The 57,319-nt window shown below is 64.7% G+C and carries 46 protein-coding genes and 6 tRNA genes (1 of these 52 cut by a window edge); 41 read left to right on the forward strand and 11 right to left on the reverse strand.

Annotated features, from left to right (window positions below; genetic code table 11):
- Positions 1-171: 171 nt before the first annotated feature.
- The 22 genes from AB4Z32_RS09150 to AB4Z32_RS09255 all read left to right on the forward strand — a co-directional run bounded on the left by AB4Z32_RS09150 (position 172) and on the right by AB4Z32_RS09255 (position 19,433).
- Positions 172-1,641, forward strand: a complete 1,470-nt coding sequence (locus tag AB4Z32_RS09150; RefSeq protein WP_442121540.1) for a DegQ family serine endoprotease — start codon at positions 172-174, stop codon at positions 1,639-1,641.
- A 6-nt stretch (positions 1,642-1,647) separates the two neighbouring features.
- Complete coding sequence (locus tag AB4Z32_RS09155; RefSeq protein ID WP_442121541.1) at positions 1,648-1,920, forward strand: glutaredoxin family protein; 273 nt, start codon at positions 1,648-1,650, stop codon at positions 1,918-1,920.
- A 210-nt stretch (positions 1,921-2,130) separates the two neighbouring features.
- Complete coding sequence (lepA, locus tag AB4Z32_RS09160) at positions 2,131-3,924, forward strand: translation elongation factor 4 (RefSeq protein WP_442121542.1); 1,794 nt, start codon at positions 2,131-2,133, stop codon at positions 3,922-3,924.
- 20 nt (positions 3,925-3,944) lie between these two features.
- Positions 3,945-4,862 carry a signal peptidase I gene (gene lepB / locus AB4Z32_RS09165; RefSeq protein ID WP_442121543.1) on the forward strand — a complete coding sequence of 306 codons (918 nt, stop codon included), beginning with the start codon at positions 3,945-3,947 and terminating at the stop codon, positions 4,860-4,862.
- 15 nt (positions 4,863-4,877) lie between these two features.
- Positions 4,878-5,276 (forward strand): DUF4845 domain-containing protein, encoded by a 399-nt coding sequence (locus AB4Z32_RS09170; RefSeq protein WP_442121544.1) that lies wholly within the window; start codon positions 4,878-4,880, stop codon positions 5,274-5,276.
- Positions 5,277-5,351: 75 nt separating this feature from the next.
- Complete coding sequence (gene rnc / locus AB4Z32_RS09175; protein ID WP_442121545.1) at positions 5,352-6,143, forward strand: ribonuclease III; 792 nt, start codon at positions 5,352-5,354, stop codon at positions 6,141-6,143.
- A 25-nt stretch (positions 6,144-6,168) separates the two neighbouring features.
- The gene (era, locus tag AB4Z32_RS09180; protein WP_442121546.1) at positions 6,169-7,113 is read left to right on the forward strand and encodes a GTPase Era; all 945 of its coding nucleotides are present in this window, start codon (positions 6,169-6,171) and stop codon (positions 7,111-7,113) included.
- Positions 7,114-7,129: 16 nt separating this feature from the next.
- Entirely contained in the window at positions 7,130-8,038 is a 909-nt protein-coding gene (gene recO, locus AB4Z32_RS09185; protein ID WP_442121547.1) for a DNA repair protein RecO, read from the forward strand.
- Between the two features lie 7 nt (positions 8,039-8,045).
- Entirely contained in the window at positions 8,046-8,831 is a 786-nt protein-coding gene (pdxJ, locus tag AB4Z32_RS09190; RefSeq protein WP_442121548.1) for a pyridoxine 5'-phosphate synthase, read from the forward strand.
- Between the two features lie 14 nt (positions 8,832-8,845).
- On the forward strand, positions 8,846-9,259 hold the full coding sequence (gene acpS / locus AB4Z32_RS09195) for a holo-ACP synthase (protein ID WP_442121549.1): 414 nt from the start codon (positions 8,846-8,848) through the stop codon (positions 9,257-9,259).
- 241 nt (positions 9,260-9,500) lie between these two features.
- On the forward strand, positions 9,501-11,393 hold the full coding sequence (uvrC, locus tag AB4Z32_RS09200) for an excinuclease ABC subunit UvrC (RefSeq protein ID WP_442121735.1): 1,893 nt from the start codon (positions 9,501-9,503) through the stop codon (positions 11,391-11,393).
- Positions 11,394-11,489: 96 nt separating this feature from the next.
- A complete protein-coding gene (gene pgsA, locus AB4Z32_RS09205; protein ID WP_442121550.1) occupies positions 11,490-12,071 on the forward strand; it encodes a CDP-diacylglycerol--glycerol-3-phosphate 3-phosphatidyltransferase in 582 nt (193 codons plus the stop codon).
- Between the two features lie 85 nt (positions 12,072-12,156).
- Positions 12,157-12,232, forward strand: a tRNA-Gly gene (locus tag AB4Z32_RS09210).
- Between the two features lie 50 nt (positions 12,233-12,282).
- A tRNA-Gly gene (locus AB4Z32_RS09215) sits at positions 12,283-12,358 on the forward strand.
- A gap of 52 nt (positions 12,359-12,410) precedes the next feature.
- Positions 12,411-12,486 (forward strand) — tRNA-Gly (locus AB4Z32_RS09220).
- A gap of 35 nt (positions 12,487-12,521) precedes the next feature.
- Positions 12,522-12,597 (forward strand) — tRNA-Gly (locus AB4Z32_RS09225).
- Positions 12,598-12,630: 33 nt separating this feature from the next.
- Positions 12,631-12,706, forward strand: a tRNA-Gly gene (locus AB4Z32_RS09230).
- Positions 12,707-12,781: 75 nt separating this feature from the next.
- Positions 12,782-12,855 (forward strand) — tRNA-Cys (locus AB4Z32_RS09235).
- Positions 12,856-13,277: 422 nt separating this feature from the next.
- Positions 13,278-16,025 (forward strand): type VI secretion system Vgr family protein, encoded by a 2,748-nt coding sequence (locus tag AB4Z32_RS09240; RefSeq protein WP_442121551.1) that lies wholly within the window; start codon positions 13,278-13,280, stop codon positions 16,023-16,025.
- Positions 16,026-16,051: 26 nt separating this feature from the next.
- Complete coding sequence (locus AB4Z32_RS09245; RefSeq protein WP_442121552.1) at positions 16,052-17,722, forward strand: lipase family alpha/beta hydrolase; 1,671 nt, start codon at positions 16,052-16,054, stop codon at positions 17,720-17,722.
- On the forward strand, positions 17,719-19,086 hold the full coding sequence (locus AB4Z32_RS09250; RefSeq protein WP_442121553.1) for a T6SS immunity protein Tli4 family protein: 1,368 nt from the start codon (positions 17,719-17,721) through the stop codon (positions 19,084-19,086). Before AB4Z32_RS09245 ends, AB4Z32_RS09250 begins: the two co-directional genes overlap by 4 nt.
- 80 nt (positions 19,087-19,166) lie before the next feature.
- Complete coding sequence (locus AB4Z32_RS09255) at positions 19,167-19,433, forward strand: PAAR domain-containing protein (RefSeq protein WP_442121736.1); 267 nt, start codon at positions 19,167-19,169, stop codon at positions 19,431-19,433.
- 837 nt (positions 19,434-20,270) lie between these two features.
- Here the strand turns inward: AB4Z32_RS09255 and AB4Z32_RS09260 are convergent.
- Both AB4Z32_RS09260 and ppsA read right to left on the reverse strand, forming a co-directional pair.
- Positions 20,271-21,401 (reverse strand): 6-phosphofructokinase, encoded by a 1,131-nt coding sequence (locus AB4Z32_RS09260; protein ID WP_442121554.1) that lies wholly within the window; start codon positions 21,399-21,401, stop codon positions 20,271-20,273.
- Between the two features lie 9 nt (positions 21,402-21,410).
- On the reverse strand, positions 21,411-23,834 hold the full coding sequence (ppsA, locus tag AB4Z32_RS09265) for a phosphoenolpyruvate synthase (RefSeq protein ID WP_442121555.1): 2,424 nt from the start codon (positions 23,832-23,834) through the stop codon (positions 21,411-21,413).
- 218 nt (positions 23,835-24,052) lie between these two features.
- Between ppsA and AB4Z32_RS09270 the strand changes: the two genes are divergently transcribed.
- Positions 24,053-25,318, forward strand: coding sequence for a family 1 glycosylhydrolase (locus AB4Z32_RS09270; RefSeq protein ID WP_442121556.1), 1,266 nt, complete (start codon positions 24,053-24,055; stop codon positions 25,316-25,318).
- A gap of 26 nt (positions 25,319-25,344) precedes the next feature.
- On the forward strand, positions 25,345-26,679 hold the full coding sequence (locus AB4Z32_RS09275; protein WP_442121557.1) for a nicotinate phosphoribosyltransferase: 1,335 nt from the start codon (positions 25,345-25,347) through the stop codon (positions 26,677-26,679).
- 3 nt (positions 26,680-26,682) lie between these two features.
- Here AB4Z32_RS09275 and mgtA read toward each other — a convergent pair whose 3' ends face one another.
- Together mgtA and AB4Z32_RS09285 are read right to left on the reverse strand one after the other, a co-directional pair.
- Positions 26,683-29,268, reverse strand: a complete 2,586-nt coding sequence (gene mgtA, locus AB4Z32_RS09280) for a magnesium-translocating P-type ATPase (protein WP_442121558.1) — start codon at positions 29,266-29,268, stop codon at positions 26,683-26,685.
- Between the two features lie 2 nt (positions 29,269-29,270).
- Positions 29,271-30,104, reverse strand: a complete 834-nt coding sequence (locus AB4Z32_RS09285) for a universal stress protein (protein ID WP_442121559.1) — start codon at positions 30,102-30,104, stop codon at positions 29,271-29,273.
- A 171-nt stretch (positions 30,105-30,275) separates the two neighbouring features.
- Here AB4Z32_RS09285 and AB4Z32_RS09290 point away from each other — a divergent pair, with 171 nt between their 5' ends.
- Entirely contained in the window at positions 30,276-32,405 is a 2,130-nt protein-coding gene (locus AB4Z32_RS09290) for an EAL domain-containing protein (RefSeq protein WP_442121560.1), read from the forward strand.
- A gap of 18 nt (positions 32,406-32,423) precedes the next feature.
- On the opposite strand, the gene AB4Z32_RS09295 is transcribed toward AB4Z32_RS09290, so the two are convergent.
- Together AB4Z32_RS09295 and AB4Z32_RS09300 are read right to left on the reverse strand one after the other, a co-directional pair.
- On the reverse strand, positions 32,424-33,260 hold the full coding sequence (locus AB4Z32_RS09295) for a universal stress protein (RefSeq protein WP_442121561.1): 837 nt from the start codon (positions 33,258-33,260) through the stop codon (positions 32,424-32,426).
- Positions 33,261-33,288: 28 nt separating this feature from the next.
- Positions 33,289-34,008, reverse strand: coding sequence for a lipid-binding SYLF domain-containing protein (locus tag AB4Z32_RS09300; protein WP_442121562.1), 720 nt, complete (start codon positions 34,006-34,008; stop codon positions 33,289-33,291).
- A 211-nt stretch (positions 34,009-34,219) separates the two neighbouring features.
- Here AB4Z32_RS09300 and AB4Z32_RS09305 point away from each other — a divergent pair, with 211 nt between their 5' ends.
- Genes AB4Z32_RS09305 through AB4Z32_RS09325 form a run of 5 tightly spaced genes read left to right on the forward strand, consistent with a single transcriptional unit; the run spans position 34,220 to position 40,906 of the window.
- A complete protein-coding gene (locus AB4Z32_RS09305; protein ID WP_442121737.1) occupies positions 34,220-35,317 on the forward strand; it encodes an HlyD family secretion protein in 1,098 nt (365 codons plus the stop codon).
- Positions 35,314-38,031 (forward strand): ribosome-associated ATPase/putative transporter RbbA, encoded by a 2,718-nt coding sequence (gene rbbA / locus AB4Z32_RS09310; RefSeq protein WP_442121563.1) that lies wholly within the window; start codon positions 35,314-35,316, stop codon positions 38,029-38,031. Before AB4Z32_RS09305 ends, rbbA begins: the two co-directional genes overlap by 4 nt.
- A gap of 1 nt (position 38,032) precedes the next feature.
- Positions 38,033-39,157 carry an ABC transporter permease gene (locus tag AB4Z32_RS09315; RefSeq protein ID WP_442121564.1) on the forward strand — a complete coding sequence of 375 codons (1,125 nt, stop codon included), beginning with the start codon at positions 38,033-38,035 and terminating at the stop codon, positions 39,155-39,157.
- A 16-nt stretch (positions 39,158-39,173) separates the two neighbouring features.
- On the forward strand, positions 39,174-39,896 hold the full coding sequence (phbB, locus tag AB4Z32_RS09320; RefSeq protein WP_442121565.1) for an acetoacetyl-CoA reductase: 723 nt from the start codon (positions 39,174-39,176) through the stop codon (positions 39,894-39,896).
- Between the two features lie 26 nt (positions 39,897-39,922).
- Entirely contained in the window at positions 39,923-40,906 is a 984-nt protein-coding gene (locus AB4Z32_RS09325; protein ID WP_442121738.1) for a zinc-dependent alcohol dehydrogenase family protein, read from the forward strand.
- A 9-nt stretch (positions 40,907-40,915) separates the two neighbouring features.
- On the opposite strand, the gene AB4Z32_RS09330 is transcribed toward AB4Z32_RS09325, so the two are convergent.
- The 3 genes from AB4Z32_RS09330 to AB4Z32_RS09340 are packed head-to-tail and all read right to left on the reverse strand — an operon-like array spanning position 40,916 to position 43,366.
- Positions 40,916-42,052, reverse strand: a complete 1,137-nt coding sequence (locus AB4Z32_RS09330) for a GGDEF domain-containing protein (protein ID WP_442121566.1) — start codon at positions 42,050-42,052, stop codon at positions 40,916-40,918.
- Positions 42,049-42,507, reverse strand: coding sequence for a hypothetical protein (locus AB4Z32_RS09335; protein WP_442121567.1), 459 nt, complete (start codon positions 42,505-42,507; stop codon positions 42,049-42,051). Before AB4Z32_RS09335 ends, AB4Z32_RS09330 begins: the two co-directional genes overlap by 4 nt.
- Before the next feature lie 22 nt (positions 42,508-42,529).
- Positions 42,530-43,366 carry a universal stress protein gene (locus AB4Z32_RS09340; RefSeq protein WP_442121568.1) on the reverse strand — a complete coding sequence of 279 codons (837 nt, stop codon included), beginning with the start codon at positions 43,364-43,366 and terminating at the stop codon, positions 42,530-42,532.
- A gap of 149 nt (positions 43,367-43,515) precedes the next feature.
- Here AB4Z32_RS09340 and AB4Z32_RS09345 point away from each other — a divergent pair, with 149 nt between their 5' ends.
- Both AB4Z32_RS09345 and AB4Z32_RS09350 read left to right on the forward strand, forming a co-directional pair.
- On the forward strand, positions 43,516-46,227 hold the full coding sequence (locus AB4Z32_RS09345; RefSeq protein WP_442121569.1) for a bifunctional acetate--CoA ligase family protein/GNAT family N-acetyltransferase: 2,712 nt from the start codon (positions 43,516-43,518) through the stop codon (positions 46,225-46,227).
- A 1-nt stretch (position 46,228) separates the two neighbouring features.
- Positions 46,229-46,816: an NAD(P)H-dependent oxidoreductase gene (locus AB4Z32_RS09350; protein ID WP_442121570.1), complete on the forward strand. Its 588-nt coding sequence runs from the start codon at positions 46,229-46,231 to the stop codon at positions 46,814-46,816.
- Between the two features lie 11 nt (positions 46,817-46,827).
- Here AB4Z32_RS09350 and AB4Z32_RS09355 read toward each other — a convergent pair whose 3' ends face one another.
- Positions 46,828-48,612: a PHA/PHB synthase family protein gene (locus AB4Z32_RS09355; protein ID WP_442121571.1), complete on the reverse strand. Its 1,785-nt coding sequence runs from the start codon at positions 48,610-48,612 to the stop codon at positions 46,828-46,830.
- Positions 48,613-48,614: 2 nt separating this feature from the next.
- Positions 48,615-49,457: a universal stress protein gene (locus AB4Z32_RS09360; protein WP_442121572.1), complete on the reverse strand. Its 843-nt coding sequence runs from the start codon at positions 49,455-49,457 to the stop codon at positions 48,615-48,617.
- A gap of 209 nt (positions 49,458-49,666) precedes the next feature.
- Between AB4Z32_RS09360 and AB4Z32_RS09365 the strand changes: the two genes are divergently transcribed.
- From AB4Z32_RS09365 to AB4Z32_RS09405, 9 genes are all read left to right on the forward strand, one after another.
- Entirely contained in the window at positions 49,667-51,160 is a 1,494-nt protein-coding gene (locus tag AB4Z32_RS09365) for a sensor histidine kinase (RefSeq protein ID WP_442121573.1), read from the forward strand.
- Positions 51,157-51,567 (forward strand): response regulator, encoded by a 411-nt coding sequence (locus AB4Z32_RS09370; protein WP_442121574.1) that lies wholly within the window; start codon positions 51,157-51,159, stop codon positions 51,565-51,567. The genes AB4Z32_RS09365 and AB4Z32_RS09370 overlap by 4 nt, the downstream gene beginning before the upstream one ends.
- A gap of 1 nt (position 51,568) precedes the next feature.
- A complete protein-coding gene (locus tag AB4Z32_RS09375; protein WP_442121575.1) occupies positions 51,569-53,053 on the forward strand; it encodes a response regulator in 1,485 nt (494 codons plus the stop codon).
- A complete protein-coding gene (locus AB4Z32_RS09380; protein WP_442121576.1) occupies positions 53,043-53,687 on the forward strand; it encodes a response regulator in 645 nt (214 codons plus the stop codon). The genes AB4Z32_RS09375 and AB4Z32_RS09380 overlap by 11 nt, the downstream gene beginning before the upstream one ends.
- Before the next feature lie 122 nt (positions 53,688-53,809).
- A complete protein-coding gene (locus tag AB4Z32_RS09385; protein WP_442121577.1) occupies positions 53,810-54,583 on the forward strand; it encodes a helix-turn-helix domain-containing protein in 774 nt (257 codons plus the stop codon).
- 81 nt (positions 54,584-54,664) lie between these two features.
- Positions 54,665-55,105, forward strand: a complete 441-nt coding sequence (locus AB4Z32_RS09390; RefSeq protein ID WP_442121578.1) for an Hsp20/alpha crystallin family protein — start codon at positions 54,665-54,667, stop codon at positions 55,103-55,105.
- Between the two features lie 11 nt (positions 55,106-55,116).
- A complete protein-coding gene (locus AB4Z32_RS09395) occupies positions 55,117-56,151 on the forward strand; it encodes a zinc-dependent alcohol dehydrogenase family protein (RefSeq protein WP_442121579.1) in 1,035 nt (344 codons plus the stop codon).
- 16 nt (positions 56,152-56,167) lie between these two features.
- On the forward strand, positions 56,168-56,650 hold the full coding sequence (locus AB4Z32_RS09400) for a universal stress protein (protein ID WP_442121580.1): 483 nt from the start codon (positions 56,168-56,170) through the stop codon (positions 56,648-56,650).
- A 48-nt stretch (positions 56,651-56,698) separates the two neighbouring features.
- Positions 56,699-57,319 carry the 5' portion of a cytochrome b gene (locus AB4Z32_RS09405; protein ID WP_442121581.1) on the forward strand. It continues 9 nt past the right edge of the window, so only the first 621 of its 630 coding nucleotides appear in the window; the start codon lies at positions 56,699-56,701; its stop codon lies beyond the right edge, outside the window.

The raw sequence follows: 57,319 nt of genomic DNA on the forward strand, positions 1-57,319 counted from the left end.
GCCGGCGGCACCGCGGTCGCCGCCCCGCGCTGAATCCCGCCGCCGCGCCCGGTCCCGCAGCGCCGGCTACGGCCCGGGCGGCGCTCGGGCCCATGAGCCCGTACCGTGGCGACAGCATTGGTATTTTGGCTTACCATTACATCAATTCAAGCCTGAACACCCATCCATCCCATGACAAGCAAAACTGGAAGCACGATCCTGTCGGCCCTCATGTTTGTGGGCGCGAGTCTGATGTTCTCTCCGGCCGTCCAGGCCGCCGCTGCCGCCGCAGCGCCCGTCGTCACCCCTCCCGTCACCGGCCTGCCCGATTTCAGCGACCTGGTCGACAAGGTCGGCCCGGCGGTGGTCAATATCCGCACTACCGAGCGCGTGCGCCTCGGCCAGGGCGGACCGGACGAGGAGATGCAGGAATTCCTGCGCCGCTTCTTCGGCGGCCAGATCCCGCCGCGCGGACGTGGCGGACGCAGCAGCCCGCAGCAGCCCCAGGAAGAGGAGGTCCAGCGCGGCGTCGGCTCCGGCTTCATCGTCTCGGACGACGGCTATGTGATGACGAATGCCCACGTGGTCGAGGGTGCGGACGAGGTCACGGTCACCCTGACCGACCGCCGCGAGTTCAAGGCCAAGGTGCTGGGCGCCGACAAGCGCAGCGACGTCGCCCTGCTGAAGGTCGATGCGCGCAACCTGCCGTCGCTGCGGATCGGCGACTCGAACCGGATCCGGGTCGGCGAATGGGTGATCGCGATCGGTTCGCCCTTCAACCTGGAGAATACCGTCACCGCCGGCATCATCTCGGCAAAGGCCCGCGATACCGGCGAGTACCTGCCGCTGATCCAGAGCGACGTCGCCGTCAATCCCGGCAACTCGGGCGGGCCGCTGATCAATATGCGCGGCGAGGTCATCGGCATCAACTCGCAGATCGCGACCCTGTCCGGCGCCTATAACGGCATCTCCTTCGCGGTGCCGATCGACGAGGTGATGCGGGTCGCGGACCAGATCAAGAAAACCGGCAAGGTCACGCGCGGACGCCTGGGCGTGCAGATCAGCGAGGTCACGCGCGACGTCGCCGAATCGCTGGGCCTGGGCCGCGCGCGCGGCGCCGAGGTCGCCATGGTCGAGCCGGGCGGTCCGGCCGAGAAGGGCGGCATCAAGGTTGGCGACATCATCCTGAAATTCAACGGCAAGGACATCGAGAAGAGTTCGGACCTGCCGCGTCAGGTCGGCGGCAGCGCGGTCGGCAGCCGCGCCACCGTCACCGTCTGGCGCCGCGGCAGCCAGATCGAGCTGCCGGTCACCATCGTCGAGCTCCAGGACGAGCAGGCGGCCAGCGCCAAGGTCCAGCCGAAAAAGAAAGCGCCGGACCAGTCGACCAATGCGCTGGGGCTGCAGGTGTCCGACCTGAGCGCGGCCCAGAAGCGCGAGCTCAAGCTCGAGTCGGGCGTGCTGGTCGACTTTGCCGACGGCCGCGCCGCCACCGCCGGCATCCAGCCGGGCGACCTGATCCTGCAGATCAATAATGCCGAGGTCAGCACCGCGGCCCAGTTCAACGGCCTGGTGGCCAAGCTGGACCCGAAGAAGCCCGTCGCCCTGCTGGTACGGCGCGACAACGCCACCAGCTACGTCGTGATCAAGCCGCGGCAGTAAGGAAACATGGCAGAGACCTTCCGCTTCACCCTCTACTCGCGCAGTTACTGTCACCTGTGCGAAGACCTGCTGAACGCCCTGCGCGCCTTCATGGCGCGCGAGGGCCTGGCCTGCAGCGTGGACGTGATCGACGTCGATGCCGATCCGGCCCTGGTCGAGCGCTTCGACGAGCTGGTGCCGGTGCTGTTCGGCGGCGATCCCGCCGGCCCCGAGATCTGCCATTACTTCCTCGACGAAGCCGCCCTGCGGCGCCACCTGGGGCTGGTGCAGGCCGCCTGACGTCCCCATATGGGGTGGCGTCGCCCCGGAAATGGGAGCCATCCCCCCAGAAACCGGGCTTTCTGACCTGAAATCCGGTAAAATGCACGGCTTGGATTCTCCGCTTGATGAAAGCGCTCGCCCGGGGACGGCAAAGAAACCCCGACGAAGCGCTTTTTTCGTATTGCCGCGCACGATTGCGTGCCGCTCTTTTTGGTCTTGAGTTTGTTAATGAAAAACATACGTAACTTTTCCATCATCGCCCACATCGATCACGGCAAATCGACGCTGGCGGACCGCATCATCCAGCTGTGCGGCGGCCTGTCGGAACGTGAGATGGACGCACAGGTTCTCGACTCGATGGACCTGGAGCGCGAGCGCGGCATCACCATCAAGGCCCAGACCGCGGCGCTGCAGTACAAGGCGCGCGATGGCCAGACCTATAACCTGAACCTGATCGACACCCCGGGCCACGTCGACTTCTCGTATGAAGTCTCGCGCTCGCTGTCGGCCTGCGAAGGCGCGCTGCTGGTGGTCGACGCGAGCCAGGGCGTGGAAGCCCAGACCGTGGCCAACTGCTACACCGCGCTCGACCTGGGCGTGGAAGTCGTGCCGATCCTGAACAAGATCGACCTGCCGCACGCCGATCCGGACAATGCCAAGAAGGAAATCGAGGACGTGATCGGTATCGACGCGTCCGACGCCACCACCTGCTCGGCCAAGACCGGCCTGGGCGTGGAAGACGTGCTGGAAACCCTGATTGCGAAAGTGCCGCCGCCGGAAGGCGATCCGGACGCGCCGCTGCAAGCCCTGATCGTCGACTCCTGGTACGACCCGTACGTCGGCGTCGTGATGCTGGTGCGGGTGGTCAACGGCACCCTGCGTCCGAAGGAAAAGATCCTGCTGATGGCAACCGAATCGGTGAACCTGGTCGAGAACATCGGCGTGTTCACGCCGCGCTCGGTCTCGCTGCCGGAACTGTCGGCCGGCCAGGTGGGCTTCGTCATTGCCGGCATCAAGGAACTGACCGCCGCCAAGGTGGGCGACACCGTGACACACGCGGCCAAGCCGGCCCCGAGCCCGCTGCCGGGCTTCAAGGAAGTCCAGCCGCAGGTGTTCGCCGGCCTGTTCCCGGTCGAAGCCAACCAGTACGACGCGCTGCGCGACTCGCTGGAAAAGCTGAAGCTGAACGACGCCGCCCTGATGTACGAACCGGAAGTGTCGCAGGCGCTGGGCTTCGGCTTCCGCTGCGGCTTCCTGGGCCTGCTGCACATGGAAATCGTGCAGGAGCGCCTGGAGCGCGAATTCGACATGGACCTGATCACGACGGCGCCGACCGTGGTGTACGAGGTCGAGATGCGCGACGGTTCGGTCATCCGCGTCGACAATCCGTCGAAGATGCCGGAGCCGTCGAAGATCAACGAAGTGCGCGAGCCGATCGTTGACGTCAACCTCTACATGCCGCAGGAATACGTCGGTGCGGTGATGACCCTGTGTAACGGCAAGCGCGGCGTCCAGATGGACATGGCCTACCACGGCCGCCAGGTCAAGCTGCACTATGAAATCCCGATGGCCGAGATCGTGCTGGACTTCTTCGATCGCCTGAAGTCGACCTCGCGCGGCTACGCCTCGATGGACTACGAGTTCAAGGAATACCGCGCCGCCGACGTGGTCAAGGTCGACATGCTGATCAACAGCGAGAAGGTCGACGCGCTGGCCATCATCGTGCACCGTGCCAACGCGCCTTACCGCGGCCGCCAGGTGGCTGCCAAGATGCGCGAACTGATCCCGCGCCAGATGTTCGACGTGGCGATCCAGGCGGCGATCGGCGCGACCATCATCTCGCGCGAGAACGTCAAGGCCTTGCGCAAGAACGTGCTGGCCAAGTGCTACGGCGGCGACATCAGCCGCAAGAAGAAGCTGCTCGAGAAGCAGAAGGCGGGCAAGAAGCGCATGAAGCAGGTCGGCTCGGTGGAAATTCCGCAGGAAGCCTTCCTGGCCATCCTCCAGGTCGAAGACAAATAAGCACGAAAGAATAACAAACGATGAATCTGCAACCGATCCTCGGAAATTTTGCACTGATCCTGTTCGTGGCCATGGTGGTCACGGGCGTCATCTGGTTCCTCGACATCTTCGTGCTGTCCAAGCAGCGCCGGGCGAAAGCCGACGCCGCCCTGGCCGAGTACGACGCCCACCGCGCCAAGCTGACCGCCGACGGCATCAAGGTCGACAGCGGCAACCGCGCGGCGCTGGAAGCATCCATCCTGCGCCAGCCGACCTGGGTCGAGTACTCGGGCAGTTTCTTCCCGGTCATCGCCCTGGTCTTCTTCCTGCGCTCCTTCCTGTTCGAGCCCTTCAAGATCCCGTCCTCGTCGATGGTGCCGACCCTGCTGGTGGGCGACCTGATCCTGGTGAACAAGTTCGACTACGGCATCCGCCTGCCGGTGGTCAACAAGAAGATCATCGACGTCGGCAACCCGCAGCGCGGCGACGTCATGGTGTTCAAGTACCCGAAAGACATGAGCCAGGACTACATCAAGCGCGTCATCGGCGTGCCGGGTGATAAAATCACCTACGAGAACAAGCGCCTGACCGTGAACGGTGTTCCCGTCCAGTACGAACCCATGGACGACTACCTCGACGACGAGCGCCCCGTGTACCACAAGCAACTCCTGGAGAAGCTGTCGAACGCGCCGCACCGCATCCTGAACATGGAAGGGCAGCGCACGATCAACCTGGCTGCGGTCGATCCGGACTTCCCGCATCACGAAAATTGCACCTATTCCTACGATAAATTTACGTGTATCGTGCCAGAGGGCAATTATTTCATGATGGGCGATAACCGCGACAACAGCGCAGACAGCCGTTACTGGGGCTTCGTGCCGGACAAGAACATCGTCGGCAAGGCTGTGTTTGTTTGGATGAACTTCAGTAACCCGAAGCGCATCGGCGGTATCCACTGACAAGCGGGAGCGCAGATGCGACAAGCTGGAATGGGTAGGGAGGCCGGCGTATCGCTGTCCGGCCTGATCGTGGTGCTGGTGGTGCTGGGCGCCATCGCGCTGGTGGCGATGAAGGTATTCCCGGCCTGGGCCGAATACCGTTCGATCAAGAACGCCATCGTGCAGGCCAAGGCGGCCGGCAACGGCAGCCGCGAGATGCAGCAGGCATTCGAACGGAATGCGGAAATCAACAGCATCACGGCGATCTCCAGCCGTGACCTGGTGATCACCCGCGACAACGGCCAGGCGGAAGTCAGCTTCGCCTACGAGAAACGGATTCCTCTGGCCGGCAACGTCAGTCTGCTGATCGACTTTGCCGGCACCACCGACCCGAGCGGCGAGGTGGCAGCCAAGGCGGAAACCACCGCCAAGTAAAAGCCGGGCAGGGCGCGGGCATCGGTCCGGTCCGCCACCGGATGGATTGCCCGGACCTAGCATAATGAAACGACAATGAATCTTCAGTTATTGCAAACTCGCCTCGGTTACAGCTTCCGGGACCCCAGCCTGCTCCAGCAGGCGCTGACCCACCGTAGCCACAGCAGCCTGCATAACGAACGCCTCGAGTTTCTCGGAGATTCCATCCTCAACTGCGTGGTCGCCTCGGTCCTGTACGAGCGTTTCAAGGATCTGCCCGAAGGCGACCTGTCGCGCCTGCGCGCCAACCTGGTCAAGCAGCAATCGCTGTACGAGATCGCCCAGAAGATCGAACTGTCGCAATTCCTGCGCCTGGGCGAGGGCGAACTGAAGTCCGGCGGTTTCCGCCGCCCCTCGATCCTGGCCGACACCCTGGAAGCCCTGCTGGGCGCGATCTTCCTGGACAGCGGCTTCGACAGTGCGCGCGACGTGATCCGCGCCTTCTACATCCCGCTGCTGGACTCGGTCGACCCGCGTACCCTCGGCAAGGATGCCAAGACCCTGCTGCAGGAATTCCTGCAGAGTAAAAAGATTTCGCTGCCGACCTATAACGTGGTGGCGACCCATGGCGCCGCCCACAGCCAGGAATTCGAGATCGAATGCCTGGTGCCCAAGCTCGGCATCCAGGTGTTCGGCCGCGGCGGCAGCCGCCGTGCCGGCGAGCAGGCGGCGGCGCGCCTTGCGCTCGAGGTCGCCGAACAGGCGGCACAGAAGAATCCCGGCGGCGCCCGCAAGAGCCGCCCGCGTTCGGCCCAGCTGAAGCTGGCCGGCATTGCCACGGACCAGAGCGCCGAGCAGGCAGCCGCCCAGGACCAGCCCCAGCATTGAACGCATCAACCAGGAAAACAGCGGCATGAACATCGAGACCACCCCAGGCGACAACCATCAGGACGGCAGCGCGCAGGGAGACATTCCAGCGGACTTCCGTTGCGGCTACATCGCCATCGTCGGCCGCCCCAACGTCGGCAAGTCGACCCTGATGAACGTGCTGATCGGCGCGAAAGTCTCGATCACTTCGCGCAAGGCCCAGACCACCCGCCACCGCATCACCGGCGTGCAGACCCGCGACGACGCCCAGTTCATCTACGTCGACACCCCGGGCTTCCAGACCCGCCACGCGAACGCGCTGAACAAGACCCTCAACAAGACCGTCTCGAACACGCTTACCGCGTCCGACGTGATCCTGTTCCTGGTCGAAGCCGGCACCTTCGGTCCGGCCGACCAGCAGGTGGTCGACCTGCTGCCGAAGAACGTGCCGGTGATCCTGGTGATCAACAAGTCCGACCGCATGAAGGACAAGGCCGAGCTGATGCCGTTCGCCGCCAAAGTGGCCGGCCTGCACGACTTCACGGCCGTGGTGCCGGTCTCGGCCAAACTCCGCTTCCAGGTCGACGCGCTGGAAAAAGAGATCAAGCGCCACCTGCCGCAGAACCCGCCGGTATTCGGCCCGGACGACATCACCGATCGCAGCGAGAAATTCCTGGCAGCCGAGATCGTCCGCGAAAAGGTGTTCCGCCTGCTGGGCGACGAACTGCCCTATACCAGCACCGTGCTGATCGAGCAATTCGAGCAGGAAGGCAATCTGCGCCGCATCTTCGCCGCCATCCTGGTCGAGCGCGACACGCACAAGTCCATGATCATCGGTAACAAGGGTGCGCGCCTGAAGGAAATCTCGACCCAGTCGCGCCTGGACATGGAAAAACTGTTCGGCGGCCCGGTCTACCTGGAAATCTGGGTCAAGGTGAAATCCGGCTGGGCCGACAACGAAGCCGGCCTGCGCGCCTACGGCTACGAGTAAAGCCTCCTCCCACCGCATGGCCGGCCAGGACGACCCGAGCAAGGACAGCCCCGAGCAGGCGCAGGAAGCCGCGGCGCCCTACGCCGTGACGCCCGTCGCGCCCTTGCCGAATCCCGTGCCGGCGCCCGAACCCGCAGCTGCGCCCATACCGGCCCCGGCCCCGGTGCCGAAGCCCGAACGACGGCGCACCCCGGCCCGCGACAGCCGCGTGCTCGGCCACCGGGTTGCCGGCCAGCCCGCCTTCGTGCTGCACAGCTATCCCTACAAGGAAACCAGCCTCATCGTCGACATGTTCACGCGCGACCATGGGCGCATCGGCGTGGTCGCGAAGGGCGCCAAGCGGCCGCTGTCCAAGTTGCGCGGCGTGCTGCAGACCTTCCAGCCGCTGTCGATCTCCTTTTCCGGCAAGTCCGAGCTGCGCACCCTGATCGACGCCGACTGGGTCGGCGGCATGCTGCCGATCGAAAAGACCGCGCTGCTGTGCGGCTTTTACCTGAACGAGCTGCTGGTGAAGCTGCTGGCGCGCGACGATCCGCATCCGAAGCTGTTCGACCATTACGTGGCGACGCTCAACGAATTGGCGCACAATGAACCTGCGCAGATCGTCTTGCGAAAGTTCGAAAGGGCCTTACTTAAGGAGACCGGGGTCGCCGCCGACCTGACCCGCGACACCGGCACCCGCGCACGGGTCGAAGCGGGTGAGCTCTACGTGGTCGATCCCGAGCGCGGCCCGCGGGTGGCGCGGATGGGCGATACCTGGCCCGTCGTGACCGGCAAGACCCTGATCGACATGGAAAACGAACACTACGGCGATCCGCAGACGCAGGCGCAAAGCAAGCAGCTGATGCGCTTCCTGCTGGCCTACCACCTGGGTGGCGCACCTCTCAACACGCGCCAGATATTAATCGACTTGATGCAGCTTTAAGAAAAACATGAGCTTCCTGCAACCGAAAGGCCAGGTCATCGACCTCGGCGTGAACATCGACCACGTCGCCACCGTCCGCAACGCGCGTGGCACCGTCTATCCGGATCCGCTGCGCGCGGCCCTGCTGGCCGAACAGGCCGGCGCCGACCTGATCACGCTGCACCTGCGCGAGGACCGCCGCCACATCAAGGATGCCGACGTGCTGGCGATCCGCCCGCAGCTGCTGACCCGCATGAACCTCGAAGCGGCCGTCACCCGGGAGATGATCGACTTCGCCTGCCAGGTCCGTCCCCAGGACGTCTGCCTGGTGCCGGAACGGCGCGAGGAAGTCACCACCGAGGGCGGCCTGGACGTGATCCGCTACTACAAGGAAGTGGAAAGCGCCGTGAAGCAGCTGGCCGGCGAGGGCATCCGCGTCTCGCTGTTCATCGACGCCGACGAACAGCAGATCGCGGCCGCGGCGGCAGTCGGCGCACCGGTGATCGAGCTGCACACCGGGCGCTATGCCGAGGCCGAGGACGAAGAAGAGATCGCGCGCGAACTGGCCCGCATCAAGCTGGGCGTGCGCGCCGGCGTGATGCACGGCCTGCGCGTGAACGCCGGTCACGGCCTGCACTACACGAACGTGCAGCCGATCGCCGCCATCCCCGAGATCCACGAGCTGAACATCGGCCACGCGATCGTCGCCCACGCCGTCTTCGTCGGCTGGGAGCACGCGGTGCGCGAGATGAAGGCGATCATGGTCGATGCGCGCCTCGGCGTCGCCCTCGGCAATCCGTCGACGGAGACCTGAGCGGAGGCGCGCCCATGATCTACGGGATCGGTACCGACATCGTCCAGATCTCGCGCATCGAGGCTGCCCTCGCGCGCAACGGCGACCGCTTCGCCGCGAAGATCCTCGGACCGCAGGAAATGCTGAAATACCAGGCCCGCCGCGCGAAGAACGAAACGCGCGGGCTGCGCTTCCTGGCCACGCGCTTTTCGGCCAAGGAGGCGTTCTCGAAGGCGATCGGGCTGGGCATGCGCATGCCCATGACCTGGCGCTCGGCCCAGATGCTCAATGCGCCCAGCGGCAAGCCGGTCATCGTCTGCAGCGGGGCGCTCGAGGAATTCATGCGGGAACACCGCCTCACGGCGCAGGTGACGATCAGCGACGAAGCCGACTACGGTGTCGCCTTCGTGATCGTGACCCAGGCGCCGGAGCCAGACTCAAACAAGTAGGACTCAAGTGACCAAGGAAGTTCGCTCAAATGAGCAGCCGGATCTGCCGGCCGCTCCGGCAGTTCCTCATGAAATCCATGAGGCCCCGGCCGCTTACGTGGCCGCGGGCGGCGCCGCCATGCCGGTCCTGCCGGCCGAGCCCGCAGAGCCGACAAAGCGCGCCCGCGCCGCGAAGAATCGCGCCAGGGCCGAAGGCCAGCCGGAAGGATCGCCGCGCGCCCGTCCGGACGCCTGGCAGGCGATGAAGGAAGAACTCAACGCCACCATCAGCAAGGATGCGCAGGGCGGCGCCCGTCCCACGGCCGAGACCCGCGAACAGGTGCTGGCGACGGTCGCCAGGCTACCCGGCCTGCCGGGCGTGTACCGCTACTTCGACGCCGAGGACAAGGTCCTCTACGTCGGCAAGGCGCGCAACCTGAAGAACCGCGTGTCGAGCTACTTCCAGAAGAATTTGTCGAGCCCGCGCATCGCGATGATGGTCTCGCAGATCGCACGCCTGGAGACCACCGTCACGCACAGCGAGGCCGAGGCCCTGATCCTGGAAAACAACCTGATCAAGACCCTCAAGCCGCGCTACAACATCCTGTTCAGGGACGACAAGTCCTACCCCTACCTGAAGATCAGCGGCGGCGACGCCCCGCGCATGGCGTATTACCGCGGCGCGCTGGACAAGAAGAACCAGTACTTCGGGCCCTTCCCGAGCGCCTGGGCGGTCAAGGAATCGATGCAGCTGCTGCAGAAGGTGTTCAAGCTGCGCACCTGCGAGGACAGCGTCTTCCACAACCGCACGCGGCCCTGCCTGCTGCACCAGATCGGCCGCTGCAGCGGCCCCTGCGTCGATTTGATCGCGCCCGAGGATTACCGTCGCGACGTCGACAATGCCGCCAAGTTCCTGCGCGGACGCCAGACCGAGGTGCTGGAAGACCTGAACGCGAAGATGCTGGCCTTTGCCGAGGACCTGAAGTTCGAGCAGGCGGCATCGGTGCGCAACCAGATCCAGGCACTGTCGAAGGTGCTGCACGCCCAGAGCATGGAGACCACCGGCGACGCCGACGTCGACATCATCGCGGTGGTGGTGCAGGGCGGCCGCGCCTGCGTCAACCTGGCGATGGTGCGCGGCGGCCGCCACCTCGGCGACCGCGCCTACTTCCCGACCCAGGTCGGCGAAGCGCTGGAAGAGAGTTCGATCGAGATCGAGGTGCTGGCCGCCTTCCTGGCCCAGCACTACGGCGACAAGTTCATCCCCGGCACCTTCATCCTCAACACCTTCTTCGACATGCCGGAGCTGATCAATGCGCTGACCGAGCAGTGCGGCCACCGCATCAACCTGGTGTTCCAGCCCCAGGGGCAGCGCCGCCAGTGGCTGGAGCTCGCGCAGAAGAACGCCGAGATCTCGCTGGCGCGCCTGCTGTCCGAACAAGGCTCGCAGCAGGCCCGCACGCGCGCGCTGGCCGAGGTGCTGGGACTCGACGCCGAGGAACTGGATACCCTGCGCATCGAGTGCTTCGACATCAGCCACACGGCCGGCGAGGCGACCCAGGCATCCTGCGTGGTCTTCCACCATCACCAGATGCAGAACGGCGAATACCGGCGCTACAACATCAACGACATCACGCCCGGCGACGATTACGCCGCCATGCGCCAGGTGCTGATGCGGCGCTACGAGAAGGTCGCGGGCGGCGACGGCGTGATGCCGGACATCGCCCTGATCGACGGCGGCAAGGGCCAGGTCGAGATGGCGCGCCAGGTCTTCTCCGAACTCGGCCTGGACGTCGGCAGCATCGTCGGCGTGGCGAAAGGGGAGGGCCGCCGCGTCGGCCTCGAGACCCTGATCTTCGCCGACGGCCGCGATCCCCAGGAGCTGGGCAAGGAATCGGCGGCGCTGATGCTGGTCGCGATGATCCGCGACGAAGCCCACCGCTTCGCCATCACCGGCATGCGCGCCAAGCGCGCCAAGGCCCGCCAGGCCTCGCGCCTGGAGGAAATCGAAGGCATCGGCGCCAAGCGCCGCCAGAAGCTGCTGGCGCGCTTCGGCGGCCTGCGCGGCGTGATCGACGCCAGCGTCGAGGATCTGATGTCGGTAGAGGGGATCTCGAGTACTCTGGCGGAAGAGATTTACAGGCAGTTGCACTGATCGGGGAGGACGCCGCCCGTCCATACGGACGAGTTGAACTGGTTCAAAAGGCAAGAGCCATGTAGACTAGCGGCGCCATCCCACAGAATGCGTTTTATGCCTTTCAACATCCCGATTCTCCTGACCTGGTTACGCGTCGCACTCATCCCGCTGGTCGTCGGCGTCTACTTCCTGCCCACGCACTGGCTGCCCGTCGCCGAGCGCAACCTGGCCGCCACCCTTGTCTTCATCGTCGCCGCCATCACCGACTGGTTCGACGGCTACCTGGCCCGGCGCTGGAACCAGACCTCGGCCTTCGGCGCCTTCCTCGACCCGGTCGCGGACAAGCTGATGGTGGCCGGCGCGCTGCTGGTGCTGGTGGAGCTGGGCCGGGTCAACGCCATCATCGCCTTCATCATCATCGGCCGCGAGATCACCATTTCGGCGCTGCGAGAATGGATGGCGGAGATCGGCGCCCGCAAGTCGGTAGCCGTCAGCTCGCTCGGCAAGATCAAGACCGCAGCCCAGATGGTCGCGATCCCGCTGCTGCTGTTCCACGATCCGCTGTTCGTCAGCTACGACACCCACCTGGCCGGCGAGATCCTGCTGTGGATCGCGGGCGTACTGACGGTCTGGTCGATGTTCTACTATCTGCGCCGCGCCTGGCCGCTGATCAAGGAAAAATCGGGCGCCGCATAAGATTTCTACTGAGCCATCCTTGACACATAGCTCAGCATCTCTATAATGCCTGCCTGTTGCGAGACATTGCAGCAAACGAAACGAAGCGGGAGTAGCTCAGTTGGTAGAGCGCAACCTTGCCAAGGTTGAGGTCGAGAGTTCGAGACTCTTCTCCCGCTCCAAAGTTTGCTAGCGTAGAATGCAATAAGTTATAATCGCAGTTTCCAGCGACGCGGGAGTAGCTCAGTTGGTAGAGCGCAACCTTGCCAAGGTTGAGGTCGAGAGTTCGAGACTCTTCTCCCGCTCCAGTTCAAGCTGGGGCAGCGACAGGCAGTACCAGGCAGTAAGTAAGACTCCAATGCGGGAGTAGCTCAGTTGGTAGAGCGCAACCTTGCCAAGGTTGAGGTCGAGAGTTCGAGACTCTTCTCCCGCTCCAAAAGGCTTACCGTAGTAATCGTGATGAACTCCTAAGCGGGAGTAGCTCAGTTGGTAGAGCGCAACCTTGCCAAGGTTGAGGTCGAGAGTTCGAGACTCTTCTCCCGCTCCAGTGATGTCGTCCGGTGCAGTAAACAACTCCTAAGCGGGAGTAGCTCAGTTGGTAGAGCGCAACCTTGCCAAGGTTGAGGTCGAGAGTTCGAGACTCTTCTCCCGCTCCAGAATTCAGGGAAGTCCTGCTTCCCGTGCTGATGTGGTTCGATAACCCGCCATGCCAGCATCGTCAAGTCTCCTCGGGCGAGGTAGCAAAGCGGTTATGCAGCGGCCTGCAAAGCCGTCTAGACGGGTTCGACTCCCGTCCTCGCCTCCAGAATATCCTCCAAAGAGAACTCAGGTACTGATATCAATCAGACTTGAAGTCTCCCGGCTCCGGCGGCTGTCTCTGCCCGTTCGCGATGTTGAGTCTTTATTCCCTTTGCATGATCTGTTGGCCACCCAAATGCTGGGTTGTAAGTTAGCAGAGCCTGTTAGGTATTTGCGTTATCTCAACTACCTGCTTATGGGGAACTCGATACTAGCTGACGTGCTTGGAGGCAATCTCCTGCCGTAGTGTTCTGCGATTGACGAAGCCGGAGCAAATCTCAAGTCATTTTGATGCCTCGTCACGCTTGATCGCCGGCAGCTAGGAAAGCTATCTCAACACCAAGCCAGAGAAGGCGACTTGCTGCGTCCGTTTGAACGATAGTCGCTGTCAATTCTGCGCGGAACGATAACTCGGACTCGGGAGACGGAATGAACCTCAAGGATTTGGCTGCAGTATTTGGCGGCTTGTCTGAAGCGGATCGACCTATTCGTTTGCGGCTATCGAACAAGCGCCGTGCTATCAATGACGTCCTGCTGGTCAAACGCGTGACGGGGCATGAATCGCTGTGCGGTGGTATGGAGTACCGGCTTCTATGCATATCGACGCGAGCCGATCTCCCGCTGAAAGACTTTATTGCGCTGCCGGCAGAACTGCAGTTCGTGACTGATCGAGGCGATCTCCGCTCCGTATGCGGCATCGTGGCGCAAGCGGCTGCCGGGCAGAGCGATGGTGCTTTGGCCACCTATCAGCTGGTCGTACGCGATGCACTTGCATTGATGGATCAGCGAGTAAACACGCGAGTCTTCCGTAACACCAATGAGGTAGAGTTGTCTGCTGTCTTGCTCAGTGAATGGCGAGCGAGCAACCCGATCCTGGCGAACACCTTCGATATCGATATGTCGGGCGTCAGCTCGGCCTATCCAGCGCGCGAATTCATCATGCAGCATAACGAGTCGGACGCCATGTTCCTGCAGCGCCTGTGGAAGCGGCGCGGCATTTCGTGGTTCATTCGGCCCGGAAAGGCGCGCGACACCGGCAGCGATAGTACGCCAGCTCACACGCTGGTCCTCTTCGATTCGTCTCATGGTCTTGCGCAAAACGCAGCTGGCGCAGTGCGGTTCAGGCAAGACCGTGCCTCCCAGACAGCGGACAGTATCAACAACTGGTGTGCGCTGCGGTCGCTCAAGAGCGGCAGCGTCACGCGGCAGAGCTGGAACTACCGTAGCGGTGTTCCGATGTTTGTCCAGACCCCGACCATCATGCAACAGGGTGAAGCCGGAACCCAGTTTGCGTTCAGCCTGGATGACTATCTGGTCGAAGCGCCCCATGTTGGAGACGACGCCAACGACTACCGCAGTCTGGGAAAACTGCGCATGCAACGGCATGAATACGAAGCAAAGTGCTTTTACGGCGAAGGAGGTGTACGGGACTTTTGCGTGGGCGAGTGGTTCCGGCTGGAGGGCCATCCCGAAGTCGATTCGCATGCGGATGACGAACGAGAGTTCGTAGTAACGGAGCTGTGGCTGAGCGCAGAGAACAATCTGCCCAAGACAGTGGACGAGAAGGTGCGACGCCTGTTTTCAGTCAACGGGTGGAGCAGCGTCGGTGTAGATAGTGAACTTCGAACAGCGAGCGAAGAACGCGACGTACGCTATACGAATCGCTTTTCCTGTGTTCGGCGCGGCATCCCGATTGTTCCGGCTTTCGACCCGCGCACGGACTTGCCTCGCGTAAGCCTGCAGAGAGCCATCGTCGTAGGCCCCCCAGGAGAAGAGGTGTATTGCGACGCCATGGGGCGGGTGAAGCTGCGTTTTCCCGGGACCCGCGAACAGGACCATGAGTCCGGGGCAGGAGCATCCGGCAGCGATCGCGACTCGGCATGGGTGCGTGTCGCCAGCTTCTGGGCCGGGGATAACTGTGGCGGCATTCATTTGCCACGAGTTGGCGATGAGGTGCTGGTCGACTTCCTTGGCGGCGATCCTGACAAACCTGTCGTCATTGGAAATGTCTACGGCGCGCCTTTGCCTCCGGCATTTAGTCGCGTGGGCGAATTACCGGATAACCGATTCCTCGCCGGTATAAAAAGCAAGGAAATCAACGGCATTCGCTACAACCAGCTTCGTTTCGACGACACACCCGGGCAGATCAGTGCTCAACTCGCGAGCGAGCACGGCTACAGTCAGCTTAACCTCGGGTGGTTGACCCATCCACGGAGAAACGGGCGTGCCCAGGCACGTGGAGAAGGGGCCGAACTGCGTTCGGATGGCACTGTGTCCTTGCAAGGCAAGTCCGGCGTGTTCATCAGCGCAGAGGTCCAGCGCGGTGCCGAGGGAACCCTGTTGCAGCGGGACGTGTTGCTCGGACTTGCGGAAGTGCTGCAAAGCGTCCAGCAGCAGCTGTCGGAGCTGGCCCAGACTCATCACGCCGACGCGACGCCGGCGCTCAAGCTGGAGAGTTTGGTGAAGCGGCTCAAGGCATGGGACGAGGGCACGAACGTCGATCCGGACGGCCGGGAAGGAAAGGCTGCCGTAGTGGCAATGAGTGCACCCGCCGGCGTGGCTATCGGCAGCCAGGACAACGTCCTGGTGGGTGCCCAAAGCCAGATCGACCTTGTCAGTGTCGGGGAAACGACCCTCAACGCGGGGAAGACAATTCTGATCCGTGCGGCCGAGGCGGTGAGTATTTTCGCACACAGACTCGGCATGAAACTGATCGCAGCGTCGGGCAAGTTGGAACTGCAGACCCATAAGGACGATATCGAACTAACGTCCGCCAGGCGAATCGTGCTCAGTGCCGCGGATGAAATCGTTTTGCAGGCGCCCAAGCTGCGCTTTCTTGCCAAAGGGGCGCAAGTCGATATCGGAAACGGAGAAATCGTCCAGCAATGCAGCGGAAACCATACGATTAAATCGGCGAAGTTTGCGCACGTCACCGGTGGCGGGGGAGAGATCGCAGCCATTTTGCTCCCGAGTAGCGAGATCAAGGCCGACGAACGCATCGTCCTGTTCGACCAGCAGTCGGGACTGCCTGTGAAGAACCGTTCCTATCGCGCCATCCTGGCGGACGGTCAGGAGGTGGAGGGCCAGACCGATGCGGAAGGCCGGACTGAACTGATGCACTCGGCATCCATGGGGGACGTGCAAATCATCATCGAGCCGCACGCCCATGTCTCGTAATGCCGTTATCACGACACGAGAAAGTCATGACTGAACCGACCAGACGGCTTCCCGATCCGATCGTTAATGCTGACGGCAAGCTTGTGGGCAGGAGTGTCTTGACACCAGAGGCAATGAAGACGCGGGGTGCCATCGCTGTTCCATCGAGCAGGGTAATTCCAGTGATTCTCGTGCCCGGCATCATGGGCAGCAATCTTCGTGCGACGACAAAAAGAGACCAACCGCAAAACAAGGAATTGTCGGCAGGTGATCCAGCATGGCGTCCACCGAATGGCACGATGGACGCCATCAGCGAAGTGAAGGCGTGGAAAGGCCGAAATCCGGCGCAACGTCAGCGTATTCTGGATGGCGACACTCTTGAGGTCGATGATACGGGCCTTATTGTCCTTCCGCGCGATCCCGAGGGGCTGGGGGCGGCTCAGATGCGCAATCGCTGGTGGGGAGAAGTGCATTCGGACAGTTACGGCCCCCTGCTGGCTGATCTGCACCTGAACCTGAACAACACATTTGTTCGTGCGGTATTCGGTGGGGAACGGAAACCCAGCTATCACTGGGATAAGGTGATGAAATACGACCGGGCCAAGTGGAACGCTGCCGACATGCCCGCGCTGACCGAAGCCGAACTGGAGAAATTCGCGCAGTACCAGTATCCCGTCTATGCATGCGGGTACAACTGGATCCAGTCGAATGAGCGTTCGGCCGAGCGGTTGAAAAGCCGGGTAATTGAAATTATCAAGTTCTGGACCGACCGGAAATTCGATTGCAAACAGGTGATCCTTGTTACGCACTCGATGGGCGGACTTGTAGGCCGGGCATGTGCCAAGCAGATTCCCGACAAGATTGCAGGGGTAGTGCACGGGGTCATGCCCGCCTTGGGCGCACCATTGGCCTATCGGCGTATCGCCTGTGGAACGGAAAGATCGGCGCCTGGTGCGGGAAAACTTGCATGCTTGCAGATGGAGGGGTTCTCAGATATTGCAGGCAGTACGCCAGATCGTACGACGCCCGTCATGGCCACCGCATGCGGAGCACTGGAACTCCTGCCGAATCATCTATATCCGTCGCCATGGTTGTTTGCGTCGGTTAAAAAGCCGGATGGCACTATTGTGGATGTGGCGCATCTTCAGCCTAATAACATTTATGACTTGTATCGAAATTACGATGCATGGTTTCGGATGATCGATCCAGAGCTGGCTGATCCGGCCGAAAAATATGTGGAATTTAAGGATGGGGTAACACGTGCGATTAACCTCGCGGTGGGGCAGGCGGAAAAGTTCCATACCAAAGTGTTGGACAAGTACTACCACCCCAATACCTACGCCTACTATGGAGCAGACGAAGAAAAGAGGTCGTTCGGGGTGTTTCGCTGGGTGACTGACGAACAACACGCTTTAACGGAGCCTTTGAATAAAATTCTTCCTGCGGGGCAAGGGAAAGGGACAACGTTTAACGGAGAGCGGTACGTGGTTATCCCGGATGCTCTTCACTCCTCCGTACGTGCGATTCTATTTATGCCGGGTGAACAAGACACTTCCGGTGACGGCACCGTTTCACGGCAGTCCGGCGATGGACCAAGAGGGAATGTCCGTCGGATCTTCCGTACAACAGGCTTTGACCATCAGGGCAGCTATGCAAATGAACACATGCTTAAGCTCACCCACCATCTGATCTGCAAGATTGTGCAGGAGGCTAAATGAAAATTGGTCGGCATGCGCGGCTTCATGCAGGAATAGCACTTGCGGCAACATTGATCGCCGTTGTGGTAGGGACGAGGGCGGAACAACAAGCTCAAGATCAAAGGACGGTGAAAGCGATGATGCAAAACAAGACAACAGTATGCGTAGGCAGATTGTTAATCGATCTGCCGGCCGATGTAAAGGTTAGTTTTTCAGGGGCACGGCTGGGAAGCGTAGATATAAACGTTGAGCCGGGATTTACGCCTCAGAAAGCAGCGGCGGTGATCGCCGAACGTGAGGCGTCGCTGGCCGGACAGTTGAACGAGTACGAGCGGCCGTCGTTGGAAAAACGCGTGGTCGCGGATGGAGTCAATTTCCAGGCCACTCTATTATATTCAGGCCGCGAGAAGCCGGTCACACGAACGTTGAACGGCCTACCCGTTACCGGAGAAGAAGGAATCACGGTCGAGGCATTCGGGATCAAGGATGACCTGTTTTACCGCTTTAAAGGAGAGGGTTTGTCATCTCCTAAATATGAGCATAGCGTAATCGAACTTGTGAAAAAATTCGAATCGCTAACTGCCTCATCCACTCCTTCAGAGTCCGGGTTTTGCACGGAGAACGGGATTATTCATGACCCAATATCGCCGGGTAAAAACGAAACCGTCACAATGTTTGCTTCGATAAAAGGTCATCCGGATATCGCGATCCGGCTGGACACGTCAGTACTACATAAACCTCAGGAGTCCCTATTGGCGCGTGACGCAAACAACGATATCAATACGAGATTCGCGGCGAACATCAAAAACCTGGGCAAAGGCCCGCGCGAGTTGAACGGTATCCCGGGCGAAGAACTGTTGGACCGTTTCAAGGAAAGAAACGGTACCACTGGTCATATGTTCATGTGGGAGAGTTTGGGAAAACCATCGGATGTGTTTGTGCCGACTATAACTCTCGAACTTCAGACGGGCAAGGGACGCCCAGGTGCTCCGGTTAATTCAAGTCTGTCCGACGAAGCCGTTCTCCAGCTATGGCAAGCTATTTCGTCGAGCTTGCGGATCCGTCCCACCACGGAGACTAAAAAGGTAGGTCATGCAGACACGGTGCCAGCAGTGCCACTCGGAGAACTGGCCGCAACCGGGCGAACCTGCCCGCAAACCGGCTATTGGCATTGCGGTGAACCCGGCTTTGTTGATGGCGAGCAGGGAAAACTCATCAGGCAGGGTGACCTGATGCCTCGGGCCGTAATTCGTGGCGCTCCCGGCCTATGGCAAAAAATCAGTGGCAGCGTGCAGTTGCGCGAGGTTGCGACGGTCTGGAAACTCATCGCTTACGGTAGCCGGCTGGATAATGAGCGTGCCGATGGCAATGATGGTGCGGTGTAGTTGAAGCTGACGTCTCGTCGCCATCGGCAATTTCATGGCGGCGCTGCAATGCGTTGCCCCCTCAACAAAACTATTTAATTGTGCCAAACGTTATCCGTCTCGGCGACAATACAAGCCACGGCGGCAAGGTTGTTGACGTCGCCGTCAAACACTACACGATCGAAGGTATCGCGGTGGCTCGCGTTGGCGATCGATGTCGTGCCCAATCCAGGGGGCACGACGGATGCACGATCGCCGAGGGAAATCCGAATCACCTCGTCGAGGGCGTTCAGGTCGCTTATGAAGGACATAAAACAACTTGCGGCGCATCTTTGGTGTCGAGCCAAGCTGTCTTCACGGCTGGGTAGCGAAGCCGCCGGGAAGAGCCGTCGATTACACAGCGGAGACTGGTGCCTGCAGTAGTGCATTTGCGCTAGCTTCGCTTCCTTAGCATAGGAAGCGAACTCATGTGGCGCAAAACTGTGGTTATCGACTAACTCCCTGACTTATAAAGGCCAAAAACGCCCTGCAAAGCCGTCTAGACGGGTTCGACTCCCGTCCTCGCCTCCAAATTCCCCTAGCAATCCAAGTAATGACAATGGTGGGATTCTCCTTCAATACAGAAGGAGGCTAGATGTTGGGCCGCCGGCCGGATAATCGTTCCGAAGACAAGTTCCGGCGCCTTGACTATCGGGGCCTGCAGACTTGCACGTGAGGGCTTATATGCCCGGGAGCCCACCTGAGGTCCGCCCATTTGACGATCTGGACATGCATGCTGCCGCGGTTGTTGCCGAACGCCCTCCCGTCCCGGAGACTACTTCCGGCACGGTCCCCGGTTCGTCCTTGCCGAATCCTTTAGGCCCGTAAAATGGCCTGATTGCCTGGAAGCCTTGGCCACCGTGCGTCCAGAGCCCTTCTGCGCCCACACAGACGCATTGGCCCGGTCCGACGCTCGCTCGCCCCGCTGCCGTGACTGTTAGCGCCGCACAGGCGATTGCGGTGCATCGTAATCCGAATAGGGGCGTCATCGCGCTTTCTCCTTCGCTTTTCAAGACGCCCAGATTATGTGACAGCATTTTTTATGCTGATCGCCCGGTATCAATGCACGGAAGTGAACTTCCTGAGGCTGAGGTATTGGCCCTGACGAACCGCCCCACACGTTGAGCAGCGGGCCAGCCGGCACGGCCGCGTCATCTGCCGGACGATCAAGCGCCGGGCACCATGCGCTCGCCAAGGCAGATGCCGAGCTCGCGTGCGGTGCGTACGGTGTCGCCGTCGACGGGTACGCGCCTGCTACGGCCGGCCACCTCGGCCAGCGCGGTCAATCCGATGTCCTGCCCCTCCAGCGTGACCATGACGCCGGATTGGCCGCTGGCCAGCGTGCGTACCGCCGCGGCGCCGAAGCGCGCAGCCACGACGCGGTCGAACGCCGATGGACTGCCACCGCGGAGCAGATGGCCCAGCACCACGCTGCGGCATTCCTTGCCGGTCAGCTCCGCCAGCCTGGCTTCGACCCAGGCGCCGATGCCGCCCAGCCGCTCGGCGCGGCCGGCGCCGGCGGCTTCCAGTACTTCGCGCTGTCCGCCGAGCGGTAGCGCGCCTTCGGCCACGACCACGATCGAATGGCGCCAGCCGAGCGCGTCGCGGCCGTGGATGGCGGCGGCGACGGCGCTCGTCTCGAACGGGATCTCGGGCAGCAGGATCGCGTGCGCCCCGCCGGCGATGCCCGCATGCAGTGCGATCCAGCCTGCGTAACGGCCCATCACTTCCACCACCAGCACGCGGTGCTGGCTGTCGGCCGTCGTGTGCAGACGGTCGATGCATTCGGTCGCGAAGCCGACCGCAGAGTCGAAGCCGAAGGTCTGCAGCGTCCGGTCGAGGTCGTTGTCGATGGTCTTGGGTACGCCGACCACCCGCAAGCCCTTGCGGTGGAGGCATTCGGCGATCGTCATCGAGCCGTCGCCTCCGACCACCACGAGGGCGTCGAAGCCATGCTGCCGGCACAGCCCGACCAGTTCCTCGCTACGGTCTGCTTCGACCGTACTGCCGTCGTTCCTGCGGACCGGGTAGCGTAGCGGATTGCCGCGATTGGTGCTGCCGAGGATGGTGCCGCCGAGATGGCCGATCCCGTGCACGGCCTGCGCCGACAAGGCAAGGACCGGGTCGCCAAGACATTGCGCGGGTGCGAGCAGGCCGTTGAAGCCGTCCCGGATGCCATGGCACTCCCATCCCAAGCGGGCGGCGGCGAGGACGACGGCGCGGATCACCGCATTCAGCCCTGGCGCATCGCCGCCGCCGGTCATGATGGCGATGCGTTTGATGGGCGTCGTCTCCATACCGGCCGCCTATTGCCCGCGCGGCGGGAGCCCGAGACTGCGCTCGACCTCGACCAGGTTGCGCACCGTGGCCACCACCGAGTCGGGGTTCAGGCTGATCGAATCGATGCCCTGCTCGACCAGGTAACGCGCCACTTCCGGATAATCCGACGGCGCCTGGCCGCAGATGCCGACGTGGCGCCCGTTGCGTTTCGCTCCCGCGATGGCCTGGCGCAGCATTTCCAGCACGCCCGGATCGCGTTCGTCGAAATCGAAGGCGACGATGTCGGAATCGCGGTCCACGCCCAGCACCAGCTGGGTCAGGTCGTTGGATCCGATCGAGAAGCCGTCGAACAGCCGCGCGAAGGCGTCGATCTGGATGACGTTGTTCGGGATCTCGCACATGACATAGATCTCGAGTCCGTCCTCGCCGCGGACGAGGCCGTGCTGCGCCATCGTACCCAGCACGTCTTTGGCTTCCTTCACGCGCCGGCAGAACGGAATCATGAGGCGCAGGTTGGACAGGCCCATGGCCTCGCGCACGCGCTTCATGGCCCGGCATTCGAGGGCGAAGCCCTCCGCGTAGGCCGGATGCGAATAGCGAGCGGCGCCGCGAAAGCCCAGCATCGGATTGGCTTCGGAGGGCTCGAAGAAGGCGCCGCCCATCAGGCTCGCATATTCATTGGTCTTGAAGTCCGACATGCGCACGATGACCGGTTTCGGCCAGAACGCGGCGGCGATCGTGCCGACGCCTTCGGACAGCTCGCGCACGAAGAATTCCGCCGGCGACGCGTACTCATGGGTAAGCCGCTCGATCGTGGCGCGAACGTCCGGATCGGCCACCCTTTCCGGATGTACGAGCGCCATCGGGTGGATACGGATGTGGTCGGCGACGATGAACTCCATCCGCGCCAGGCCGACGCCGTCGTTCGGCAGGAAACGGGTGCTGAAGGCGGTGTCCGGGTTGCCGATATTGACCATGATCCGCGTGCGCGGCATGGGGAGGGCGGCCAGATCGGTGCTGATGCGGCGGAACGGTAGGCGGCCGGCATAGACATGTCCTGCATCGCCTTCCGCGCAGGAGATGGTGACTTCGTCGCCGGTGCGGATTGCCGCCGTTGCGCCGCCGCAGCCCACCAGCGCCGGCACGCCGATCTCGCGCGCCACGATCGCGGCGTGGCAGGTGCGGCCGCCACGGTCCGTCACTACGCCGGCCGCCGTCTTCATGACGGTGCCCCAGTCCGGCATGGTGGTCTCCGCCACCAGGATCTCGCCAGGCTGGAACTGGTCGAGGTGGCGGACGTCGGCGATCACCCTTGCCTTGCCGGATGCGACCTTTCCGCCCACCGCGCGTCCGGTTGCCAGCACTTGTCCCTTGCCGTCGAGCCGGTATTCGTCGAGCTGGGTTCCGGATTTGCGTGAGGCGACCGTCTCGGGACGCGCCTGCACCATGTAGAGCTTGCCGTCGATGCCGTCGCGCGCCCACTCGATATCCATCGGTACCGGGTGGCCGGCGCTTGTGGAGTAATGATCCTCGATTCGCATTGCGGCCTCCGCCAGTTCGAGCACTGCTTCATCCTCCAGGCAGAAGCGGGTTCGCTCGTCCGGCGAGGTGGGCAGGTTACGGGTCGGCTCCGCGGTGCCGGCCGGGGCATATACCATCCTGATCTCCTTGCCGCCGAGGCTGCGCCGCAGGACCGTACGCCTGCCCTCGCGCAGCAGGGGCTTGAACACGTAGAACTCGTCCGGATCGACGCTTCCCTGCACCACGTTTTCCCCCAGCCCGTAGGCGCCGGTCACGAAGACGACGTCGCGGAAACCGGTTTCGGTGTCGAGCGTGAACATGACGCCGGAGCAGGCCAGGTCCGAACGGACCATCTTCATGACGCCGACCGACAGCCAGACCTTGAAGTGATCGAAGCCGTTTTCGATGCGGTAGACGATCGCCCGGTCCATGAACAGGCTGGCGAAGCAGCGCCGGACGCTGTCGAGCAGTCCTGCGCCATCGATGTTCAGATAGCTTTCGTGCTGGCCGGCGAAACTGGCGTTGGGCAGGTCTTCCGCGGTGGCGGAGCTGCGGACGGCCACCGTCAGCCGGTCGCCATACTCGCCGCGCAAGCGCTCCCATGCCTGCAGGATGCCACTCTCGAGCTCGGGCGGCAGGGGAGCGCGGTAGACGATGTCGCGGGCTTGCGCCGCCCGGCGCGCGAGGTCCTGCACGTCGGCCGGGTCGAGGCCGTCGAGCGCCGCATGGAGTCCTTCCCATGCGCCGGCGCGGTCGAGCGTGGCCTTGTACGCGGCGGCGGTGACGGCAAAGCCGTTGGGCACGCGCAAACCCTGGCTTCCGAGTTCGCGGTACATCTCGCCGAGCGAGGCGTTCTTGCCGCCGACCAGCCCGACATCCTCTATACCCAGTGTCGAAAACCATCGGATGAAATCGTTGGAGACTTCCATGGCTTGTCCTCTCGTACGGGGGCGATCGAGGCAATCCTAGCAGAGGTGGGCGGTTGTCGAACTTTATTCGTATTCCCACGTGCGCATGCCGATGTCAAGACGCGACATCGGAGCGCAATTTGACCGAGGTCAAACAAAAGCCAGTTCACCCCGCCTAGGCTGGAAATTGGCCCGGAAACGGAAATGCTGGACCGCAGGGTTCTGGACATGGGTTCGACATGAATCGATCGCTGACCGGCCGGGCATGCCGCCCGCCATCGCCGAGTACCCTGTTGCGCTCGTTCTCGTTCTGCACAGGCATCGAGAACAGTTCACCCGTCATCCGGGGCCCGGATGGCGGGCCGTGCCGTATTGACCAGATGATGGCGTCCGGTCACGACAGACGGTGGCGCGAGGACTTTCACCTCGTGCACGAACTCGGGCTGCGCTGCCTGCGCTATGGCCCGCCCTACTATCGCACGCACATCGGTCCGGGCCGGTACGACTGGTCGTTTGCCGATGACACGTTCGCCGAACTTTCCAGGCTCGACATCGCGCCGATCGCCGACCTGTGCCACTTCGGCGTTCCCGACTGGCTTGGCAATTTCCAGAACCCCGACTTCCCGTACTACTTCGCCGAGTATGCGGAAGCCTTCGCCCGCCGTTATCCCTGGGTGTGGATGTACACCCCTGTGAACGAGATGCTCGTCACGGCCGAGTATTCCGCATTGCACGGCATCTGGAACGAAGGGCTTGCCAGCGGCACGGCCTTCGTGACCGCGTTGTCGAACGTGGTGGAAGCGAATATCCGCGCGAGCGAGGCGATCAGCCGGCATTGCTCGCCGTGGTTCATCCAGAGCGAAGCGACGCGCTATTACCATCCCTACGATCCCGATGCGGCGGAGCGCGCGGATTGCCTCAACGCGCACCGCTTCCTGTCGCTCGATCTCAACTATGCGCGAATGCCTGCCGCCTGCATGGTCGACTACCTGTTCGAGCATGGCATGACACCCTCGAAGCTCGAGTATTTCATGCGGCGTGCGATCTGGCCTTCCTGCATCATGGGAACGGATTACTATGAAAGCAGCGAGTCGATCGTACTCCCCGACGGCCGCACCAGCGGATCGAATGTGTTGGGCTATTACGGCCTGACGAGGCAATACCACGACCGTTACCGGCTGCCGATCATGCTTACCGAGACCAACCAGGTCCAGTGCCTCAACGCGGTGTTCTGGCTGGAGCGCCAGTGGGCCAACGTGCTGCGCCTGCGCCAGGAAGGCTATCCGATTATCGGCTTCACCTGGTACAGCCTGACCGACCAGATGGATTGGGACATCGACCTGCGCGAGCAGCGCGGCCACGTCACCGAAAACGGCTTGTTCGACATGCAGCGCCGCATCCGCCGCGCCGGCGTCGAATATGGGCGTATCGTCCGCGACTGGAACGAAGTATTGTCGGGCGGTGTCTGGTTTGACCATACGCCGGGGCACCACTGTTCGTCATGAACAAGAGCCCGGGGCAGGAGAACGACATGAACGGTTCGGCACTGCTGACCGACCTGTACGAGCTGTACATGATGCAGGCGTATCGGGCAGAGGGAATGGATGGGATCGCCGTGTTCGATTTCATCGTCCGCAAGCTGCCGGCCGGCCGCAACTTCCTCGTCTTCGCCGGACTCGACGACGTGCTCGCCTATCTCGAAGGGCTCTCCTTCAGCCAGGAAGAGCTGGGCTGGCTGCGCGGCACCGGCAGGTTTTCCGAGAGCTTCCTGCGTTACCTGGCCGGCTTGCGGTTTACGGGCAAGGTCGACGCCATGCCCGAGGGGACGGTATTCTTTGCCGGAGAGCCGGTGCTGCGCGTGACCGCGCCGATCGCCCAGGCCCAGATGATCGAGAGCAGGGTCATCAACCTGCTCCAGTTCTCGATCCTGGTCGCCTCCAAGGCCGTACGCTGTGTGCTGGCGGCCCAGGGACTGGAACTGGTGGACTTCGGCATGCGGCGGGCACACGGTGCCGAGGCGGCCATGCTCGCCGCCCGCTGCAGCTTCCTGGCGGGCTTCGATGCGACGGCGACGGTTCTGGCCGGGCAGCGTTACGGCATTCCCGTCGCCGGCACGATGGCCCACGCCTACGTGCAGGCGCACGGTTCGGAGGAGCAGGCGTTCGCCGCATTCGTTCACGGTTGCAGGGACGGCAGCACCTTGCTGGTCGACACCTACGACGTCCCGCGCGCACTCGAGCACGCGATGGCGCTGGTTCGGCGCCTGCACGATGGCGGAACCGGCCATGTCGCGGCCGTTCGTATCGACAGCGGCGACCTCGCCGAACAGGCCCGGCTCGCGCGCCGGATGCTCGACGAGGGCGGCTGCGGCGACGTCAAGATTGCCGTCAGCGGGGACCTCGACGAATACCGCATCGCCGCGCTCGTGGAACAGGGGGCGCCGATCGACAGTTTCGGAGTCGGAACCCGCATGGCCACCTCGGCCGATGCGCCTTTCCTGGACTGCGCCTACAAGCTGGCGGAATACGATGGACAAGGACGCCGCAAGCGCTCGCCCGGCAAGGAGACTTACCCGGGATGCAAGCAGGTGTTCCGCCGCCTGGACGATGCCGGTATCGTCGTGGAAGACACGGTAGGGCTCGAGACCGAATACGTGCGCGGGCGCCCCTTGTTGCAGCCGGTGATGCTGAAGGGGCGGCGTTGTTGTCCGGATTGCACACTGGCCCACATGCGGCAGGAACTGCGCAGCCAGCTGGCCAGCCTGCCCGCCGGCTTGACGGCGCTCGCGGAAGCCGCGCCGCCGCCGGTACGGATTTCTCGCGGCCTGGCCCAGCTCACCACCGTGGTGGATTTTCAGTTCGGGTAAGCCTCAGCCGATGCCGAAACGCCGGATCAGCCATGCCTTGACCGTTTGCGTGACGACGGCATAGGCGGCCAGGATCCCTGCGAGGCCCCACCAGTAGGCAGGGGGCGGCGGCGCGAATCCGAGGGTGTGCGCCAGGGGCGACCATGGCAGCCACAGTCCGGCGCCGCATACCAGCAGGCTGGAAACCATCAATGGCGCCGATGGACGGTTGGCGAACGTCGGCAGTCCGCTGGTGCGGATCACGTAGACGATCAGGGTCTGCGACAGCAGCGACTCCAGGAACCAGCCGGTCTGGAAGCGTGCCGGATCCTGCGCCGCGCCCAGGCCGAGCCAGAGCAGGGCGAAGGTCGCGTAGTCGAACAAAGAGCTGATCGGTCCGAAGCACAGCACGTAGCGGCGCAGGCTGTCGACCTCCCAGCGCCGGGGCCGGGCAAGGTAGTCGGGGTCGACGCGGTCGGTCGTCAATGCGGTCTGCGAGCAGTCGTACAGCAGGTTGTTCAGCAGGACCTGGACCGGGGCCATCGGCAGGAAGGGAAGCAGTACACTGGCGCCAAGGACGCTGAACATGTTCCCGAAGTTCGAACTGGCGCTCATGCGGACATATTTGACGATGTTGCCGAACACCGCGCGCCCGACGGTGACGCCCTCGGCCACCGCGACCAGGCTTTTCTGCATCAGGATCAGATCGGCGGATTCCTTGGCGATGTCGGCGCCGGTATCCACCGAGATGCCGACGTCCGCCGCCTTCAGGGCGGGGCCGTCGTTGACGCCATCGCCAAGAAAGCCGACGACCCTGCCGGCCCACTGCAGGCTGTGGATCACGCGGGTTTTCTGCTCCGGACTGAGTTTGGCGAACACACTGGCCAGCATTGCCCGCCGTCCCAGTTCGGCGTCGTCCAGGCGATCGATCTGCGCACCGTCCATGACAATATCGTGGCCGATGCCGACCATCCCGCACACGTGGCTGCAGACCGCAAGATTGTCTCCACTCAATACCTTGATTGCGACGCCGCTGCGCGCCAGCGCCTGGATCGCCTCGGCCGCGGAGTCCTTCGGGGGATCGAAGAATGCAATATAGCCAAGCAGGACCAGGTCGCGCTCCAGTACCGGGTCGGTCAGTCGTTCGTCGCCCGCGCCCAGCACCCGGTAGGCGATCGCGATGACCCGCAGTCCGTCCGCATTCAGCCCCTGTACCACGGTGCCCAGCTGGTCCGCATGGCCGGCGCCGAAGGGCATCCTTTCGCCGCCGCGCTCGGCACTGGTACAGACGTTCATGATTTCTTCCACGGCCCCCTTGCAGATCAGGATGCGCCGGCCGTCCGGCCGGACCAGCACCACGGACATGCGCCGCCGCCTGAAATCGAAGGGAACTTCGCCGATCTTGCGCCAGTCCCGATCGGCGTTCAGGCGGGCATGGACATCGGCATATTGCAGGACTGCCTTGTCCAGCAAGTTTTTCAGCCCGGTCTGGTAAAAACTGTTCAGATAGGCGTAGTCGACCACGATGGCCGATTCCTTGCCGTCAATGTCCACATGCCTTTCGAGCACCACGCGGTCCTGGGTGAGCGTGCCGGTCTTGTCGGTGCAAAGCACATCGATCGCGCCAAGGGACTGGACGGCGCCGAGGCGCTTGACGATCACTTCGCGCTTCGCCAGCTGCAGCGCTCCGCGCGCCAGGTTGACGGTGACGATCATCGGCAGCATTTCGGGCGCCAGTCCGACGGCGACCGCGGTCGCGAACAGCAGGGCCTCCTGCCAGTTCCCCTTGCTCGCCCAGTTCAGGACAAGAACGAGAGGGGCCATGACCAGCATGATCCGCAGCAGCAGCGCGACCACCCGGTCGATCCCGCGGTCGAAGCTGGTGCGTTCTCGTGCGCTGGCCAGCGCCGCCGCGACCTGGCCGAAACTGGTGGCAGTCCCCGTGGCGATGACGAGTGCGCGCGCGCTGCCGCTGGTGACATGGGTTCCCATGAAGCCGATGTTGGCGAAACTGGCGCCGGTTCCGTCGACTGGGACGGGGCCGTCGCATTTCTCCACCGGCAGCGATTCGCCGGTCAGCGAGGACTGGTCGACGAACAGGTCGACCGTCTCGATGAAGCGCACTTCAGCGGGTACCGGATCGCCGGCCGCCAGTTGCACGACGTCGCCCGGCACCAGCTCTTCGAGCGGATGTTCGGCCGCCGGGGCGCCCGGCCTGAGGACGAGGACGGTGGTCCGTACCAGGGCGCGCAGGCGTTCCACCGCACGGTCGGAGCGGTACTCCTGGACGAACCCGAGCAGCGAGGACAGCAGGACAATGACGGCGATGACCGCGGCGCTGATTCCCTGGCCGGTAGCGAGGTCAAGCCCGGCAAGACCCAGGAGCAGCAGGGACAGCGGCCGGAAGAACTGGCCAAGGAGGGCCCGGGCCGGATGGCGCCGCCGCTTGTCCATAACGCTGTTCGGTCCATGGCGGGCCAGCCGGGCGCGGGCTTCGGTGGCGGATAGTCCGTCAGCGCCGGTGTGTAGAAAGCGCAGGGCGGCGCCGGCATCCAGCTTGGCGACGGCAGCCAGTTCCTCACTGGCGAGTGACGCCCTCGGCGGCGGCATTCTCAATGTGCGAACAGTACCGGGATAGCGGCATCGGCCAGGACGGTCCGGCTGGCGCCGCCCATGCACAGTTCCCGGAACCTGCCGTGGCCATAGCAACCCATGACGAGCATGCCGCAGCCGGCTTCCCTGGCCAGTGCCAGCAGGTCGTGCCCGGTATCGTTCCAGGCGTCGCGAACCAGCATGTGCGGCGTCACATGGTGCCGCGCCAGGAAATGCTTCAGGTCCGATTGCTCCGCCCGGAACTCGTCTTCGGCCGGATCGCGGCCGGCAAGCGACACCAGGACCACACCGGTCGAATGGCGTAGCAATGGCAGGGACGCGCTCAGCGCGAACGACGCCTCCTTGCCGCCGTCCCAGGCCACCAGCACTTTCTGGCTGTGCCAGGGAAGCGGGTCGCTGCGCGGCACCACGATCACGGGCCGCGCGCAACTCAGGATGAGGTATTCCGGCAGCCGTTCCGCCATGTCCGGCATCGATTCCGACGGATCGTCCTGGCTGACGATGACCAGGTCGGCAAAGCGCGCCATGCGTGCAAGGCCGTCGTCGGCCTGGTCGCACACGAAACGCTTTTCGTGGCGGACTCCCATCTCGCCGGCGATCTGTTCGAACGCCGCCAGCGCCCGTGCGGCATTATCTGCCAGTGGCTTGAAATAGCTGGCGCTGAGCGTGCCTGGCCTGGAGTCATATCCGTGCGGGAAAACACTGCGCGACACGCCGAACATTGCCGCACCGACCAGGTGGGCGCCGATGGCGTGGGCGAGGGCGGCGGCATAGCGTATGCGTGCCGGCGCATGCACCGATTCGTCGACATGAACGAGGATGGTCTTGAGCATGGCGGTACGCTCCATGGCGGTAGCAGCGGGGGCGGATGGACAGGGGGGCCTTTTGCTCGCAGTATCCGCATCCGTCATGGCCGATGTTTGACTCAAGTCAAATTCTCTAATGTGCTTGAGATAGTCCCTTGCTAATATGGCGGGGAGCGTCAAACAGCCGTCGCATATATCATGTTCCCCAAGAATTCCAGTGCTGCCGCGGACATCCAGCGCAGGCTCGATCGCCTGCTCGATCATTTGCCCGCCGGCGTGGTCGTGCACGCTTCCGACGGCCGTATTCTCTCGGTCAACCGCCTGGCGCGCGAATTCCTCGAACGCGGGGAAACGGAACTCGTCGGCAGCCCGGCGGACGCATCGACCTGGAGCTTCGTGGGCGTGGACAAGCAGGCCATGCCACAGTCGGCGTATCCGGTGAACGTGGTCTTGCGGACCCGCGCCAAGGTCCGGAACCTGATCGTCGGGGTGCCCGCCAACCTGCCCGAACCCGTACGCTGGCTGATCTGTAATGCCTATCCGGAATTCGACGAGAAGCAAAACCTGCAGCAAGTCGTCGTCTGCTTCACCGATTGCACGCCGCTGAAGCGTGCCAAGCAGCAGCTGGAAAAGTCGGAAGAGCGGCTCCGGCTGGTACTGCGGGGCTCGACCGACGCATCCTGGGACTGGGACCTTGCGGCGGGCGACATCTATTACTCCGATCGCTGGTGGGAGATGCTGGGCTACGCGCCCGGGGCATTACCGGCCGATCCGGAACTCTGGCTGCGGCTCGTGCACCCTGAGGACGAAGCCAGGCTGCGGGCATTTGTCGGCACGCTGTTTGCCGACCGGCGCGAAGTCTACGGCGTCGAGTTTCGCTTGCGCCACCGGGACGGCCATTATGTGCCGGTGCTGTCGCGAGGCTTCGTCCTGCGCGATCCGGTGGGCAGGCCTCTCCGTATCGCAGGCACCAATACCGACCTGACCGAACGCAAGGAAGCCGAGCGCCGTATCCATGAGCTGAGCAACTTCGACCAGCTGACCAGCCTGCCCAACCGTAGCTACCTGATCGGAGAAATGCGGAAGATCCTTGCACGTTCGAGCCGTTCGGGCCAGGTGGGCGCCATATTTTCCCTCGATCTGGACAACTTCCGGCTGATTAACGACAGTCTGGGAATCGAAGCCGGCGACAGCCTGTTGCGGCAGGTGGCGGACCGGCTGCGTGACATCCTGCCGCCGAGCGCGCAAGTCGCGCGTGCCGGCGCGGACGAATTCGTGATCGTGATGGAGGGGCTGGGGCGAACCGCCAGGCAGGCCGTTGCCGAAGCGAGCCAGGCGGCCAGGAAGTTCCTCGAAGTATTGGAAAAGCCCTATGTCTGGGCCGGCAGCGACGTCCGGAGTACGGCGAGCATCGGCGTGACGGTGTTCGACGCCGCTGCGACCGATATCGACACGGTTCTGAAGCAGGCTGCGCTGGCGATGAAAGAGGCAAAGGCCCATGGCCGCCATGGCCTGCGCTTCTTCGATACCCGCATGCAGGCGGCCGCCGACCTGCAGGCCGCGCTCGAGAAGGCGATACACGGCGACGGTGGGTTGCGCCAGTTCGTGCTGTACTGCCAGCCGCAATTCAGTCGCCGCGGCCGGCTGATAGGGGGCGAGGTCCTGGTACGATGGCGCCGGCCGGACGGCGAGCTGCTCGGACCCGACGAATTCATCGGCCTGGCCGAGTCGTCGGGCCTGATCCTGCCCTTGGGACACCATGTGCTCGAGCAAAGCTGCCGCGTACTCGGGCGCTGGCGCCGCGACAGGTCGCTGCGCAAGCTCAAGCTCGGTGTGAATGTCAGCGTGCACCAGTTACGGGATCCCGGCTTTCCCGACAGCGTCGCCGCCATTCTCGCCGACACCGGCGCGCCAGCCGGAAGGCTTTGCCTGGAGCTGACCGAAAGCGTGTTTGCAGAAGACATGATGACGATGACCGAAAGCATGCAGCGCCTGCGCATGCAGGGTATTCATTTCTCCCTCGACGACTTCGGTACCGGCTATTCCTCTCTCGCATACCTGAAGCGGTTTCCCTTGGCCGGTCTGAAGATCGACCGTTCTTTCGTGCACGATGTGCATGTCGATCCGAATGCGGTTCCCATCATCAAGGCCATCATCGCACTGGCGCGAACGCTCAAACTCGACATCGTCGCCGAAGGCGTCGAGCACGAGGCGCAGCGCAAATTCCTGGCCGCACGCGGCTGTTACGCCCTGCAGGGCTATCTGCTCGGCCGGCCGGTGCCGATCGAGGAGTTCGAGCAGGCGCATCGTGCGGCCGCGCAGGCATGAACCGCTGCCCGGACTTTCTTAATGCGCAAGGATCACCGGCAGCGGCAGGCGGCGCAGCACGGTACGGCTGACGCCCCCGAGCAGGATCTCGCGGTAGCGCGAGTGGCCGTAGCAGCCCATGACCAGCAGCTCGGCCCTGCGGTCCTCGACCAGTACCAGCAAGGCATTGCCGACTTCGCCCTTCGCATGGTGGCGGCGTACGTCGGCGTGGACGCCATGACGGGACAGGAAGCGGGCCAGGTCGACATCGCCTGCCGGCGAACGCGCGCTCGAACTCTCCTCGTCGAAGAGCACCACCTCCACTTCCGCGGCGCCGGCGAGCAGCGGCAGCGCCTGGCGTACCGCGCGTGCGGCCTCGGGACTGCCATTCCAGGCAAGCACCACACGTGTGAAGCCGGGCGTATAAGGGCGGCCGTTCGGCAGAACGAGTACGGGGGCAGGAGAGTTCATGGCGACGTATTCGGGAATGCCGGCACCTGCCCCGTGGCCGGAAGAGGAGGCGGCAGCGTGTCCGACGACGACCAGGTCGGCATACAGGGCCTGGAGTGCAAGGGCCATGGCGGGATCCTCGTCGTCGATGCGGTGCTCGAACGAGGCGACCGACATCCGGCGTGCGACCGTATCGAACTGGCTGGCACATCGCTCGGCGGATTCGCGCATCTCGCCGAACAGGGGCGTGAGATCGCCCAGTTCCACCCCCGGAAGTGCGGCCTCCCGCATGAAGCGCAGGATGCCGGTCTGCGCCATCCCGATCAGGTGCGCGCCATGCAGATTCGCGAGCTGGGCAGCGAAGGCAATACGCTCGGCCGCCTCCTGTGATTCGTCGACATGGACGAGTATGGTCTTGATATCCATCTTGGACTCCCGGGAGATGATGCAGCCGTCAGCGCGCGCTGGACGCCAGGGCATCGACAAGCAGGCTGGACTGCGGATTGCTGGTCTTGCCGCCGATTATCTCGCTCGCGGACAAGGTGCGCCGGTAATAGGCATTGTTGAGATTCTGGCTGTAGCGGACGCCGTTCAGCTCGACGGTGGCGGCATCGCCGAACAGGCCCTTGCTGTCGGCCCAAGCGACGACGTCGCCCGCGCGCGCGGAACCTTCGACCATCCTGTTCCAGTTCATGATCGTCAAGCCGGCGGTGGCGCTCAGGGAGACGCTGGTCTTCTTCAGGAAGGCATCGACGGCCTTCTGGTTGTTCAGCACGAAGGCAAGTGCGCCGCCTTGCACGCCCGCCTGGAGGCCGAGGCTCAGGCTGCCGGTGTTGTAGAAGACAGGCTGCGACCAGCTCCCGCCATCGCGTTTCACCAGCAGCAGACCGGTACCGCCTTCGGCGCCGATGCCGACCGCCGCACGCTTATAGGCGGGCACGATGAAGATACCCTTGGCGGCCCCCAGCAGCGGATGCATGCGGGTATCCAGCTCCAGCTGACGGACGACGTTCACCGCCCGCGTCACGTTACGCTCGGCGGCGGCCAGCGGCCGGTCGGCCGACGCGGTCGTGTCGGCGCTCGCGGGACGCTCGTCCTGTGCGTGCACCAGGCCGGGGCCGGCCAGCAGCACGGCGACAGCAAACTGCAGCGCGCTTTCACTGATGAAATCCATGATGCACTCCTTCCGTCAAATGATTGTGACTGGTCAATGCTAGTCCTTCGAAATGACTGTCTGGTATGACGAAGATCAAAAATCCATTCATCACGAACAATTTGACGTAGGTCATACATGGCCGCCTCGCCCAACTTCTATAGTGCGAAGTATTCAGGAAACGTCGGCCTCGCCAATGGAACTTCGAACTCCCGAGAGCCCGCTGCGAGACATGCCGGGCAACGCTCCCGCAACGACGAACAAGAGGCTCGTCAAGCGCCTCGTCGCGGCTGCGGCCGTGCTTGTGCTGGCCATTGGCGGCGCCCAGGCGTGGAAGCTGTCGCGCCAGCAGGGCCCGGGGCCCGGATTTGTCAGCGGCAACGGCAGGATCGAGGCGGTGGAAGTCGACATCGCCACCAGATTGCCGGGCCGGGTCGTCGACGTCCTGGTCGACGAAGGCGACCCGGTAAAAGCAGGCCAGCTGCTGGCGCGCATGGATGCCGGCTCCCTGCACGCGCAGAAGAGCGAGTCGCTGGCGCGGGAGCAACAGGCCCGCGACGCCGTGGCCGGTGCGCAGGCGCAGCTGGCGATGCGCCGGAGCGACCTGGCGGCAGCGGCTGCGCTGGTGGCGCAGCGCGAGAGCGAACTGGATGCCGCGCGACGGCGACTCGCACGGTCGACCGTTCTGGCCCAGGCCGGCGCCGCATCGCAGCAGGAGCTGGACGACGACCGCGCCCGCGCCGACGCGGTGCGCGCCACGCTGATGGCGGCGCGCGCACAGGTCGATGCGGCGGGCGCGGCCGTGGCGGCTGCCCGGGCCCAGGTGGTGCAGGGCCGCTCCGCGATCGAAGCCGCCGTCGCCACGACCGCGCGGATCGATGCCGACCTGCGCGACGAGGATCTGCTGGCGCCGCGCGCCGGCCGCGTCCAGTATCGCGTGGCCCAGGCCGGCGAAGTGCTGGGCGCGGGAGGCAAGGTGCTGAACCTGATCGACTTGACGGATGTCTACATGACCTTCTTCATTCCAGAGGAGGCCGCCGGCCGTGTCGCGCTCGGTACCGAGGTCCGCCTGGTGCTGGACGCGGCGCCGGACTTCGTGGTCCCGGCCACCGTCAGCTACGTCGCGAGCAGCGCGCAATTCACGCCCAAGTCCGTCGAGACCGCCAGCGAAAGGCAGAAGTTGATGTTCCGGGTAAAAGCCCAGGTCGACCGGCGGCTTCTGGAGCGCCATGCCGACCAGGTCAAGGCCGGCGTGCCCGGCGTCGCCTGGATCCGTCTCGATCCCAAGCGCCCCTGGCCGGCCGCGCTGGCGCTGAGGGGCTCGCCATGAGAGACGCGGCGCCGGCGCCGGCTGCCCGGCTTGCCGGCCTCAGCCTGCGCTATGGCCGCGTGACGGCCCTGGACCGGGTCGATCTCGAACTGCCCGCGGGCGGGATGACAGCCCTGATCGGTCCCGATGGCGTCGGCAAGTCGAGTCTGCTTGCAACGGTTGCCGGGGCGCGCCGCATTGCCGAGGGCAGGGTGGAGGTGCTTGGCGGCGACATGGCCGACGCCCGCTACCGCGCCATCGTCTGTCCAAGGATTGCCTACATGCCCCAGGGCCTCGGCCGCAACCTGTATCCGAGCCTGACGGTGGAGGAAAACCTGCAATTCTTCGCGCGACTGTTCGGCATCGGCGGCAGGGAGCGGCGCGCGCGGATCGACCTGCTGGCAGCAAGCACCGGGCTGTTGCCCTTCCTAGGGCGCCCGGCCGGCCAGCTGTCGGGCGGAATGAAGCAGAAACTGGGTTTGTGCTGTGCGCTCGTGCACGACCCGGACCTGCTGATCCTGGACGAACCCAACACAGGTGTCGATCCGTTGTCGCGCAGCCAGTTCTGGGAGCTGATCGGCGCCATCCGGCAGGCGCGCCCAGGCCTCAGCGTGCTGGTGGCAACCGCCTACATGGAAGAGGCGAGCCGCTGCGACTGGCTGGTAGCGCTGGACGGCGGGCGCGTACTGGCCAGCGGCACACCGGCGGCGCTTCTCGAAAAAGGCGGCGGCGTCAGTCTCGAAGCGGCTTTCGTGGCCTTGCTGCCGGCGGAGCGCCGCGCCGGCTATCGTGCCCAGGGTCCGCAGCCGCGCCAGCCGGTGTCCGGCGGCGCGCTTGTCATCGAAGCCGATCGGCTGTCGCGGCGCTTCGGCGATTTCGACGCCGTGAAGGATGTCAGCTTCCGCATCACGCGCGGCGAGATTTTCGGTTTCATCGGCTCGAACGGCTGCGGCAAGACCACGACGATGAAAATGCTGACAGGACTGTTGTTGCCGACCGCCGGCACGGCGCGGCTGTTCGGCGAGGAGACGGGCACGAACGGCTTGGAGGCGCGCCGGCGGGTCGGCTACATGTCGCAGGGCTTTTCACTGTACCAGGAGCTGACCGTGCGGCAGAACCTGATGCTGCATGCGCGGCTGTTCGACCTCGGCGAAGCGCTGGCGGAGGCGCGCTGCGCTGCGCTCGCCGCCCGTTTCGGCCTCGAAGCCCTGCTCGACATCCTGCCGGCCAAGTTGCCGCTGGGGCTGCGCCAGCGCCTGTCGCTGGCGGTGGCAATGGTGCATGAACCCGAGCTGTTGATCCTGGACGAACCCACCTCCGGCGTCGACCCGATCGCGCGCGACCGGTTCTGGGAGGCGTTGTTTGCATTGTCGCGCAGGGATGGCGTGACGATTTTTATTTCCACCCATTTCATGAACGAGGCCGAGCGCTGCGATCGCGTGGCCCTGATGCATGCCGGTCGGGTACTGGCCACCGGCACGCCGGACGCATTGCGGCGGGAACGCGGCGCCGCCAGCCTGGAGGAGGCGTTTACCGGCTGGCTGCGCGAAGCCGCGCCAAGCGAAGTGCAGGGGCCGCCGAGGCTGCCGGAAGCCGGCCTGGCCGCGCGCGGCGGCTGGCTGCGGCGCGCAAGCGCTTATGCATGGCGCGAAGCGCTCGAACTGCGGCGCGATCCGGTGCGCGCCAGCCTGGCGATGTTCGGTTCGCTGTTGCTCATGGTCGTGATCGGCTACGGCATCAACCTGGACGTGGAAGACCTGCGCTTCGCGGTGCTGGACCGCGACGGGACCAGCCTGAGCCGCGACTATGCGCTGAACCTGGCCGGGTCCCGCTATTTCATCGAACGGCCCGCGCTGGCCGGCTACGAGGACATGGATGCCAGGATGCGCGCCGGCGAACTGGCGCTGGCGATCGAGATTCCGCCGGGCTTTGCACGCGCGGTCGAGCGCGGTCGGCCGGCGCAGATCGGTGCCTGGATCGATGGCGCCATGCCGGTGCGCGCCGAGACCGTGCAGGGCTATCTGCTCGGCATGCACCAGGAATGGCTGCGCAGCCGGGCAGCGGCATCGGGCGCGGAGAGTATGCCGTCCGCTGTCGGCATCGAAACGCGTTTCCGCTACAACCCCGACGTGCGCAGCCTGCCGGCGATGGTGCCCGGCATCATGGCCTTGCTCCTTCTCATGCTGCCGGCGATGCAGGCCGCGCTGGCCGTGGTGCGCGAGAAGGAAATGGGCTCGATCGTCAACCTGTATGTCACGCCGGTGCGGCGCAGCGAATTCCTGCTCGGGAAGCAGGCACCCTATGTGGTGCTGGCGATGGTGAATTTCCTGCTGATGGTCCTGATGGCGGTGACGATCTTCCGGGTGCCCTTGAAAGGCAGCTTCCCGGCCCTGGCTGCGGCAGCGTTCCTGTACTGCATCTGCTCGACCGGCATCGGTCTCCTCGCGTCCAGCTTTACGCGCAGCCAGATCGCAGCACTCTTTTTCACGATGATCGGCACCATGATCCCCGCGATCCAGTATTCTGGACTGATCAATCCAGTGGTCGCGCTGGAAGGCATCGGACGTGCGCTTGGGGAGGCGTATCCGGCATCGCACATGCTGACCATCAGCCGGGGAATATTTGGCAAGGCGCTTGGGATTGCCGGCCTGGCGCCGGATTACCTGGCCCTGGCCATCGCGGTGCCGGTCATCCTTGGCCTTGCGGTGCTGGCCTTGCCGAAGCAGGAGCGCTAGCATGGCCGCCGTCTCGTTCCGCAAGATATGGTGGCTTGGCATCAAGGAATGGTGGAGCCTGGCGCGTGATCCGGTGATGCTGCTGCTGATCCTGTACACCTTTACGGCCGGCGTGTACATCGCCGCCACCGCCCAGCCGGACACCTTGAGCCGCGCCGCCCTCGCGATCGTCGACGAAGACCAGTCCCAATTGTCCGCGCGCCTGCGCGCCGCCTTCGTGCCCCCGCAATTCATGCCCCCCGAGCAGATCACGCTGGAGGAGGCCGATGCGCGGCTCGACCGCGGACGCGCGACCTTCGTGCTGGTGATACCGGCCGGCTTCCAGCGCGACGTGCTTGCCGGCCGGCCGGCGGAACTGCAGCTGAACGTCGACGCCACACGGATGAGCCAGGCTTTTACCGGCAGCAGCTACGTTCAGCAGATCGCCCTCGGCGAAATCGCGGTCTTCCAGCAGCGGGTACGGCTGGAATCCCCGCCTCCCGTCGAGCTGTCGGTGCGTGCCCGCTTCAATCCGGCGCTGGCGCCTTCATGGTTCGGTGGCCTGGCGGAAATGGTCAACAACATCACGATGCTGTCGGTCATCCTGACCGGGGCCGCGCTGATCCGCGAGCGCGAACACGGGACCGTCGAGCACCTGCTGGTGATGCCGGTACGACCGCTCGAAATCATGCTTGCCAAGCTGTGGTCGATGGCGGCGGTGGTGCTGCTGGCCGCGCTGGTCGCCCTGCTGGGTATCGTCAAAGGCCTGCTGCACGTGCAGATCGGCGGCTCGGTGACGCTGTTCCTTGCCGGGGCGGCGCTCCACCTGTTCGCGGTGACTTCGCTGGGCATCCTGTTGGCGACCCTGGCGCGCAGCATGCCGCAGTTCGGCATCCTGGTGGTCCTGGTCCTGCTGCCGCTGCAGATGCTGTCGGGCGCGACCACGCCGCGCGAGAGCATTCCCTATGCGTTGCGCCAGCTGATGCTGCTCGCCCCGACCACCCATTTCGTCGAATTCAGCCAGGCGGTCCTGTTCAGGGGCGCCGGCCTCGACGTCGTATGGCCACGCTTCCTGGCGCTGGCGGCGATCGGCGCCGCTCTGTTCGGGATAGCGCTGGCGAGATTTGGAGCGGCAATCCGTCAATAAGCAGAGGAGAAGGCATATGGAAAGGCTTGCATTGGTCACCGGAGGCACGCGCGGACTCGGCAAGGCGATCGCGCTGGCGTTGCGCGATCGCGGCTGCCGGGTGGTCGCCACCTGCCGCGGCGAAGGGCTGGAGGCGCAGCGGATGGAAGAGGAGTGCGGGATTCCGGTCGAGTACTGGGATGTCGCCGACTTCGAGGCCTGCCGGGCCGGTGTCGCGCGGATCCGCGAACGCCTGGGACCGGTCGAGATCCTGGTCAACAACGCCGGCATCACGGCGGATGCGGCGTTCCACAAGATGAGCGAGGCCCAGTGGTGGGATGTCCTGCGCACCAACCTGGGGTCGATGTACAACGTGACGCGCCAGGTGATCGAGGACATGCGCGAACGGCGCTACGGCCGCATCGTCAACATCAGCTCGATCAACGGGCGCAAGGGGCAGGCCGGGCAGTCGAATTACGCGGCGGCGAAAGCCGGCATCCTGGGCTTCACCCGCTCGCTGGCGCTGGAGAATGCTTCCCGCAACATCACCGTCAACGCGGTGGCGCCCGGATATTGCGATACCGCGATGGTGGCCGCGGTTCGACCGGACGTGCTGCAATCCATCGTGGCCGGCATCCCTGTCGGGCGGCTGGGCGAACCCGGGGACGTGGCGCGCCTGGTGGCCTTCCTGGCGGACGAGGCGGCCGGTTTCGTCACCGGCGCGACCTTCGACGTCAATGGTGGCCAGTACATGGCCTGAGCGGAGTTACCGGCATGGATGCCTCGATGACGGCGATGGTGCTCGACGCTCCCGGCAAGGCGCTCCGGCAGGAACGCCGTCCGGTGCCGATGCCGCATGGCTACGATATCCTGATCCGCGTCGTTGCCTGCGCGGTTTGCCGGACCGACCTGCATGTGGTCGACGGCGAGCTGCCGCCGCACCGCCTTCCGCTGGTTCCCGGTCACGAGATCGCCGGGGTGGTGGCCGCCTGCGGCCCACTGGCCACGCGCTGGCGCCCCGGACAACGGGTAGGCGTACCTTGGCTGGCCGGAGCCTGCGGCGAATGTGCGTATTGCCTCGGCGGGCGGGAGAACCTGTGCGCCAAGGCCCGTTTCACCGGCTACGACCGCGATGGCGGATTTGCCGGCTTCACGCTGGCGGACGAGCGCTTCTGCTTCGGCTTGCCGGATGCCTACGACGACCGGCATGTGGCGCCGCTGCTGTGCGCCGGTCTGATCGGCTACCGCGCCTACGCCATGGCCGGTCCGGGGCGGAGGCTGGGTTTGTATGGCTTTGGCGCCGCGGCGCACCTGGTCGCTCAGCTTGCCATCCAGGACGGCCGCGAAGTCATGGCCTTTACCCGTCCGGGCGATGCGCGCTCCCAGGCGTTCGCGCGTTCGCTCGGCGCCCGATGGGCGGGAGGGGCGAATGACGCGCCTCCCGAAGAACTCGACGCCGCCATCCTGTTCGCGCCGGCGGGGGAGCTCGTGCCGCAGGCGCTGGCGTCAACCGCCAGGGGTGGCACCGTCGTGTGCGCCGGTATCCATATGAGCGATATCCCGGGATTTCCTTACTCCCTGCTATGGGGCGAGCGTTGCGTGCGCTCGGTGGCGAACCTGACCCGCGCGGATGGCGCAGCCTTCCTTTCCCGCGTCAGCGACGGGCAACTGAAGACGAGTGTCGTGGTCTACCCGCTGGCCGCGGCAAACCAGGCCCTGGACGATCTGCGCGGCGGGAGGATAGACGGTGCCGCGGTGCTGGTGCCGTAAGGCGAAACCTCAGGCCGCCTGGTGATGCTGGTGTCCGGCCACGACGACGCGGTTGCGTCCGGCCCCCTTGGCGCCGTACAGGGCGCCGTCGGCCTCGCGCAGCAGCGTTTCCCAGTCACATCGGTCGCGGCAGACGCTGATCCCGATGCTGACGGTGCAGCGCAATTCGGATGGTGCGCCGGGAATCTGCTGGCCGGCGAAGGTCTCGCGGATGCGCTCCGCGCACACGGCCGCTTCTTCCGCCCCGGCCTCGGGCAGGACGCAGACGAATTCTTCTCCGCCGACTCGGCCGACGTAATCGCTGGCACGCAAGGTATTCATGCAGGTGGCGACGAGGGCGCGGATCACGGCGTCTCCTGCGGCATGGCCGTAGGTATCGTTGACGCGCTTGAAATGATCGATATCGAGCATCGCGACGGCGAGGGCATGGCCATGGCGCTGCGCCAGCGACAGGTCGTGCCGGGCCAGTTCGGTCAGGTAAGCGCGTGACAGCGCGCCGCTCAGGTTGTCGTAGCGGCATGCGCTCAGAAGTTTTCGTTCGCGCAGCCACGTTTCGCGGCGGATGCGAAGGGACGCCATGCCGAGCATGATGGCCAGCGCGGGCGCCGCAATGCACGCGATCCAGATGGCGAACGCGGCCGCGGAGGGCAGCATCAAGGCGCCGAGAGCGCCATACAACAGTGCGGGAGGCGCGAGTATCCGCAGGCATTGCCTCGGGCGCGGCTCCAGCAGGCCGGCGGCCACCATCCAGAAGAAGAGGGTCGGCATCGCTTCCAGCACCCCATCTCCCAAGGGATGGACGCTGACGGCAAGCGCCACGGCATGGAGGAAATAGACGAAGGACGCGCGGCCGGTCGGGGAGGGACCGGAACGGGGCATCCGGTAAGTGAAGGACGCGGTGGCGACCAGCGCCAGCCGTATGACCAGGCTGCCAGGCGATTGTCCCGTTCCGAGGAGATAGCTCCACAAGCCGGCGCCCAGCACGGCAATGCCGAACACCGCGCAAAAGCCCGGTAGCAGACGTCTCAGGTAGCGGTCGGAGCGGCGCTCGAACAGGCGCGACAGGTCGAGCGGCGACGGCAGCGTGGCGTGTGATGGCGGCGCCGGCGCCGGCGCCAGCGCCAGCGCTTCGTCTGCCTTGTTCATCGCCGGCGCCGCGGCTGTCGTAGCCGCGCCGGAATGGCGTCCTTGCGTTCGGCGGCGAAACGGCAGCGCAGGCGTAACGGGCGAGGCATGCCGGCACGTGCCAGTACCGCCGACAGGCGATGCAGCGAGAGCACGACCGCGAGAGCTGCGGCGATCTGCCGGCCCGTCTCTGCATCTCCGCGTTCGACCCGCGACGCGACCCGGTGCAGGGAGCACAGGATCATCGCGTTTTCGGCCCGCCGTTCGTGCAAGTGACGGTCTCCCAGCAGTTCGAGCAGCAGCTCCTCGTGGCGCAGCCTGGCTTCGACAGCGGCGACCATCGAAGGAAACCCGCGGACGAAAGCGGCGTCCGGCTGCTTCATGATCTCTCGGATCTGGAAGACGAGTTCCGTGTGCAGGTGCCGCAGGGCGGCGCGAACGGGACGTACCCTGTGGGTGCTGGTGGACAGGATCATGATGGCTTGCCTGAAATGCTCGCTAATGGGAAAGAAACACCGGAAGATGAGCCCAGCGTAATACCGTTGTCGTGATCCCTTCGGTCAAGGCTTCGCGCACGCGTGAGTGCCCGTACGCACCCATGACGATCAGGTCCGCATCGGCATCGACCGCTGCCGCCAGGATCGTCATGCCGGGGTCGTCGGACCGAGTTTTGCGGCAGGTGTCGGCAGTGACACCGTGCCGTTCCAGCCAGGCCGCAAGCGCCGTGCATGCTTCGTGCTCGAGACAGGTCGCGGGGAGCTGGGTGCCGATCCCCAGCACGGTGGCATGACGCGCCTGCCTGAGGAGTGGCAGGGCGGCGGCCACCGCGCGCATCGCGCCGGCGCTGCCGTCCCAGGCAACCACGACCTCGCCATCGAGGCGAGGAGAATATTTCGAGCCGGGCATGACCAGCGCCGGATGTCCTCCTTCCAGCAACACCCGTTCCGGCAGGTCGGTCGGGCTCAGGGGATCGATCACCATGCGGTCGGGTTGTCCGAGCACGGCAAGATTGCAATAACGTGCGGCGAGCGGCAGGCCGCCGTCGGCATCGTCGTCGATCAGCCTTGCTTCGAAAGACGAGACGTCTTCCTGTCGCGCCAGCAGAGAGAAGCGGTCGAGCGCCTGCAGGGCTTCGGCGCGCAAGGTCCGGCAGCGCGCGGCAAGCGGACCGCGGCCGGCAGCCAGTACTTCCGGCGGCAGGAAACGCGAGATACCCGTCGTTGCCGCGCCGATCAGGTGGGCGCCGAACCGACGCGCAAGAAGCGCCGCGCAATGGATGCGCGAGGGCGCGCCGTCGCCAAGGTCGACATGCACGAGGATCGACTTGTAGCTCATGGGCTGCTCCGGTGGGGAAGTGCACAAGGTCGAGCCTAATCCGAGGCATTGTGCATGTCTACGACGAAGGCGGCTTTAGCACAATTAACTAGTCATATTTTGACTTGAGTCAAAAATTTGGCGGTCGATCCCGCTAGGCTTTGCGGAACATGAACGAATCGGAACGAGACGCCAAGATGAGCATACGCAACCTCGAGTATTTCTTTCGTCCGCAATCCATCGCGGTGATAGGCGCTTCGAACCGGCCTGGCAGCGTCGGCGCTACGGTTCTGGCCAACCTCGTCAGTGCAGGCTTTCCCGGCCCGATCTGGCCCGTCAATCCCAGGCACCGGCGGCTCGAGGGTCTGCCGGTGGTTCGTGACGCCGCCGACCTGCCGGGAGCGCCGGAACTGGCGGTCATCTGCACCCCTGCCGCGACGGTGCCGGCAATCGTCGCCAGCCTAGGCCGGCTCGGTTGCCGTGCCGCGGTCGTACTCAGCGCCGGGCTGGATGCCACGGGTGGCGATGGCCGCAGCCTGCGCCAGGCCATGCTGGACGCCGCCCGGCCGCATCTGCTGCGCCTGCTCGGACCGAACTGCGTCGGCCTGCTGGTCCCCGGCAGCGCGCTGAATGCCAGCTTCGCCCCGGTGGCGGCGCTGCCGGGACGGATTGCCTTCGTGGCGCAGTCGGGTGCGCTGGTAACCGCGGTGCTGGATTGGGCGCGAGCCCGCCGGATCGGGTTCTCCTGTTTCGTGTCGCTCGGCGACGGCAGCGACGTCGACTTCGGCGACCTGCTGGATTACCTGGCGGACGACAACGGTACCGATGCCATCCTGCTGTATGCGGAGAGCGTACGCCAGGCCCGCAAGTTCATGTCGGCGGCACGCCGCGCCGCGCGCGCCAAGCCGGTTGTGATCGTGAAAGCAGGCAGGGTCGCCGAGGCGGCGCATGCGGCGTTCAGCCACACCGGCGCGCTTGCCGGTTCCGACCTCGTCTACGACGCCGCGATCCGCCGTGCCGGCATGTTGAGGGTCCATACCACCGAGGAACTCTTCGATGCGGCCGCGATGCTGTCCCAGCCGCGCCGGCCGTCAGGGCCGCGCCTGGCGATCCTGACGAACGGGGGTGGCCCCGGCGTGATGGCGACCGATGCCCTGATCGAGGGGGGAGGGCAGCTTGCCCGGCTGGGGACCGCAACCCTGGAGCGTCTTTCGATGGATCTGCCCCCGACCTGGTCACGGGGCAACCCGGTCGACGTCATCGGTGACGCGCCGGTGGAGCGCTACCGGCTGGCACTGGCAGCCCTGCTCGAAGAGCCCGGCACCGACGCCGTGCTCCTGATTCATGCTCCGACCGCCATCGTGCCGAGCGACGCCATCGCGCGCGCGCTGTTGCCGCTGCTGCGCGCAGCCAGGCGTCCGGTGCTGTGCTGCTGGATGGGCGGCGCCAGCGTCGAGCAGGCGCGCGGCTTGTGTGCGGACGCCGGCCTGCCGGTGTTCGATACGCCGGAAGAAGCCGTGCGCGGCTTCCTGCAGCTGCTTGCCTATCAGCGCAACCAACAACTGCTGATGCAGGTTCCCGCGGCCGGGACCATGGTGCCGCCGGACCGCCGGGCTGCCCGGGGCCGCGTCGAGGCGCTCCTGGCCCAGGGAAGCGCCAGGGTCGGCGAAGCCGACGCCAAGGCGATTCTCGCCGCCTATGGCATCCCGGTGGTGCGGACCGAGGTGGTGTCCGATCCGGTGGAGGCAGTGCGGGCGGCCGGCCGGATCGGCTATCCGGTGGCGCTGAAGATTCTTTCGCCGGACATCGCGCACAAGAGCGATGTCGGCGGTGTGGCGCTCGACCTCGCCGATGGACCAGCCCTCGAAGGTGCCGCCGCGGCCATGCTCGCGCGGGTACGCCATCTCCTGCCGGAAGCGCGCCTGGACGGCTTCACGGTACAGGCGATGGCGAGGCGGCCGCGGGCCCATGAACTCATCGCCGGCGTCAGCACGGATCCCCTGTTCGGGCCGGTCGTCCTGTTCGGCCAGGGCGGCGTTGCGGTCGAGGTGACGGGCGACCAGGCGATCGCGCTGCCGCCCTTGAACCGCATACTGGCCGCGGACCTCGTCGGGCGTACCCGGATCGCGCGCCTGCTGGCGGGCTTTCGCGATTACCCGGCGGCCGACATGGAGGCACTCTACGATGTGCTGGTAAGGATCGGCCAGATGATCGCGGACTTGCCGGAGCTGGCCGAGCTCGACATCAATCCCCTGCTGGCGGGCGCCGACGGCGTGATCGCGCTGGATGCGCGCATGCGGCTCGCGCCCGTGCCGCCAGGGCAGGATCCGCTGGCCAGGCTGGCGATCCTGCCTTATCCGGACCGCCTGGAGCGGCAGGTCGAAACGCCCCTGGGAACGCTGACCCTGCGTCCGATACGACCCGAAGATGCGCCGGCGCACCAGGAATTCTTCCAGGCGCTGAGTCCGGAAGACGTGCATTTCAGGATGTTCGGTGCGATGCGGGCGCTGCCGGCAGCCCAGCTGGCGCGTTTCACCCAGATCGACTATGCGCGTGAAATGGCCTTCATCGCCACCCGGCCGCAAGACGGCCGCGACGAAACGCTGGGCGTGGTGCGGGTCGTGATCGATCCCGACGATGTGGAAGGCGAGTTCGCCATCGCGATACGCTCGGCGCTGAAGGGAAATGGCCTGGGCACGCTACTGATGAATTGCCTGATCGACTATTGCCGCGAGCGCGGCCTTGTCCGGTTGCGCGGGGCCGCGCTGGCCGATAACGTCCGCATGCATCGGCTCGCACGGCGCTGCGGCTTCGACGTACACGCCGCAGACGACGGCACGGTCGTGATGAATCTGCAGCTGGCATCAGGAACGGGAGGCTGAGGTGAGCAAGGCGATTCTCATCATCCAGGGACATCCGGATTGCCGCCGCCAGCACCTGTGCCATGCGCTTGCCGATGCCTATGCCGACGGCGCGATTGCCGCCGGCCATGCCGTCGACCGGATCGAACCGGCACGCCTGTGCCTGCCACTGCTCGACAGCGTAGAGGATTGGCAGCACCAGGCACCCATGCCCGAGGTGGCCGCGGCCCAGGAAGCGATCCGGCACGCGCAGCACCTCGCGCTGTTCTACCCCTTGTGGCTCGGCGACATGCCGGCGATGCTTAAAGGTTTCCTGGAACAGGTGGCACGGCCCGGCTTCGCGATCGATCCGGCCGCGCGCAATCCCCTGCGTGCCGGCCTGCTGCGGGGCCGCAGCGCGCGCGTGGTGGTCAGCATGGGAATGCCGGCCAGCCTGTACCGGTGGTTCTACGGCGCCCATGGCGTACGTCTCATGAGGCGCAACATCTTGCGCTTCGCGGGAATCTCCCCCGTGCATACCACGCTGGTGGGCGGCGCCGGCGCCCTCACACCGGAACAGGTGGCGCTCTGGTGTTCCAGACTGAGGCGCTTGGGCGAGTCGGCATCCTGACCAAGACGGGTTCAAGGCGCCAGCACATAGCTTCCGGGCGCGGCCCCGAGGCTGAGGACGGGAGGCGGCGCCGACCTCATCGGACCTGCCCGGCGCGCCAGCCAGGACTCCCATGCCGGCCACCAGCTGCCGTCCCGGTATTCGTTCAGCGCCTGCCATCTGTCGGGGTCGACATAGGGCGCATCCTGCGCATGGGCTGCCATCTGGTAGCTGCGCCCCGGAGTGCCGGGCGGCGATACGACACCTGCATTGTGCCCGCCCGTGGTCAGCAGGAAGGTGACCTCGGTGTCGCTCAGTGGAACGATCTTGTAGACCGAGTGCCAGGGCGCCACGTGGTCGGTGAGCGTGCCGACCGCGAAGATGGGGATGTGGATGTCGGTGAGGGATACCGGGCGTCCATCGACGATGTAGCGGGCGCTGGCCAGGCGGTTCTTCAGGAACAGCTGGCGCAGATACTGGGAATGCATGCGGTAGGGCATGCGGGTGGCATCCGCATTCCATGCGGCCAGGTCGCTGTTCTGGTCCGGAAGATCGAGGAAATAGTGGCGCAGGCGCCGCGACCAGATCAGGTCGTTCGACCGCAGAAGCTGGAAAGCGCCGGCCATCTGGCGCGTGTCGAGGTAGCCCTGCTGCCACATCGCGGCTTCCAGAAAGGCCACTTCGCTGTCGTCGATGAACAGCGACAGCTCGCCAGGCTCCGTGAAGTCGACCTGGGCAGCCAGCAGGGTCATGCTTGCCAGCCGTTCGTCACCGTCGCGCGCCATTGCTGCGGCCGCGATCGCCAGCAGGGTCCCGCCGAGGCAGTAGCCGCAGGCATTCACTTTCGGTGCGCCGGTCTGCTGGATGATGGTGTCGAGCGCTTCCATCACGCCGAGGCGCCTGTAGTCTTCCATGGATAGATCGCGATCTTCGGGACCGGGATTTTTCCAGGAAATCATATAGACCGTATGGCCCAGCTCGACCAGGTAGCGAACCAGGGAGTTATGCGGCGACAGGTCGAGGATGTAATACTTCATGATCCAGGCCGGCACGACCAGCAGCGGCAGCGCGTGTACCGACGGCGTGGCCGGGTCGTAGCGCAGCAGCTCGATCAGGCGGTTGCGCATGACGACCTTGCCTGGGGTTAGCGCAAGCTCGCGGCCGGGACGCGGGCCGGCCGGCGGCGTGCCGCCGACAAGGGCGCGTCGGGCGTCTGCGGCGGCACGAACGGCGCCGTGGATCAGGTTCCAGCCGCCACTGGCGGCGGTGGCCTGCTGCACGACCGGATTCGTGGCGACGAAGTTGGACGGCGCGACACAGTCCAGCAGCTGGCGCGCAACGAAGGTCACGACATCCGTATGATGCGGCGACACGCCGCGAACCGAACTGGTGGCGCGGTGCCACCATTGCTGGGTTAACAGAAAGGACTGGCTGATCTGGTTATATGGCCATGCCCGCCAGGCAGGATCCGAGAATCGCTTGTCCTGGGCCAGGGGCTGTACAGGACTGGCCGAATCTCCGACCATGGCACCGGTGCTGTACTGCAGCCAGCGCTGCAGGCCGGAAAACCCCTGCAGGAGCAATTCTGCTTGCTTGTCGGGCGACAGCAGCAGGTGGCTTGCCCAGTCCTGCCAGGCGCCGGCCAGGGCCGCGGGGGAGATCCAGGCGGTCATCCGGCCCAGCCAGGCATTCAGCACCAGGTCGGCGGAAGCATGCTCGACGCTCGCCTCCGGGTAGCGCGGCCTGCCGCCACCCTGCCATGCGCTGGCTTCGCGCCTGGCATTCGCCGCCGGTGCCGCAAGGGACTGGGGCGCCATCGTCAGTGCGCGAGCAGCAAAGGAACGGGAGAGCGCTGCAGCAGCTCGCGGGTAACGCCGCCCAGAATCCATTCGCGGTAGCGGCTGTGTCCGTAGGCACCGGCCACCAGCAGGCCGGCACCGCTCGTACGGGCGATCGATATCAGGGCGTCGCCGGTGGTGGAACGGGTGCGTTCCACGAGAACGTCGACCTGCACGGCCTGGCGGGCCAGGTAGAGCGCCATGTCGGCTCCCGGTTCCTCGCCATGCAGTTCGGACAGCTCGTCGGGGTTGATCAGCACCAGTTTCACGCTGTCGGCTCGCTGCAGCAGCGGCATGGCGCCATCGATGGCCCGGATCGCCTGCATGCTGCCGTCCCAGCCGACCACGGCGGTTCCCGGGATGGGCTGGTCGCGCCAGGTTTCGGGGACCACCAGCACCGGGCGCGCTCCGTGCAGGGTCACGTGCTCGGGCAGGCCGCGGATACGCACGGGGAGAACGGGATCCTGGTCGGTATCCTGGCTGAGCACCGTCAGGTCGGCGTAGCGCGACTGCATCAGGAGTGCGAAGCGCGGATCGTCCTCGACCAGGCGTGTTTCGAGCGAGGTAAGGCCCAGGTGGCGGGCCTGTTCCGCGAACGCTTCGAGACGCTGGCTGGCGGCGTCCCGCAATCCCTGGAAGTCGCTGTTCTGCATCATCGGCGCCCCCATCGATCCGGTCAGGAGAGCAAAATCGACCCATGACATCCCCGTCATGGCGCTGCCAATCAGGTGGGCATCGTGGGCAAGCGCCAATTGGGCCGCAGCGTGCAGGCGGCCTTGCTGGTGGGGGCTGCCGTCGACATGCACTATGATGGTCTTGTACATTTCGGCTTCCTTTCAGTGACGTGTTCAATGGTGGGACGGATACCGTCAACGCCACTGTATTACCGGATGTTGCCGGCGTCAGGCTTTGACTTGACGGAGATCAAAAACGGGCTAACTTTTGTCAGTGGCTTCCAAAATCAGCTCAAAGTCTTTGATACTGAGCAAAATATTCTTTATGATGGCCGAGTTCGTGTATTGACATGGCAGCCATGAATTCCGATCACATCGACACGCGTCTCGACTGGCTTCTGACGGCGGCCCGCGATCCCATGCTGGTGTGCGATGCCGCCGGCGTCATCGTGAGGGCGAACCCGCCGCTTGCGGCGCTGTTCGGATGGCCGCTCGAAGATCTGATCGGGGAGCCGGTCGAAATCCTGGTTCCTGCGGAGCTGCGGAGGCGGCATGCGGTCCTGCGCAGCCATGGGAGTCCGGGGCGGGCCATGGGCAACGGACGTTTCACGGCAGTCGACCAGGCCGGCAATGAGTTCCCGGTCGAGGTCAGCCTCTCGCCACTTCACGACGAGGGCATTGCGCTGACACTGGCGACCATCCACGACGTGCGCGCCAGGTCGAGCGCCGAGCAGGGCCTGCGCGACAGTGAGGCACGCATGCGCGCGGTGTTCGAGACCGCGGCGGACGGCATCATCACGATCGACCAGCGCGGCCTGATCGAGCGCGTCAATCCGGCCGCCGAGCGCATGTTCGGCTATGAGGAAGCCGAGCTCGCCGGACGTAATGTCTCGGTCCTGATGCCTTCGCCGGACCGCGAGCGCCACGACGGCTACCTGCGCCATTACATCCGTACCGGCGAACGGCGGATCATCGGCAGCGGCCGCGAGGTCCATGGCTTGCGCAAGGATGGCGCCGTGTTTCCGATGGAGCTCGCGGTGACCGAAATGCGGATCGGCGACGCACGCATGTTCACCGGACTGGTGCGCGACATCACCGCACGCAAGGACAGCGAAAGGCAGGCGGCCGCACTCCTGCAGGAATTGCGTGCCGCCAACGAGGAACTGGGCAATTTCGCCTATGTCGTATCGCACGACCTGAAGGCCCCCCTGCGCGCGATCGGTGCGCTCGCCGACTGGCTGGCCACCGACTATGCCGACCGCTTCGATGACGAAGGCCGCGAGCACATGCGGCTCCTGATCAGCCGGGTCCACCGGATGGGGGGACTGATCGACGGCATCCTCCAGTATTCGCGCCTGGGACGGGAAGGTGGCACCCTGCGCATGGTCGACCTGAACATGGCGGTGGCCGAGGTCGTGGACCTGTTGGCGCCGCCGCCGTCGATCGTGGTCACGGTGGCTGCCGGCATGCCCACGCTCTGGACCGAACCAACCCGTATCCGCCAGGTCTTCCACAACCTGATCTCGAACGCCATCAAGTACATGGACAAGCCCGCAGGGATGATCGCCGTGAGCTGCGTCGAGGAAGACGATTGCTGGCGCTTCGAGGTGGCGGACAATGGCCCCGGCATCGACCGCCGCCATTTCGAGCGCATCTTCCAGTTGTTCCAGACCCTGGCCCCGCGCGACCGGGTCGAAAGCACCGGCGTGGGACTGGCCCTGGTGAAGAAGATCGTCGAGATGCTTGGAGGGCGGGTCTGGGTCGAGTCGATCCTGGGCGAAGGCAGTACCTTCTACTTCACGATCCCGAAAATGCATCGCAAGGCGTCACTGGAGTCACTGGAAAATCGATGAAATCATCCCTCAGGCCGATACTGCTGATCGAGGACGACCAGGTCGACGTTCTCACCACCCGGCGCGCGCTCAAGGAAATCCATGTCACCAATCCGCTCGTGGTGCGCGAGAACGGCGAAGAAGGACTGGCGTGGCTGCGCAACAGCGCCGAACAACCCTGTCTCGTGCTGCTCGACCTGAACATGCCGGTCATGAACGGCATCGAATTCCTGGAAAACGTCAAGCGCGACACGCGCCTGCGCGGTATCCCGACCGTGGTGCTGACGACTTCGGAAGAACAGGAAGACAAGGCGCGCAGCTTCGACCTCGGCATCGCTGGCTACATGACCAAGTCCGTGGACTATCGCCGCTTCGTCGAGGTCATGCGTTCGATCGACCGGTACTGGACCATGAGCGAGTCTCCCTGAGATGAACACGATTCTTGTCTTGCTCGTCGAGGACGACGTGGTCGACCGCATGGCATGCCGGCGGCGGCTGGCCGGAAATCCCGCGGGACGCTTCCGCCTGGTGGAGGCGGAAGGCGGCGAGCAGGGGCTGGCATTGGCGGCGAGCATGCGGCCGGATTGCATCCTGCTCGACTACCGCCTGCCCGACCTGTCCGGATTCGAGTTCCTGGACCGGCTCAGGGCCGACCCCGAGGAGGCCGTGCGCACCATTCCGGTACTGATGCTCACTGGGGCGGACAGCGCCGCCATCGCCATCGAAGCGATGCGCCGCGGTGCCCGCGACTACCTGGTCAAGGACGCCGAGGGAGCTTATCTCGAACTGGTACCGGCGACGATCGAGCGCCTGCAGCGCGAACGGCGCCTGGTGAAGGAGAAGCGCCAGGCGGAGGCCAGGTTCCGTACCCTCGTCGAGCAGATCCAGGCGATCAGCTACATCGTCGCGAAGGACCGTCCCGACCGCCTGCACTACATTAGTCCGCAAATCCGGCTCCTGGGCTATACGCCGGAAGAATGGCTGGCCGACCCCGGACTGTATGCGGCCAGCATGTTTCCTGATGAGCGGGAAGGCTTGCTTGCCGAAATCCTGCGTTGCCGGCGTACCGGCCTGCCGTTGCGGCTGGAGTATCGCCTGCATACGCGTAGCGGCGAGCCGTTGTGGTTCCGCGACCAGGCCGGCATCGTGTACGACGAAGCGGGACAAGCCCTGTTCATGCAGGGTACTTTGATCGACATTACCGCCAACAAGCTGGTGGAGCAGAGGCTGACCGAAGCCCGCGACGAACTCAGGCGGCTGGCGGCGTACCAGGAAAGGATCAGGGAGGGCGAACGCCAGCGGATCGCGCGCGAGGTCCATGACGAGCTCGGTGGTCTGCTCACCGGCATCAAAGCCTACATTTCGGTCATCGGCGAACGCCGGGCGCAAGCGGGACAGGGAGTGGATCCCCTGTTGGGAGAGGCGTCCGCGCTGGCGCAGGATGCCATCGATACGGTCCGGCGCGTGATCACCGAACTGCGCCCCAGCGTACTGGACCAGCTGGGTATCTGGGCGGCGCTGGAGTGGTACTGTGCAAGGATCGCACAGCGCACCGGCCTCGAGTGCCGTTGCGAGATCGAACCCGCCGCGGCGGCGATCGCCATGGATCCCGACGCCAGCATCATGCTGTTCCGGATCGTGCAGGAAGCGATGACGAACATCCAGCGGCATGCCGACGCAAGAAGAATGCGGCTCGCGGTCAGCTGTGCAAACGGCAGGATGACCGTCACGATCGAGGACGACGGGCATGGCATCGCCGCGGCGGATGGATCGCCGGCCGGCACCTCGTGGGGGATCCTCGGCATGCAGGAGCGCTCGCGCAGCCTTGGCGGGGAGCTGACCGTCGCGCCGCGCCCGGGAGGCGGCACGGTCGTGACGCTACAGGTACCGATGGAAGCCCATCATGTCGCTTGATCCCATTACCGTGCTGCTGGTCGACGACCATGCCATTGCCCGTAACGGCGTGCGCCTGATGCTCGGAACGGCCGGCGACATCGAGGTGACCGGCGAGGCCGCCGACGGCCAGAAAGCGCTCGAACTGGTGCGGCACCAGGCTTTCGACGTGGCCCTGCTCGACATTACCATGCCCGGCATGAACGGCCTGGACCTGCTGCGGCAGCTGCGTAGCCTGCGTCCGGGCATGGCGGTGCTGATGCTGAGCACCTATGCGGAAGAGATCTACGCGGTGCGCGCCCTGAAGCAGGGGGCTGCCGGCTATCTGACCAAGGATGCGCCAACGGCCGTGCTGATCGAAGCCGTACGCCGCGCCGCAACCGGCCATAAATATGTCAGCCCATCCCTGGTGGACAAGCTGGCCGCGCTGGTCAGCGGCGACGATCATGCGGGCGGCCATGACACCTTGTCGAACCGCGAACTCGAAGTCTTCAAGCTGATCGCGCAAGGCGAAGCACTGGTCCAGATCGGCGAGCGTTTGCACCTGAGCCCCAATACGGTTACTACCTACCGCGCCCGCATCCTCGACAAGATGGGCATGACGAGCAACGCCGAACTGACCCGCTACGCGCTCGAGCACGGTTTGATCCAGTAGGTGAAACCCTACGTCCGATGTCGGGCGGCCCTGACCGCACCCTGACGGATTGCGCGCTGCCGGCGGCCCCGATCCAGTCCGATACTGCCTGCATGGTTGTCAGAACATGCAAGGAACAGGCGATGACTGAACAGACATACCGGATCGCTCCCGCCGCCAGGCTGGACGGGAACGACATCGATGCCGGCGGCAAGTGCGGGCGCTGCGCATACCGCAGCTTATGCCTTCCATTCGGCTTGAGCGACCATGACCTGGCGCGGCTGGAAGGCGTGATCGGCTGCCGCCGGCGGCTCGGGCGCGGCGATGTGCTGTTCCGTGTCGCCCAACCCTTTGCGAATCTGTTCGCGGTCCGCTTCGGCCACTTCATGACCTGCCGCAGCGACCACCGCGGCGAGCGCTACATCACCGGATTCCAGATGGCCGGCGACCTGCTCGGCATGGACGCGATCGGTAACGGCGAGCATGCGAGTACCGCGATCGCGCTCGAGGACAGCGAGGTGTGCGAGATTTCCTATGCCCGGCTGCGACAGATTATGGCGGAGATCCCGCAGGTGATGGACCACTTCCACCGGACGATGAGCCAGGAAATCCTGCGCGACCAGTCGGCGATCCGCTTTCTCGGCATCCTGCGCGCGGACGAGCGCATGGCCAGCCTGATGCTGAACCTGTCGGCACGCTATGCAATGCGCGGCTTCTCGCCGCGCCGATTCCAACTCCGCATGTCCCGCGACGACATGGCGCGCTACCTGGGACTCAAGCTGGAAACCGTGAGCCGGCTGCTTGCGCGCTTCCGCGAACAGGGGCTGATCCGACTGGAGCGCCGGGAACTCGAGATCCTCGACATGCGGCGACTCGAGGCGCTGGCTGCCGGCACCCACGAGGACAGCATCGCCTGAGGCATCGCGCAGGCGTGCTCCGCCGGTGCCACGCCTGCCGCTTACCCCATCGCATCGGCACCTCTCAAGGGAGAATCCATCATGGCAAATCATCTCACCCCATTCGAACCGTTTGCCGACCTGATGCCATTCGGTTCGGCCCGCGGGTTCGACGAACTGCTCCGCGAATTCGGCCGGCCGGGACTGTTGCAGCAGGAGGTCCCATCGATCCGGCTGGACGTCGAGGAGACCGACCAGGCCTACGCCATCACGGCCGATATCCCGGGCGTCAAGAAGGAAGACATCAAGGTTCAGATCGACGGCAACCAGGTCACCATCTCCGCCGAGCGCAAGCACGAGAGCGAAGAGAAGAAGGGCAACACGGTGCGCAGCGAGCGCCACTGGGGACAGCAGTACCGCGCCTTCACGCTGCAATGCCCGGTCGACGATGGCAAGGCCGAGGCACGCTACGAAAACGGCGTCCTCAAGCTCACCTTGCCGAAGAAGGCACAGGCGGGTACGCATCGGCTCAAAGTCCATTGAGGACAGCCGCCATGCGAGCGCTAGTCTACAAGGGACCGGGCGCCAGGATGCTGGAAGAACGGCCGAAGCCCGCCATCCAGCAGGCGGGCGACGCCATCGTACGCCTGACGCGCACCACCATCTGCGGCACCGACCTGCACATCCTGAAAGGCGATGTGCCGAGCTGCCGGCCCGGTACGATCCTCGGCCACGAAGGCGTCGGGATCATCGAGGCGGTCGGCGGTGCTGTCAGCGGCTTCCAGCCGGGTAACCATGTCCTGATCTCGTGCATCACCTCGTGCGGCCGCTGCGAGTATTGCCGGAAGGGGATGTATTCGCACTGCGTCGATGGCGGCTGGATACTCGGCAACCGGATCGACGGCACCCAGGCCGAATACGTGCGTATCCCGCACGCCGACTTCAGCCTTCACCACATTCCTGCGGGAGCCGATGAAGAAGCGCTGACCATGCTCAGCGACATCCTGCCGACCGGGTTCGAATGCGGTGTCCTCAACGGCAAGGTGCAGCCAGGCTGCAGCGTCGCCATCGTCGGTTCCGGTCCGATCGGCCTGGCGGCATTGATGACGGCCCAGTTCTTTGCTCCCGCCGTCATCGTCATGATCGACCCGGACAAGCATCGCCTCGAGATCGCCCGGCGCTTCGGCGCAAGCCACGTCCTGTCGCCGGACCAGGGCACCGTGGCGCAGGTCCAGTCCCTGACCGAAGGACGGGGCGCCGATGTCGTCATCGAGGCGGTCGGCATCCCGGCCAGTTTCGAGCTCTGCGAGGAGCTGGTGGCGCCCGGCGGCACCATCGCGAACGTGGGCGTGCACGGAACCAAGGTCGATCTTCATCTCGAGCGCCTGTGGTCGCATAACATCACGATCACGACACGCCTCGTGGACACGGTGACCACGCCCCAGCTGCTGAAGGCGGTCACGGCGCACAAGCTGGAACCGGCTTCGCTGGTGACCCACCGCTTCCGCCTCGAGGAGATGGACAAGGCCTATGACACCTTCGGGCGGGCGGCCGAAACCCATGCGATGAAAGTCATCATCGAGGTCTGAGTGCAAAGGGGCGATCATGATTATCGAGAACATATGTGTCGCAACGGACGGTTCGGACGTGGCGGTCCGGGCCGCACAGATGGCGGTGCTGCTGGCGCATGACGGCGGCGGGCGGATCGTGGCGGTCTCGGTGGCGCAGCCGCAATTTTCGCTGGCCCCGGCAGCGGCATCCACGCGCGAGGTGGAGGCCGCTATCGAACTTGCCCTGAAAGCGGCACGCGCGCATGTCGATACGGTGGCGCGCATTGCGAAGGCCGGTGGCGTCGCATGCGAGACCCTGATCAAGCTTGCCTCATCGCCGGGGCCGGAGATCGTAAGGACGGCGGAGGACTATCGGTGCGACCTGATCTTCATGGGTTACCACGGTCCCTCCGCGCTGGACCGGTCTTACGCCGGCAGTGTTGCGCAGCAGGTATTGGCGTGTTCGGCGATTCCGGTGCTGGTATTGCGCGACCCCAGGGAGACCACCAAGCCGGAGTTCAGCGATATTTCCGCATAATGAACGACACGCGTCAGAAACTGAACAGTGCACCGGTTCCGTGTTAAGGTGGACGAAAAAATCCTGCGAGTGAAAATCATGAAAGATAGCGTCGACGGACAAGCATATTCACCGGCGGCGAAAGGCCTGCATTGGACGATCGTCCTGCTTTTGACGGTTCAGTTCACGAGCGCTTTCGTGCTGCCGCACATCGGCCGCAATACCCAGCCAAGCGATGTGATCGACCTGCATTTTTCCGTCGGTGTTCTCATCCTGATCGTCATGGCGGCAAGGTTCGTCCACCGGCTGATCCATCCTGTTCCGCTGGAAGTTCACGACGCCCCGCCATGGGAGCGGCTGGCGGCCAAGGCCACCCACCAGGTGTTCTATTTGATCCTGCTGGTGGGGCCGTTCCTGGGGTGGGCATCCGCGTCCGCGCACCGCCTTCCGGTCAGCCTGTTTGGTCTCGTTCCATTGCCGGCACTCGCGGCACCGGGCGCTGCCTGGGCGAACGAGGCCGGCGATATCCACTCGACCGCGATGTGGGTACTCCTTTGGCTGGTCGGATTGCATGTCGCCGCGGCGCTATATCACCATCTGGTTCGGCACGACGGTACTTTGCTGCGGATGCTGCCCGCGGCGAAAGCTGGTGCGCGAAGACGGGCAACGCGACAAATGGACCGGCAGGCC

The sequence above is a fragment of the Massilia sp. 2TAF26 genome, from assembly GCF_052115005.1.
GTDB lineage: Bacteria > Pseudomonadota > Gammaproteobacteria > Burkholderiales > Burkholderiaceae_D > Telluria.

What these genes read in the sequence shown, in the direction of transcription:
- AB4Z32_RS09150 (WP_442121540.1), top strand. Translation starts at nt 172, where the DNA reads ATGACAAGCAAAACTGGAAGCACGATCCTGTCGGCCCTCATGTTTGTG.
- AB4Z32_RS09155 (WP_442121541.1), top strand. Translation starts at nt 1,648, where the DNA reads ATGGCAGAGACCTTCCGCTTCACCCTCTACTCGCGCAGTTACTGTCAC.
- lepA (WP_442121542.1), top strand. Translation starts at nt 2,131, where the DNA reads ATGAAAAACATACGTAACTTTTCCATCATCGCCCACATCGATCACGGC.
- lepB (WP_442121543.1), top strand. Translation starts at nt 3,945, where the DNA reads ATGAATCTGCAACCGATCCTCGGAAATTTTGCACTGATCCTGTTCGTG.
- AB4Z32_RS09170 (WP_442121544.1), top strand. Translation starts at nt 4,878, where the DNA reads ATGCGACAAGCTGGAATGGGTAGGGAGGCCGGCGTATCGCTGTCCGGC.
- rnc (WP_442121545.1), top strand. Translation starts at nt 5,352, where the DNA reads ATGAATCTTCAGTTATTGCAAACTCGCCTCGGTTACAGCTTCCGGGAC.
- era (WP_442121546.1), top strand. Translation starts at nt 6,169, where the DNA reads ATGAACATCGAGACCACCCCAGGCGACAACCATCAGGACGGCAGCGCG.
- recO (WP_442121547.1), top strand. Translation starts at nt 7,130, where the DNA reads ATGGCCGGCCAGGACGACCCGAGCAAGGACAGCCCCGAGCAGGCGCAG.
- pdxJ (WP_442121548.1), top strand. Translation starts at nt 8,046, where the DNA reads ATGAGCTTCCTGCAACCGAAAGGCCAGGTCATCGACCTCGGCGTGAAC.
- acpS (WP_442121549.1), top strand. Translation starts at nt 8,846, where the DNA reads ATGATCTACGGGATCGGTACCGACATCGTCCAGATCTCGCGCATCGAG.
- uvrC (WP_442121735.1), top strand. Translation starts at nt 9,501, where the DNA reads ATGAAGGAAGAACTCAACGCCACCATCAGCAAGGATGCGCAGGGCGGC.
- pgsA (WP_442121550.1), top strand. Translation starts at nt 11,490, where the DNA reads ATGCCTTTCAACATCCCGATTCTCCTGACCTGGTTACGCGTCGCACTC.
- AB4Z32_RS09240 (WP_442121551.1), top strand. Translation starts at nt 13,278, where the DNA reads ATGAACCTCAAGGATTTGGCTGCAGTATTTGGCGGCTTGTCTGAAGCG.
- AB4Z32_RS09245 (WP_442121552.1), top strand. Translation starts at nt 16,052, where the DNA reads ATGACTGAACCGACCAGACGGCTTCCCGATCCGATCGTTAATGCTGAC.
- AB4Z32_RS09250 (WP_442121553.1), top strand. Translation starts at nt 17,719, where the DNA reads ATGAAAATTGGTCGGCATGCGCGGCTTCATGCAGGAATAGCACTTGCG.
- AB4Z32_RS09260 (WP_442121554.1), bottom strand. Translation starts at nt 21,401, where the DNA reads ATGGAGACGACGCCCATCAAACGCATCGCCATCATGACCGGCGGCGGC.
- ppsA (WP_442121555.1), bottom strand. Translation starts at nt 23,834, where the DNA reads ATGGAAGTCTCCAACGATTTCATCCGATGGTTTTCGACACTGGGTATA.
- AB4Z32_RS09270 (WP_442121556.1), top strand. Translation starts at nt 24,053, where the DNA reads ATGAATCGATCGCTGACCGGCCGGGCATGCCGCCCGCCATCGCCGAGT.
- AB4Z32_RS09275 (WP_442121557.1), top strand. Translation starts at nt 25,345, where the DNA reads ATGAACGGTTCGGCACTGCTGACCGACCTGTACGAGCTGTACATGATG.
- mgtA (WP_442121558.1), bottom strand. Translation starts at nt 29,268, where the DNA reads ATGCCGCCGCCGAGGGCGTCACTCGCCAGTGAGGAACTGGCTGCCGTC.
- AB4Z32_RS09285 (WP_442121559.1), bottom strand. Translation starts at nt 30,104, where the DNA reads ATGCTCAAGACCATCCTCGTTCATGTCGACGAATCGGTGCATGCGCCG.
- AB4Z32_RS09290 (WP_442121560.1), top strand. Translation starts at nt 30,276, where the DNA reads ATGTTCCCCAAGAATTCCAGTGCTGCCGCGGACATCCAGCGCAGGCTC.
- AB4Z32_RS09295 (WP_442121561.1), bottom strand. Translation starts at nt 33,260, where the DNA reads ATGGATATCAAGACCATACTCGTCCATGTCGACGAATCACAGGAGGCG.
- AB4Z32_RS09300 (WP_442121562.1), bottom strand. Translation starts at nt 34,008, where the DNA reads ATGGATTTCATCAGTGAAAGCGCGCTGCAGTTTGCTGTCGCCGTGCTG.
- AB4Z32_RS09305 (WP_442121737.1), top strand. Translation starts at nt 34,220, where the DNA reads ATGCCGGGCAACGCTCCCGCAACGACGAACAAGAGGCTCGTCAAGCGC.
- rbbA (WP_442121563.1), top strand. Translation starts at nt 35,314, where the DNA reads ATGAGAGACGCGGCGCCGGCGCCGGCTGCCCGGCTTGCCGGCCTCAGC.
- AB4Z32_RS09315 (WP_442121564.1), top strand. Translation starts at nt 38,033, where the DNA reads ATGGCCGCCGTCTCGTTCCGCAAGATATGGTGGCTTGGCATCAAGGAA.
- phbB (WP_442121565.1), top strand. Translation starts at nt 39,174, where the DNA reads ATGGAAAGGCTTGCATTGGTCACCGGAGGCACGCGCGGACTCGGCAAG.
- AB4Z32_RS09325 (WP_442121738.1), top strand. Translation starts at nt 39,923, where the DNA reads ATGACGGCGATGGTGCTCGACGCTCCCGGCAAGGCGCTCCGGCAGGAA.
- AB4Z32_RS09330 (WP_442121566.1), bottom strand. Translation starts at nt 42,052, where the DNA reads ATGAACAAGGCAGACGAAGCGCTGGCGCTGGCGCCGGCGCCGGCGCCG.
- AB4Z32_RS09335 (WP_442121567.1), bottom strand. Translation starts at nt 42,507, where the DNA reads ATGATCCTGTCCACCAGCACCCACAGGGTACGTCCCGTTCGCGCCGCC.
- AB4Z32_RS09340 (WP_442121568.1), bottom strand. Translation starts at nt 43,366, where the DNA reads ATGAGCTACAAGTCGATCCTCGTGCATGTCGACCTTGGCGACGGCGCG.
- AB4Z32_RS09345 (WP_442121569.1), top strand. Translation starts at nt 43,516, where the DNA reads ATGAACGAATCGGAACGAGACGCCAAGATGAGCATACGCAACCTCGAG.
- AB4Z32_RS09355 (WP_442121571.1), bottom strand. Translation starts at nt 48,612, where the DNA reads ATGGCGCCCCAGTCCCTTGCGGCACCGGCGGCGAATGCCAGGCGCGAA.
- AB4Z32_RS09360 (WP_442121572.1), bottom strand. Translation starts at nt 49,457, where the DNA reads ATGTACAAGACCATCATAGTGCATGTCGACGGCAGCCCCCACCAGCAA.
- AB4Z32_RS09365 (WP_442121573.1), top strand. Translation starts at nt 49,667, where the DNA reads ATGAATTCCGATCACATCGACACGCGTCTCGACTGGCTTCTGACGGCG.
- AB4Z32_RS09370 (WP_442121574.1), top strand. Translation starts at nt 51,157, where the DNA reads ATGAAATCATCCCTCAGGCCGATACTGCTGATCGAGGACGACCAGGTC.
- AB4Z32_RS09375 (WP_442121575.1), top strand. Translation starts at nt 51,569, where the DNA reads ATGAACACGATTCTTGTCTTGCTCGTCGAGGACGACGTGGTCGACCGC.
- AB4Z32_RS09380 (WP_442121576.1), top strand. Translation starts at nt 53,043, where the DNA reads ATGTCGCTTGATCCCATTACCGTGCTGCTGGTCGACGACCATGCCATT.
- AB4Z32_RS09385 (WP_442121577.1), top strand. Translation starts at nt 53,810, where the DNA reads ATGACTGAACAGACATACCGGATCGCTCCCGCCGCCAGGCTGGACGGG.
- AB4Z32_RS09390 (WP_442121578.1), top strand. Translation starts at nt 54,665, where the DNA reads ATGGCAAATCATCTCACCCCATTCGAACCGTTTGCCGACCTGATGCCA.
- AB4Z32_RS09395 (WP_442121579.1), top strand. Translation starts at nt 55,117, where the DNA reads ATGCGAGCGCTAGTCTACAAGGGACCGGGCGCCAGGATGCTGGAAGAA.
- AB4Z32_RS09400 (WP_442121580.1), top strand. Translation starts at nt 56,168, where the DNA reads ATGATTATCGAGAACATATGTGTCGCAACGGACGGTTCGGACGTGGCG.